This is a genomic window from Sphingobium sp. BS19, from assembly GCF_027925545.1.
GTDB lineage: Bacteria > Pseudomonadota > Alphaproteobacteria > Sphingomonadales > Sphingomonadaceae > Sphingobium.
Genome location: NZ_BSEF01000006.1, coordinates 1 through 56282, shown reverse-complemented (window position 1 = coordinate 56282; position 56282 = coordinate 1). Strand labels below are relative to the sequence as shown.

Below are 56282 nucleotides of genomic sequence, written 5' to 3'. Positions count from 1 at the left end.
GCGAAGTAGGGCGCGAACGGCTGCATGTACGTCACGACCATCCCGAATGGGAACATGTCCAGGCGCTGGCCGCCACGCTGAAGGACGATGAACTGACCGACGATACGCTGCCGCTGTCGGACATTATCTGGCGCCTCTTCCATGAGGAAGACGAAGTGCGCGTCACCGATCCGGCAATGATCGCCAAGGGGTGCCGGTGCAATATCGACCATATCCGCGACGTCATTTCCCGCTTTCCGGCGGACGAGCGCGCGGACATGGCGGATGAGGCCGGACAGATCAAAGTCGATTGCGCTTTTTGCTCCCGCGTCTTTCCCATCGCGCTGGTCAGCTTCGACAATTGACCGCATAACATTGCGGCACGGCTGTCCGTTTGCCGCTTTGAAGTTGCCACATTCCTGTGTCATTACGATAGCGCAAGGGGTTGCAAGTGGCATGTCCCGCTATCGAGCGGCCATCGCCGTGGGGGTTTGGAGTAACCATGCGTTCTGCCATTTTGGCGCGGTCTTTCGCGTGTGCCATAGTATGTCTGAATCTTGGCGGAGCGGCTCGGCTGCCCGCTGCAGAACCCGCGCCAAAAGCCCTGGCGATGCTCGAACATGGCGAATGGATGCTGAAAGACCGGGAAACCGGGGAGGATATCCAGCGGATATGTCTGGGCGACACCCGCCAGCTTCTCAAGATCCGGCATAATCGCGATAGCTGCACCCGCTTTGTCGTGACCGATGAAAAGGGTCGCGTCAGCGTCACCAACGATTGCGGGGCAGCGGGGAACGAACGCACCGACATTCGTATAGAAACCCCGCGCCTGTTTCAGCTTCAGTCGCAGGGCATTGCCGATGGCGCGCCGTTCGCGCGCATGATCGAGGGTCGCCGCGTCGGCGCCTGCCGATAGTATACTCCACCTGTCCGGACCTTGCGCCCTGCGTCAGGGCGGAGTAGCGGACGGCAATGTCTATGTCTTCCAATAGTTTTGCCGTCGTCCTGCTGTCGGGCGGTCTCGATTCGATGGTCGCAGGAGCGCTGGCGCGAGAGGCCGGTCATCGCCTGTTCGCGCTGACCATCGATTATAATCAGCGGCATCGGGTGGAGTTGCAGGCGGCCACGCGCGTTGCAAAGGCGCTGAACGTCATGTCGCATATCACGCTGCCGCTCGATCTGTCGGCGTTCGGCGGATCGGCGCTGACGGACGATATCGCCGTGCCGAAGGGTGGGGTGGGGGACGATATCCCGGTCACCTATGTTCCGGCGCGCAACACCATTTTCCTGTCGCTGACCCTGGGCTTTGCCGAAGTCACCGGGTCGAACGACATCTACATCGGCGTCAATGCGCTGGACTATTCGGGTTACCCCGATTGCCGCCCGGAATTTATCGCAGCGTTTCAGGCGATGGCTGCGCTGGCGACGAAGGCGGGGGTCGAAGGACGCCCGGTGACCATCAACGCCCCGCTCCAGCACATGACAAAGGCCGATATCGTGCGCGAAGCGCATCGTCTGGGTCTGGACGCGGGCATGAGCTGGTCCTGCTACGATCCCACGCCGGAAGGACTGCACTGCGGCCTGTGCGACAGTTGCCGCCTGCGATCCAAGGGCTTCGAGGAAGCCGGTTTGCCCGACCCCACCCGCTACGCGGTAAAGCCTTAAGTCGATGAGCTACGCCGTAAAGGAAATGTTCCTTACGTTGCAGGGGGAAGGGATGCAGGCGGGGCGACGCGCCGTCTTCCTGCGCTTTGCCGGGTGCAATTTATGGTCGGGCCGCGAAGTGGATCGCGCGTCCGCCATCTGCCGCTTTTGCGATACGGACTTCGTCGGCACCGATGGGGCAGGGGGCGGCAAGTTTGCCGATGCCGACGCCATCGTCGCCGCGGTCAGCGGCTTCTGGGGGCCGGGTGAAGCGGGCCGCTACATCGTCCTGACCGGGGGTGAACCCATGTTGCAGGTGGACGACAGCCTCGTCGATGCGTTGCACGCGGCCGGATTTGAAATCGCGATTGAAACCAACGGCACCTTGCCCGTGCATCCCGGCATCGACTGGGTCTGCGTCAGCCCGAAGGCGGGCAGCGAGGTCGTGCAAAAATCCGGCAATGAATTGAAGCTGATCTGGCCGCAGGCTGGCAGCGATTATGAAACCATGGAAGGCTGGACCTTCGACCACTGGCTGATCCAGCCGCTCGACGACCCGGACGCCGTGCGCAATGTCGAGGCCGCCATCGCCTTCGTCATGGAGCGCCCGCAATGGCGCCTCTCGCTCCAGACGCACAAGGCATTGGGATTGCGTTGAATTAATATCCCCGGCAAGCGCCGGGGATGGCCTTCGTTACCGCCCGGTCCGCTTTTTGTTGGCTTCGGTTTCCCAGCGCACCTTGCAACTGTTCATCAGCTTGCCCTTTTTCCAGCACGCATCTTCCAGCGGCGGGATGGCGGCCGCGTAGTCATAGCCGGGCGACCCGAAATAGCGGTCGCCCGTCAGCGTCAGGGACTTTTTCAGCTCTCCCATCCGCTTGCGCGCCACTTCGAACAGCTTGCCACGGTCGGTGAAGATCGCATCGCGCCCGATCGATCCCGACGTCTGACAGAAATTGCGTTGCGCCTGCACCGTCGAATAGCCCGAATAGATGCGCGTACCATATTGGTCGAGCGCCGATTGACCCGGCTTGCCCTTGCCCACGGTCCGCTGAAAATATTTGCCCAGCATGTCGAACGACTGCTGCAATTCCTTGCTGTGATGCGCGATCATCGCATTGTAATTGGATACCGTCAGCAGCGTCGGTTCGAAATCGCACTGCAAGGCTGCGACGTTCAATGCCGCGCGCAGGTTCCACACCAGACCGGCGTTCAGTTCTTCCGGCGTGGCGCCGGGCATATTGATGCCCAGGCTGGGCTCCGCGCCCGTCACCGGCGGGCTGGAAAGATCGGGCGGCGACCAGAAAAACTGCGCCTGTGCAGGCTGTGCGGCCAGTGCCGCCGCCAAAGTTACGGCCAACAGGGCAGGACGGACGGAGGGGCGCATCACTCTTCGCTATTCCTTTGATTTCACGACTTTGCGGTTTCCTAGCGCAACCGAATCCGCCTGTCAGTCAGACTTTGCAGTTACGCGATGAACCGAGCGAAAAAGCTTTATTGATCCGCGATGACTTCGGTGTCGGCCTGCTCCGCCGGGTCGCTCGCATTGGCGGCGGCCTTGGGCGCGTTGCTGGTGGTGGCCGTGTTGCCCGCACTGCCGGGGACCATTGCGGTGCCTTCGGACTTTACCCCGTCCAGATCGGTCATCGCGTCGGTGGTGGTGCCGTCCACCACATCCAGATTGTTCATCGCGATGGTGCTGGTCGTTTCGCTCTTGTTGGAACCGCAGGCAGTGAGGGGAAGTGCAAAAGCCGATACGAAAATCACACAACGGACGAACGGCAATGACGGCATTCCTGGCTCCTGCGACCTGTCTCTTGGCGCAGACCTTAGCGGGCGGACAGCCTTCGTCAAGCCAGCCCCTTACGTTAAGGTCAATTACGCGAGCCGCATCGCCCCAGCCGCCCCAGAAACTCGGCAAACCGCGCCTGCAATGCCGTGTCGAAGTCTGCCATGGCGACCGGCTTGCCCAATGCGGCAAGGCTGGTGACCGGGAACTCCGCGATACCGCACGGCACGATTCCCCCGAAATGCGACAGGTCGGGCGCGATGTTCACCGAAAAGCCGTGGATCGTGACCCATTTGCGCACACGCACGCCGATGGCGCCGATCTTGGCTTCCTGCCCATTCAGGTCGTCGGTCCAGATGCCGATGCGTCCCTCGGCCCGCCGTGCCGCCACGCCGAAGTCGCCCAGCGTGTCGATCACCCAGCCTTCCAGACTATGGACGAAATTGCGGATATCCTTGCCGCGTTTGCTCAGGTCGATGGTCAGATAGCCCACTCGCTGCCCCGGCCCGTGATAGGTATAGCGCCCGCCGCGTCCCGCATCGTACACCGGAAAACGCGGGTCGAGCAGTTCGGCGATGTTGGCGCTCGTCCCGGCAGTATACAGCGGCGGATGTTCGAGCAGCCATATCCGCTCGCCTGCCTCCCCCGCTGCCACGGCGGCGGCGCGCGCCTCCATGTCCTGCAGGGCGTCGGGATACGCGACGGGGGCGTCGCTGCGTCGCCATTCGATGTCGGAAGCATGATCCATAGCCACTTCCTTGACTTGCCATCGCGCCGCGATCAAGGGTTGCGACACCATCACAGGGATTTAGCGGAACGATGAAGCCTCTCTCTATCGGCAAGGCATGGGAAGAAACCACGGCCTTCGTCAAACGCGAAGGCAGTTTGCTTTTTCCGGTCGCCTTTCTTTTCATGGCGCTGCCGGTCGTGATCTTTCAGCAGATCGTTCCGCCTGAATTGCTGGCCGAAGTCATGAAGGCGCAGAGCGCCGGAGCGGCGGCGGCCGTGCCGCAGCTTCCTGCCAGTTTCTGGATCGGCTTTCTGGTGACGATGGTCATCGGCCTGATCGGCGCGCTGACGCTTTATGCTCTCGCGCTGCGGCCGGGGATAAGCGTCGGCGAGGCTATGCGGCTGGGGTTGCAACGCATACCTGTGTTGATGACGGCGGGCCTTCTGGTTGCGGCGGGAACGATGATTGCGATCATCGCCCTCACGCTGGTTGTCGCGCTCTTCAGTGTCCTGGGCGGGTCTCGCTCGGTCACGGCACTTGTTATGGCAGCGCTGTTCGGCACCATGATGTTCGTGGCGGCGCGCCTGTTGCTGTTGAACGCCGTCGCCATAGACCGCCCGATCGGCGCGGTCGACGCGATCCGGCAAAGCTGGCGACTGACACAGGGGCAGTTCGGCCGCCTGTTCGCCTTCCTTGCGATTGTCATCATATTGGGTGTCGTCACGCAGGCGGCGGTGCAGTCGATCTTCGGCGTATTAGGCGCTTTGATCGGCGGGGCAGAGATCGCCGTGCTGGCGGCAGGCCTCGCCACCGCTGCGCTTTCCGCCATCATTCAGGTCTATTTTCTCGTGATGACGGCGCGCATCTATCGCCAGTTGGAAGCGGCAGCCTAAGCCAGCAGTGGCACATGCGGCGCGGCGTCGCGCGGCAGCACGCCAAAGGCGCGCGGATCGTCGAATGTCTCGACCGCACGCCCAAAGGGCACGAATCCGGATTTGATGTAGAAGCCCAGCGCCGAAGGATGGTCGAGCGTGCAGGTGTGCACCCAGAATCGCTCGACCCCCTTGCGCCACGCCAGCATCTTCGCCTGCGCCATCAGCCAGCGGCCATGGCCTTGTCCGGCCAGCTCCGGCACCAGTCCGAAAAAGGACAATTCGCAATCGGGCAGCGCCCGGAAATCCAGCTCTAATATCCCGATCTCGATTCCCTGCGGATCGCACACTGCATAGATTTCGACCGCCGGATCGTGAATCACCGCTTCCACTACCGCGTCAGGCTGCACGAGGCGGGAGAACCACAGCCAAGGCTCCCCAACCCGTCGAAACAGGCCGCGATATTTCTCGACTGAAGGCGCCTTCCATCGCACCAGACGCAGCGTGGACGGGGGCAGCGGGGCAGGCTTCGGCTTCGTCCGCATCTCCAGATGCGTGACCACCGCCGCCACCTGACGCGGATCCACATCCGTCAATGCCATGCGTTCAGCTCCAGGTGGCGCGCGGCGGCAGGCTCATCAGGATCGCGTCGATATTGCCGCCAGTCTTGAGGCCAAAGAGCGTCCCACGGTCGTGCACCAGATTGAACTCCGCATAGCGTCCGCGCCATTCCAGCATCTGATGCTCATCGGCTGGCGTAAAGGGCATGTCCATCCGCTTGCGTACGATGGGCGGGTACGCTTTTAGAAAGGCATCGCCCACGGACTGCGTCAGCGCGAAATTCGCATCGAAGTCGCCATCGCGATGATCGTAGAAAATGCCCCCGACCCCGCGATGCACGCCGCGATGCGGGATATAGAAATAGTCATCGGCCCATTTCTTGAACTCGGGATAAAGCGCCGGATCGTGGGCGTCGCAGGCATCCTTGAAGACGGCATGAAACTGCTCGGTATCCTCGGCATAGGGCAACGGCGGATTAAGGTCCGCGCCACCCCCGAACCACCGCTTCGTCGTCACCAGAAACCGCGTATTCATATGCACGGCGGGCACATGCGGGTTGGTCATATGCGCGACCAGGCTGATGCCCGTCGCGAAAAACTGCGGATTGTCGCCTGCGCCGTGAATCGACTTGGCGAACTCGGGCGCGAAGGCACCGCCAACGGTCGAGACATTGACGCCGACCTTCTCGAACACCTTGCCTTTCATCACGCCACGCACGCCGCCGCCGCCTTCGCCGGGGGCAAGGCCGTCTGCTTCCCGGTCCCATGCGGTATATTCGAAGGCGGCGTCGCTGCCTGCCTCTCGCTCGATGCTTTCGAACTCGGCGCAAATCCGGTTGCGCAGGGATTCGAACCAGGTACGCGCGGCCTGCTGCTGTGCGTCCAACATCAATGCTGTCGTTTCACTCATTCCGGATACTGCCCCGTCTGCCTCAACGCTTCACTCAATGCGATGCCTGCCGACACCGCAATATTCAAGGACCGAAATCCCGGTGCCATGGGAATTCGGATGCGCGCGTCGACGCTATCGCGCACTATGTCCGGCACGCCGGCGCTTTCCGATCCCATCAACAGCACGTCGTCGGGGGCGAAGCTGACTTGCGGCAGGCGGGTCGCGGCATGGCTGGACATCAGCATGATCCGCCGTCCGTTCGCGCGGCAGGCTTCGGCAAAATCGTCGAAGCTGGCATGTTTCGTCACATCGGCGGATCGTCCGTAATCCATCGCCGCCCGCTTCAGTTTGGCATCGGAAAAGGCGAATCCGCAGGGCATGACGATGTCGACAGGAACGCCGAAACAGGCGGAAAGCCGAAGGATCGCGCCGACATTTCCGGCGATCTCCGGCTGGTAAAGGGCAATACGCATGCAGGCTCGTTATCGCAGTCCTGCGGAATGTAACAGCCATCATGAAATTGCCTGTTGGCAAATGCGATGTTTGGACGCTATCAGGCCCGCGAACCGCGCCGGGAATGGGCGGGATTATGCGTGTGCGTGTCCCTTCGATTCTCTTGATTGCTCTGTGTGATCAAGCAAGGCGTGGGCAGGGGCCATAATTTGCAAGGATGTTAGTGCATGGCGACGGTTGAGCACATCGAAACGGCGGTGCCGCAGGCGGGTGAAGGTGTGCGCCGCCGCGACTTCATCAACATCGCGGCGGTCAGTTTCGCGGGCGTAGGTGCGGTCGCTGTCGTATTGCCGCTGGTGAATCAGATGAACCCCAGCGCGGACGTGCTGGCGCAGGCTTCGACCGAAGTCGATCTGTCCGGTATTCAGCCGGGCATGGCGATCAAGACGACGTTCCGCGCGCAGCCGCTGTTCGTCCGTCACCTGACGCCGGAAGAAATCGCGAAGGCCGATGCCGTCGACGCATCGACGCTGCGCGATCCGCAGACGCTGGAAGAACGCACGGTCGATGGCAAGAAGCAGTGGCTCGTCACCATGGGGGTCTGCACCCATCTGGGTTGTGTGCCGCTGGGCGCCGGTGAAGGTGAGAACAAGGGTGAGTATGGCGGCTATTTCTGCCCCTGCCACGGTTCGAGCTACGACACGGCTGCCCGCATTCGCAAGGGCCCCGCACCCAAAAACCTGATGGTTCCGGAGTATAGCTATACGTCCGACACCGCAATTCTCGTAGGCTGAGGAAAAGAACCATGAGTTTCCCCTGGGCAGAGCATTACACCCCCAAGGCGCCACTGATGAAGTGGATCGATGAGCGCTTGCCGCTTCCTCGCCTGGTCTACAGTGCTGTCGGTGCCGGCTATCCGGTGCCGCGCAACCTCAACTATTTCTGGAACTTCGGCGTGCTTTCGGGCGTCGCCCTGATGATTCAGATCGTAACCGGTATCGTTCTGGGCATGCATTATGCCGCTAACGAGCTGGTCGCCTTCGGCACGACCGAGCACATCATGCGCGACGTCAATGCAGGCTGGATGATCCGCTACGCACACGCCAATGGCGCGAGCTTCTTCTTCATCGTGGTCTATCTCCACATCTTCCGCGGCCTCTTCTACGGATCGTACAAGGCGCCCCGCGAAATGGTGTGGCTCCTCGGTCTCGTCATCTTCCTGCTGATGATGGCCACCGCGTTCATGGGCTACGTCCTGCCCTGGGGTCAGATGAGCTATTGGGGTGCGAAGGTCATTACCGGCCTGTTCGGCGCCATTCCGCTCGTCGGCGAACCGATCCAGACCTGGCTGCTGGGTGGTTTCGCCCCCGGTAACGCTGCGCTCAACCGCTTCTTCTCGCTCCACTATCTGCTGCCCTTCGTCATTGCAGGCGTCATCATCCTGCATATCTGGGCGCTGCATATCCCCGGTTCGAACAACCCGACCGGCGTCGATGTGAAGGGACCGCAGGACACTGTCCCGTTCCACCCTTATTACACGGCGAAGGACGGTTTCGGACTGGGCGTGTTCATGATCCTGTTCACCGCGTTGCTGTTCTTCGCGCCGAACTTCCTGGGCCATCCGGACAACTATATCGAAGCGAACCCGCTTTCGACGCCTGCGCACATCGTGCCGGAATGGTATTTCTGGCCGTTCTACGCCATCCTGCGTGCCTTCACCTTCGACTTCTTCTTCGTGCCGGCAAAGCTGCTGGGTGTGTTGGCGATGTTCGCATCGATCCTGCTGCTGTTCTTCCTGCCCTGGCTGGATAACTCGCCGGTGCGGTCGGGCAACTATCGCCCGATGTTCAAGAAGTTCTTCTGGTTCGGCTTGATCCCCTGCGTTCTCATTCTGGGATATTGCGGCGGTGCCCCGGCGGAAGAGCCCTATGTGATGCTGAGCCAGTTCGCCGCAGCCTATTACTTCGCGCACTTCCTCATCATTCTTCCGGCCATCGCCTATTTTGAAAAGCCGCTGCCGTTGCCCAATTCGATCACCGAAGCGGTGCTCGCAAAGCATGGTGAAAGCGTTACCGGTTCGCAGGGTCTCGCACCCTCCGCAGTCCCGGCCGAATAAGGGGAATATCAGAACATGCTTCGCCCAGCTCTCATTGCGATCGGTGCGTTTTTCACGCTGATGTTGCTGTATTCCTTCGGGTCCGGTGCAGTCGCCTATCTTGGCGATCCGCCAGCCGCGACTGCGGAAAAGGAATTTCATCTCCATCCCAAGGAAGTGGAATTCTCCTTCAACGGCGCGCTCGGCCATTATGACCGTCAGCAGCTTCAGCGCGGCTTTCAGGTCTTCAAGGAAGTCTGCTCGGCCTGCCACAGTCTGAAGTTCGTCGCATTCCGCGACCTGCAGCAGATCGGCTACAACGAAGCGGAAGTGAAGGCGATTGCCAAGCAGTGGGCGATCAAGACGCCTGACGTCGATCCCGCCACCGGTGAAATGTCGTCGCGCGATCCGGTTCCGGCCGATCACTTCCCCAAGCCGTTTGCGAACAACGTCGCGGCTGCCGCAGCGAACAACAACGCCATCCCGCCCGATTTGTCGCTGATGACGAAGGCCCGCCATGAAGGCAGCGCCTATGTCTATTCGCTGCTGACCGGGTTCCAGGCACAGCCGGCTGCCCTGCTCAAGAAGTTCCCGGACTCCAAGACGCCCGAAGGCCTGCATTACAACCCGTATTTCGCCAACCTCAACCTGGCGATGGCACCTCCGTTGGTGGCCGACGGTCAGGTGACTTATGGCGACGGCACAAAGGCCACGGTCGATCAGATGTCGCAGGACGTTGCTGCATTCCTGACCTGGACGGCAGAACCCAAGCTGGAAAATCGCCGCAGTGCCGGTCTGGCCGTGGTGTTCTTCCTGCTGATCGCAACGGGTCTGGCATATATGTCCTACCGGAACATCTGGGCAGACAAGAAGCATTGAGGAATGGCTGCGACGGCACTGCCGTCTGGCCGAGGATAGCATGAAGAGGCACGGCACCGTTCAGGCGCCGTGCCTCTTTTTTTGGCGAAGGGCTAAGGTGAAGACTCCATGATGTTGCACGATCTCAAGGCCTTGGTGCGCACTGTCCCCGACTTTCCAAAACCCGGCATCCAGTTTCGCGATATTACGACCTTGCTCGCCGATCCGAGGGGGTTTCGCGCCCTCGTGGACGTGATGAGCGACGTCGCCCGTCCCCATGCCATCGACTATGTCGTCGGCATCGAGGCCCGTGGCTTCATTCTGGGCGCTACCGTGGCTGCGGCGCTGGGTACCGGGTTCGTGGCCGTGCGAAAGCCGGGCAAGCTCCCCGGACGCACGGTCGGCATCGACTATGCCCTCGAATATGGCACCGACCGGCTGGAACTGCACGAAGGGCAGATACCCGCCCATGCACGTGTCCTGCTCGTCGACGATCTGATCGCCACGGGCGGCACGGCGCTCGCGGCGACACAACTGCTGCGCGACCAGAATGCCCTCGTCGCACTGGCGCTGTTCGCCATCGACTTGCCGGAACTCGGCGGGATCGCAGCTTTGAACGCCAGTGGCGTCGCGACCCACGCCATCATGGCGTTCGATGGCCATTGAAAACTGACGGCAAATTGAAATATACCGGCAATATAGCAGCGTGACCGGCGTGGGCTGACCGAACGGGGCGTTGGGTCTGGCTGCATGGACTATCGGTCGAACCAGTTTTCCGGGGCAACTGATGCACATCAACAATATCGCGCAACTTTTCTTGCGAACCAATTTCAGTTGCGACTTGAAATTCATCTTGCGTTGCAGCAAATAGCACCCATGCGCTATTTCCTCTCCGCTTCCGTCGCCCTTCCCCTGATCGCGGTGCTCGCTGCTTGCGGCGCCAAACCGCCACAGGCTCCGCCACCGCCGACTGTCACCTTGGCCACGCCGCTGGCACGGGACGTAACCGATTGGGACGATTATGTCGGCCGATTCGAAGCGGTCGAAGATGTGCAGGTGCTGCCCCGTGTATCCGGCCAGATCACTCAGATCGGGTTCCGTGCAGGCGTTGAGGTCAGCAAAGGGCACCTGCTGTTCCAGATCGATCCGCGCCCCTATCGCGCCCAGCTTGAGCAGGCACGTGCGCAAGTCGTGCGGGCGCAAGCGGCGCAGGCCAACGCGCGCACCGAACTGAAACGCGCCGAAGAGCTCCGCAAGTTTCAGGCTGTAAGCCAGGAAGAATATGAAACGAAGCTGGCGACGCTCCGCTCCGCCGATGCGGATGTGACCGCTGCCCGTGCCGCGGTGCAGGCGCGCGCTCTGGATGTCGAATTTACCTCGGTGCGATCGCCGATAACCGGTCGCGTGTCGGACAAGCGGGTTGCGATCGGCGACTATGTCACATCGGGACAAACGCTGCTGACCACGGTGGTCACCGTGAATCCGATCTGGTTCAGTTTCGAAGGGGCCGAAAGCCTCTATCTCAAATATATCCGTCAGGCCGCGAAGGGCGAACGGGCCTCGTCGCGCTATGCCGCCAATCCGGTCGAGGTCCAGCTTGCCGATGAGAGCGGGTACAAATGGCGGGGCCGCATGATCTTCGTCGACAATGCCATCGACACCAATTCAGGCACGATTCGCGCCCATGCGGAAATCCAGAATCCGAACGGCTTCCTCGTCCCCGGCATGTTCGGTCGGGCGCGGCTGCTCGGCTCGGGCACCTATCGCGCCATGCTGGTGCCCGACGAAGCGATCCTGACCGATCAGACGCGCAAGCTGGTCTATCTGGTCGGCAAGGATGGCAAGACTGTACCGCGCCCGGTCGAAACCGGACCGATGGTCGAGGGGCTCCGGGTCGTCCGCAGCGGATTGAAGCCGAATGAGCAGATCGTCATCGACGGCCTCGCGCGCCTTCAGCCGGGGATGCCGGTAAAGACGCGCAAAGGCACCATCGCCCCGCGCGCCGACGCGCAGGATTCTCGTCCTGCTGCCCCGCCTGCGCCCAACGCCGCACAGCCTTCCCAGGCGTCCCAGGATAAAAAGGCTCCGGCTTCCGGGGCGGCGCGCTAATGCGTTTGCCCCATTTTTTCATAGACCGCCCGATCTTCGCGGCGGTCATGTCGATCCTCATCATCATCATGGGGGTCATCGCCTATCCCACCTTGCCGGTCGGGCAATATCCTGAAATCGCGCCCCCCACCGTTGTTGTAAACGCGACGTTCCCGGGGGCTTCTGCCGAAACTCTGGCAGAGACCGTTGCCGCGCCGCTGGAGGAATCGATCAACGGGGTCGAGGACATGATTTATATGTCCTCCTCGTCCACTGCCTCCGGTCAGGTGGCAGTGACCGTTACCTTCAAACAGGGCACCGATGTCGATCAGGCGCAGGTGCTGGTGCAGAATCGCGTGTCATCGGCGGAACCGCGCTTGCCGGAACAGGTGCGTCAGATCGGCGTGACCGTACGCAAGAACTCACCCGATTTGCTGTTGGTCATGGTGCTCTCGTCGCCGGATGGCAGCTTGTCGAGCCAGTATATATCCAACTACGCGACGTTGCAGGTTAAGGACCGTATCGCGCGTATTCCCGGTGTGGGCGGCGTGCTCGCTTTTGGCGCGCGCGATTACAACATGCGCATATGGATCGATCCGGAACGCGCGTCGGTCCGTAACCTGACCGTCGACGAAATCACCAATGCCATTCGTGCCCAGAATACGCAGGTCGCTGCGGGTTCCGTCGGAGAGCCCCCGTTCAACCAGAGCGGTACGGCGTTTCAGCTTAACATTCAGGCGCAGGGGCGTCTGACATCGCCCGACGAATTCGGGCAGATCATCGTCAAACGCGACCAACAAGGGCGCCTCACACGTCTTGCCGATGTCGCCCGTATCGAACTGGGCGCTCTCGATTATGGGACCGAGGGCTATCTCGACGGCAAATCGGGCATCGCCTTTCCGATAACGCAACTTCCCGGCTCCAACGCGCTGCAGACGGCCGATGCCGTAAAAGCGGAAATGGAATCGCTGGCAAAGACGTTCCCGCCCGGTCTGTCCTATTCGATCCCCTATAACCCGACCGAATATATCACGGCATCGATCGAAGCGGTCCAGCACACCCTGATCGAAGCCATCGTGCTGGTCAGCATCGTCGTGCTGCTCTTCCTGCAAAGCTGGCGGGCGGCAATCATTCCGATCATCGCCATTCCCGTGTCGCTGATCGGCAGCTTCGCGATGATGGCGCTGTTCGGTTTCTCGCTCAACAACCTCTCGCTGTTCGGGCTGGTGCTCGCCATCGGGATCGTCGTCGACGATGCCATTGTCGTGGTCGAGAATATCGAACGCCTGATGCATGAAGAAGGCTTGTCGCCTGTTCAGGCTGCGCACAAGACGATGGACGAAGTGTCGGGCGCGTTGATTGCGATTGCGCTCGTTCTGTGCGGCGTCTTCATTCCCACGGCGTTCATTCCGGGCATTTCGGGCGCATTCTATAAGCAATTCGCGCTCACCATCGTCGGCGCGACCGCCATTTCGGCGTTCGTGTCGCTCACCCTTTCGCCTGCCCTGGGTGCGCTGATCCTCAAGCCCAAGACGAATCACGATACCCCGACGGGCTGGCGCGGCTACCCAAGCCGTTTTGCCAACGGCTTCAACCGTGGTTTCGAGAAACTGAGTGCGCGCTACGGTCGCATCACGGCCAAAGCCTTGCGCATGCTCGTGATTGTCGGCGTGGCCTATGCTCTGCTGCTGGCACTGGCCGGCTGGCGCTTCATGCAAACACCCTCCGGTTTCGTTCCGGCGCAGGACCAGGGCTATCTGATCGGTGTGGTGCAGATGCCCCCCGGCACTGCCCTTCAGCGTACCGATGAAACGGTCAGACAACTGGTTGGGATCACAAGCAGAAACGAAGGCGTGTCGGGCAGCATTGCCTTTTCCGGCTTCGATGGCGCGACCTTCACCAATTCGCCCAGCGGCGGCACCATGTTCGTGCGCCTGAAGCCGCATGCCGACCGCAAATCGGCCGATGAGATTACCAAGGAACTGATGGGCTCCGTTTCCAATATCACTTCGGGCAGCGTGTTCTTCATTGCCCCTCCGCCGATTCGCGGGCTTGGCACCGGCGGCGGTTTCAAGATGATGATCGAGGATCGCGGTGGAGCCGGGTACAAGGCGCTTGAAGGTGCCGCCTTCGGCATGATGATGGCGGCCAACCAGACGCCCGGTCTGACATCGGTCTTCACGACTTTCAACACGCGTACGCCACGCCTCTTTGCCGACATCGACCGGCAAAGAGCGGAACAGATGGGTGTTCCGGTCGAGAATATCTTCGCGACGCTCGGCACGTATCTCGGCTCCTCCTACGTCAACGACTTCAACTATCTGGGGCGGACGTTCCGCGTCACGGCCTCCGCCGATGCGCCGTATCGCGACGATGCCGACGATGTGGGTCGGTTGAAAACGCGCTCGGCCAGCGGTGCGATGGTGCCTCTGGACGCTGTCATGACCTTGCGGAACGACAGCGGGCCTTATCGTGTCGTCCGTTACAACCTGTATCCGGCTGCGGAACTTCAGGGGGATACTGTGCGCGGCTATTCCAGCGGCCAGTCGCTCGCCAGCATGGAACAGCTTGCTGCCAAGATACTGCCTCCCGGCTTCTCCTACGAATGGACCGAAATCGCCTTCGAACAGAAGCAGGCAGGCAACACCGGCATCATTGCCTTCGGTCTGGCGGTGGTGTTCGTGTTCCTGCTGCTCGCGGCCCAATATGAAAGCCTCGTGCTGCCGCTCGCCGTCATTCTGATCGTGCCGATGTGTCTGCTTGCGGCCATTCTTGGCGTGAACCTGATGGGCGGGGATAACAACATCCTGACGCAGATCGGGCTGGTGGTGCTGATCGGCCTCGCGGCCAAGAATGCCATCCTCATCGTCGAATTTGCGCGGCAAGGCGAAGATGAAGGGCTGGACCCGCGCGCTGCCGCGGAACAGGCGGCGCATCAGCGTCTCCGTCCGATCCTGATGACGTCCATCGCGTTCATTCTGGGCGTGCTGCCTCTGGTCCTGGCCAGCGGGCCGGGCGCCGAAATGCGGCAGGCACTGGGCATCGCGGTGTTCTTCGGGATGCTCGGCGTCACCATATTCGGCCTGATGTTCACGCCGGCCTTCTATGTCATCAGCCGGATGCTGGGGGAAAAGACATCGGCATGGTTCGCCGCCCGTCGCAAAAAGCCCGTTGCGCCGCATGTCGAGCCGGGGGAGGCAGGCGCATGAAGACGTTGACCTCCACTCTCGCGCTGCTGGCGCTGTCCGCCTGCGCCGTTGGCCCCAACTATAAAACGCCCGCGCCGTTGCCCCCCGCGCAGACAAGCCTGATCGAGACAGCGACCAACACTGCAGTCACGTCCGCTCCGGTCGAAAGCCAGTGGTGGCACCTGTTCGACGATCCGGTGCTGGACCGCCTCGTCATTCGCGCGCTGGAACATAATACCGACGTCCGCATCGCTGCGGCGAACTTGCGCCGGGCGCGCGGTGCGTTGTCCGAAGCGCGCGCCGCCACCTTGCCGACGACGACGACATCCGGCCAATATACGCGGTCACGCAGCGTCGTGAACTTCGGGCAGGGGCTGACCGGCTTCACGCAGGACAGTTTCAAGCTCGGCTTCGACGCCAATTACGAACTGGATCTCTTCGGCGGCGTGCGACGCTCTATCGAGGCTTCGCGCGGCGAGATCGAAGTGGCTGCTGCCGGGCTGGATGCAGCGCGCGTGTCCATCGCGGCGGAAACCGCACTCACCTACGCCAATGCCTGCTCCACCGGCGCACAGGCGCAAGTCGCGCGTGAAACCGTGGCGCTACAGGAAAAGACGCTCACGCTGACACAGCGGCTGCTGTCCGGCGGTCGCAATACCCAGCGCGACGTCGATCAGTCGGTTGTTCTGGTCGAACAGGCCCGCGCGCAAGCGGCCAGTTTCGAAGCGGAACGGCGCGCCTCGCTCTATGCGCTGGCGGTGCTGACCGGCGATCCGCCATCGTCGTTCGACACTGACGCTGCGGCCTGCGTCACGCCCCCTCAGGTGCGTAAGCCGATTGCGATTGGCGACGGTCAGGCGATGCTCGCCCGCCGCCCGGACGTCCGTCAGGCCGAGCGGCAACTGGCCGCCGATACTGCGCGCATAGGTGTGGCGACAGCCTCGCTCTATCCTTCGATCTCCATATTGGGTGGCCTGTCGAGCACAGGTCTGAAACCCAGCGATATCGGCACATCGGACTCGTTCGGCTATTCCATCGGGCCGCTGATAAGCTGGAATTTCCCGTTCAGCGGCGCAGCCCGCGCCCGCGTCCGTCAGAGCAAGGCGACTGCCGAAGGATCGCTCGCCTCGTTCGACAAGGCCGTTCTGACGGCACTAAAGGAAACCGAACAGGCCCTCGCCCGGCTGAAAGGCGCCATCGACCGCGAAGCATCGCTGTCGCGCGCCATGAAGGCCAGCGACAGTGCCGCCTTCATTGCCGAGAAACGCTTCGGCTCCGGCGCGGACAGCTTCCTGCAGTTGCTGGATGCCCAACGTAGCCGCGCCGACGCCCGCGCTGCACTCGCCGATGCGCAAGCTGCACGCGCCGAGGCGCAGGTGGCCTTGTTCAAGGCGCTGGGCGGCGGCTGGGAAGGCGCGCCGGACCCGGTTCGTGTCCCTCCGCAGGGCGATAAATAGCCGGAACTTGGGGCGATGACTTCGCTCTAATAGCAAATTGCAGTGGCAGGAACCTACAGTCTTGGCGTTCCCATCAGTCGCAACCATCGCAATGACGATGAAATTCTAACCCGCGCTCTCACGCTCGCTCAGCTTGCGCTCCCACGCCAAGGCATGCGTCACGATCTGATCCAGATCGGCATGCTGCGGCTTCCACGGGAAGCGCGCGAGGATGGCGCTGTTGTCGGAAATCAGCGCAGCAGGATCGCCCGCGCGGCGGCCCTCCATCCTGCGGTCGATCTTGAGGTTGGTCGCCCGGTCCACGGCATCGAGCACTTCCATCACCGAAAAGCCCTTGCCATAGCCGCAGTTCAGCCGATGGCTCGCCTTGGGGTCGGCCCGCAACGCTTCCAGCGCCAGCACATGCGCCGCCGCCAGATCGCTGACGTGGATATAATCGCGCACGCCCGTACCATCGGGCGTTTCGAAGTCCGTGCCGAAGATGCTCACATGGTCGCGCTTGCCCAATGCCGCCTCGACCGCGACCTTGATCAGATGCGTCGCACCTGCCGTCGACTGGCCCGTCCGCGCGCGCGGATCGGCGCCTGCCACGTTGAAGTACCGTAGCGCGCAATAATTCATCGGATGCGCGGCAACGACATCGGTTAGCATCGCCTCGGTCATCAGCTTCGACATGCCATAGGGATTGATCGGCCGCTGCGGCGTGTCCTCCCGCACGGGGCTTTCTTCCGGCGTGCCATATGTCGCGGCGGTGGAGGAGAAGATGAAATGCGGCACACCGCACCGCACGGCGCTTTCGATGAGCGCGCGGCTTTTGACGGTGTTGTTGTGATAATATTTCAGCGGATCGAACACCGATTCCGGCACCACGACCGACCCGGCAAAATGCATGATCGCGCCGATATTCTGCTCACGCAGCAACGCTTCGACCAGCGGCTGATCCTCGATATCGCCCTGGGTAAAGGGCACATCGTCCGGCACGGCCCAGCGGAAACCCGTCACCAGATTGTCGATGACTGCAACCGGCCACCCCGCATCGCGCAACGCCAGCACGGCATGGCTGCCGATATAGCCTGCGCCGCCGGTCACCAAAACTGTGGGCTTGTCCGTCATTTCGTCACTCCATGCCATGTCCGCGGCGATAGGCACGCGGACATGGCATGGCAACGGTTAGAGAGGGATTAAGCCGCTTTCTTCGCTTCCACCTTCGGGTAGAATGTCGCGCCGCTAGCGGCCATCTCGCGCATCTGCGCAGTCGGCGCAAAGCGCGGCCCGTGCTTAGCTGTCAAGGCATCCAGCGTTTCGACGACCTTGGCCAAGCCCACCGTATCCATGTGGCTGAACGGCCCGCCGGTCCACGGCGCAAAGCCCCATCCGAAGATCGCGCCGATGTCGCCGTCCTCGGGCGTTTCCAGCACGCCTTCGGCAAAGCAGCGCGCGCACTCGATCAACTGCCGATACAGCAACCGCTCACGCACCGCTGCGGGCGAGGGCTGCTCTGCGGCGAGCGGGAATGTCTCTGCCAGACCCGGCCACAAGGCTTTCTTGCCGCCTTCGGGATAATCATAATAACCCTTGGCGTTCTTGCGACCCATCCGGTCCATTTCGACCATCTTCGTCATCACATCGTCGGCGGCGCTATGGACATAGGCATCGCCCAGTTCCTTCTTCGCTGCCGTCATGACCTTGTAACCCAGCTCGATCGACACTTCGTCCGACACGGCGAGCGGACCCACCGGCATACCAAGCTGCTTGCCGACATTCTCGATCAGCGGCGCGCCAACACCCTCGGCCAGCAATTCCGCGCCTTCCTGCACATAGGTGCCGAAGCAACGCGAGGTGTAGAAGCCCCGCGAATCGTTGACGACGATGGGCGTCTTCTTGATCTGCGCCACATAATCCAGCGCCTTGGCGATCGCTTCCGGCCCGGTCTTCTCGCCGACGATGATTTCGACCAGCGGCATCTTCTCGACCGGCGAGAAGAAATGCACACCGATGAAATTCTCCGGCTTGCTCCACGCATGGGCCAGGCCCGTGATCGGCAATGTCGAGGTGTTGGAGCCAAAGATGGTGTCCGCGCCCAGCACTGCCTCGACCTTCTTCGTCACTTCGGCCTTGATCGCCGTATCCTCGAACACCGCTTCGATCACGAAATCGCAGCCTTCCAGCATCGCGAAATCGGTGGTGGGCGTAATGCGGGCGAGGGTGGCTTCCAGCTTCTCCGGCGTCATGCCTTTGCCCAGCCGCTTGGACAGGACGCCGCGTGCATGTTCCTTGCCCTTTTCGGCATAGGCCTGATCGCGGTCGAGCAGCACCACGTCGATCCCCGCCTGCGCGGACACCGTCGCCACGCCTGCGCCCATCATGCCGGCGCCCAGCATCGCCAGTTTCTTGGTCGGTGCCTTGGGCAGATCCTTGGGACGACGCGCGCCGCGCTCGGCGGCCTGCTTGCTGACGAAAAGCGTGCGGACCATGTTGCGCGCCTGCGGATCGGCGATGACCTTGGCGAAATATTTGCTTTCCACGCGAATCGCGCGGTCCATCGGCAGCGTCGCGCCTTCATATACGGCGGACAGCAGCGCCAGCGGACCGTTCAGGTTGCGCTGCGTCTGCTTCATCGTCATCGCAGTTGCGCCGATGAAAGTCTGCACGAAAGCGGGATTAAAGCCGCCAGCGCCCCCGGGAAAACGGTAACCTTTCTGATCCCATGGCTGAACACTGGCGGCCGGATTGGCCTTCAACCAAGTTTTGGCGGCCGCCACCGTATTACCAGAGGGGACGAGTTCGTCCACTACCTTAAGGCCCAGTGCTTCCTGCGGGCGGAACAATTTGCCCTGCAGGATATACATCAGCGCCGTCTGTACGCCGGTAATGCGCGGGAAACGCTGGCTGCCGCCGCCGCCGGGGAACAATCCGACGAGAATTTCGGGCAGGCCAAGCTGCACCTTGCTGTCGTCCGCCACGATCCGGCGATGGCACGCCAGCGCCAGCTCGAAACCGCCGCCGACACATGTGCCTTCGATGGCGCAGGCAATCGGCTTGCCGCAGGTTTCCAGCCGCCGGAACAGATCGTTCAGCACGAATGTCTTTTCGAACAGCGCGGTCATGTTGCCTTCGCTGCCCTCAGGAAGCATCGATTGCATGTTCTTAAGGTCCATGCCGCCCATGAAACCGCTGGCCTTGCCCGAACAGATGACTGCGCCCTTGATCGCGTCTTCGCTTTTGATGCGGTCGATGGCCGCCGACAGATCGGCGATGAAGTCCGGGCCGATCACGTTCATCGACTGGCCGGGAACGTCGATGGTCAGGGTGGCGATGCCGTCTGCATCGGTATCGAGTTGGATCGTTGTCATGTCACTCTCCTGGAGGAATGAGTCTTTGATATTGTCCCGTCGTCATCCCCGCGAAGGCGGGGATCCTTCTCCCGAACGCAGATCGTGTCGCGTGGGTGGGAGAGGGGTTCCCGCCCATGCGGGAATGACGCTGTGGCTCAAATGCGCTCGATAATGGTGCCGGTGCCCATGCCTGCGCCAATGCACAGGTTGACCAGCGCAGTGCCCTTGCCGGAGCGTTCCAGTTCGTCGAGCGCGATGCCCAGCACCATGGCTCCGGTCGCACCCAGCGGATGGCCGAACGCAATCGCGCCGCCGTTCACGTTGACGGTGCTATGGTCGAGGTCCAGCGCCTGCATATAGCGCAAAACGACGCTGGCGAACGCTTCGTTCAGCTCCCACAGGTCGATGTCATTCTTCGACATGCCGCTTTTCTTCAGCAGCTTGCCCGCGATGAATTCCGGCCCGGTCAGCATGATCGTCGGTTCCGATCCGATCGAGGCCATCGCCCTGATCCGCGCGCGCGGCTTCAGCCCGTATTTCTCGCCCATCGCCTTGCTGCCCACCAGCACCGCAGCAGCACCGTCGCAGATGCCGGAACTGTTACCGGCATGGTGCACATGGTTGATCCGCTCCAACTCGGGATATTTCAGCAATGCCACGGCATCGAAGCCTGGCATTTCCTCGCCCATCGCGGTGAAGCTCGGCTTCAGGGCGCCCAGCGACTGCATGTCGGCTTCGGGGCGCATATGTTCGTCATGGTCCAGCACGACCTGACCGATCACGTCCTTCACCGGCACGATGGTCTTGGCAAAGCGCCCTTCTTTCCACGCCTGCGCCGCGCGCTTCTGGCTCTCGACGGCATAAGCGTCGCAATCGGTACGCGAAAAGCCGAACTTGGTGGCGATCAGGTCCGCCCCGATGCCCTGCGGCGCGAAATAGGTGTGCCACGCCACGGCAGGGTCGAACGCCATGGCGCCGCCGTCCGATCCCATCGGTACGCGGCTCATATGCTCCACGCCGCCACCGATGGCGAAGTCCGCTTCGCCCGCATGCACCTTGGCCGCTGCGATGTTCACCGCTTCAAGGCCGGAGGCGCAGAACCGATTGACCTGCACGCCCGCCGTCGTCTGCGCATAGTCGGCGTTCAGCACCGCCACGCGCGCAATGTCCGCGCCTTGCTCGCCTACCGGGGTCACACAGCCCAGGATGACATCGTCGACATCGGCTGTATCGATCTGTGTGCGGTCGCGCAGCGCTTGCAAGGTTTGTGTGGCAAGCTGCATCGGGGTGATTTCGTGCAGCGATCCGTCCGCCTTGCCGCGCCCACGCGGGGTGCGGACAGCGTCGTAAATATAGGCTTCCATAATGCGTCCTCTCTCTGGACTCGCGCCATTGGCGCTCTCGACCCGTGTAATGTGACCTTCCTGCACAAAAGTGCAAGTGAAGTTTACGTTCACGTAAAGCACTCTCTCACCCGCCAACGGGCAGAACAAAGGGTGCCGTAGGGTTATCGGCGTATCGACCCCGCACAAAATTTTTATGGCAATCGGGCGAACGAACCGTTCCCAACAGCGGGGATAGCGCAAACGCGCTCTTGGCCATAGAATCGCCGCAGACATCCGGAGGCATCGCTCATGCAGAAATACAGCCGCACCGCCATGGTCCTGCACTGGGCGATTGCCGCCGCTCTGGCCTTTCAGCTTGCCGTGGGCTGGTCGCTGGAAAGCCTCGGGCCGAAGGGCTTTGCGCTGTACCAACTGCACAAATCGGTCGGGATGCTGATCCTCGCCCTCACGATCCTGCGCGTTGCGACCCGGCTCACCAAACCGCGCCCCGCGCCGACTGAAGGCGGCTGGGAAGGCGCGCTGGCCAAGGTCGTGCATCTCGGCCTCTATGCGTTCATGCTCCTCGCGCCGCTGACCGGCTGGGCGCTGGTATCGACGGCGAAGATCAAGGTGCCGACGCTCTTGTTCGGCACCATCCCCTTGCCGCATCTGCCTTTGCCACGGGCCGCGCATGAGATCGCCGAAAACGGCCACGGATTGCTCGCATGGATCGGCGTAGCGCTGTTCGCACTGCACGTAGCCGGCGCGATCCGCCATCAGCTTCTCCTGCGCGATGGGCTTGTCTGGCGGATGGTGCCGGGGCGCTCCCCCGCTCTCATGATGCTCCTGATCCTGCTCGTACCGGGGGCGTTCGTTACCGGGGGATTGCTTGCGCGGCAGGCGATGTTCGGGACGCCTGCGGAAAAAGCGCCAGCCCCCGTCGAGGGAGAAGCGGCACCAGAGAACACCACCATCGCCAACGCCGTCGTCCCGCCAGCCGACAACGCCGCCGCCGCAGTCGAAAACAGCACGCCCCCTGTCGAGGAAGCCGGACCGCCCCCGGTCTGGACCGTAAAACCGGGCGGCAGCATCGGCTTTTCCGTAGGGAACAGCGGCGAAAACATCAGCGGCGGCTTCTCCCGCTGGACCGCGAAGATCACCATGGACCCCGACCGTCCCGAAACGGCGGACATCCGTGTCGATATCGACATGAGCAGCGCCAGTACGGGCGATCCGACCCAAAGCCAGATGCTCCCCGGCGATGAATTTTTCGGCGTCGCCGCGCATCCCCGCGCGACCTTCACGGCGAAGGGCGCGACGGCGACCGGCCCGAACAGCTATACGGCCCGCGGCACCTTGTCGCTTAAGGGCGCAACCGCCCCGCAAACCATCCGCTTCAGTTTGAAGGGTACAGGTCTCAAACGCACCGTCAGTGGCACCGCCACGATTGCCCGCAAGACCTTCGATGTCGGCAATGGCGACAGCAGCGGCGGACTGGACGCCAGCGTGGCCGTCACCTTCCGCTTCGACGCCACCGGCAAAGCGCCCTAGGAGGCTGTCGGCACGTCCGGCACTGCGCTCACTTCCGGACGGGGGCGAATATCCTCCGGCGTGTCTACATCGTACAACAACGCGCTGCCCGTCTCGATCAGCAAGTTCTGGCTGATCAGCGCCCGCGCGCCCAGATCGCCTTTCAGCGCCTGCAACTCGGCAAAATGCCGCCGTCCGAAAAAGGCGGGCGGCCCCGGCGTGAAGCCATCGGTGCTGCCGACCACCGACCGGATATCCTCGGCGGTCCTTACCAGGCGCATCAAGTGGCTCTGCGGCACCTGCGGCATATCCGCCAGGCACATCAGCATCCCGTTACAGCGCAGTTCGGACACATAATCCGCCGCCAGCCGAATGCTGCTCGAAAGCCCGTCATCGGGGTTCTCATTGACGATCAGCGTAAATCCGCGCCGATCCAGCTTGCGGTGGATGATGGGGGCCAGCTCATGCCGACGCACCACTGCGATATGATATTTGAACGGAATCGATGCGACACATTCCATCGCATGGACGATCAACGGCTTCCCGTTATGATCGGCCATCAACTTGTCTTCTTCGCCAAAGCGTGTCGAGTTTCCGGCGGCCAGCAATACGGCGGCAACTTGTTCAGGGCGCATGGGTTCAGGCGGCTTCCATCATATGGGCTTCGACCCGATTGAACGCCTGTATCATACCGGCTGCGATGGAAAGTGCAATTTCGCCGGGGCCGAGCGCGCCGATGTCTATGCCTGCCGGTCCGTCGATCCGGTCCAGATCGTGCGCCGCAAACCCCTCCGCCGTCAGCCGTTCGAGCCGCGCCGCATGGCTCTTGCGCGACCCCAGCGCAGCGATGTAGCCGGTCTGTCTGCGCAACGCTTCGATCAGCGCGGGATCGTCGATCTTGGGATCGTGGCTCAGCGTCACCACTGCCGTTGCCGGATCGGGGCGCAAGGCAGCAACTGCTTCGTCGGGCCAGCGGTCGTCCAGCACGGCATCGGGAAAGCGCTCCCGCGTCAAAAAGCGTCCGCGCGGATCGACGATGGTGGTCGCGATGCCAAGCTCGCGCGCCAGTCCCGCCAGCCCCTGCGCAATCTGCACCGCGCCTGTGATGATCAAACGGCGGGGCGGGCGATAGCGGTTGATGAACTGCCCCGCATGTTCCCCCGCCACGCTCTTGCCGCTGTCCGTATCGCTGGACACCGCCAATGTTTCACCGCGTGCACGCGCTTGGGCAATCTGGGTCAGCAGGGCAGGGGCGAATCCGTCTTCCGTCAACGGCTGCACCATCACCGCAATTTCGCCGCCACAGGGCAATCCTGCTTCCCAGGCATCGCCATCGCTGACGCCAAAGCGATGCAATTTCGATATCCCAGAGATGATAACGCTTTCCGCGCTCGCCAATATGGCGTTCTCCACGCAGCCGCCCGATACCGATCCTTCGAACCGGCCATCCTCATGCACCAGCATGTGCGATCCCCGCGGTCGCGGGGCGGATCCCCATGTCTGGACGACCGTGGCAATCGCCATGCGGGCCGGGGCCCAATCCTGTGCCTTGGCAATCAAGTTACTGATATCGTCCATAGGATCGACACTGCCATTGGTTCTGCGGCCTGTCCAGCCGCGCGGATCGACATCTACGGGCTGGCAATTCGCATGCGCTATCGCCATATCCTTGGAGAAAGTTCAATTGAGGGGATCGGCGTGGACGCAGAACAAGGGGAAATCGGCCAGGGTCTTTTGCGTCCGAAAAAGATGGATGTGCCCGAAGACGTTCAGGAGGCGATCCGCACCTTGCTGCGCTGGTCCGGCGACGACCCGACCCGCGAAGGCTTGCTTGACACGCCCAAGCGCGTCGCGCGCGCATGGAAGGAATATTGCGAAGGCTATCAGGAAGACCCGGCCTATCACCTCAGCCGTATTTTCCACGAAGTCGGCGGCTATGATGAAATCGTGCTGCTGAAGGATATCCCGTTTCAGTCGCACTGCGAACATCACATGGCGCCCATCGTTGGGAAGGCGCACATCGCCTATCTGCCGGACCAATGGGTCGTCGGCATTTCAAAGCTCGCCCGTGTCCTCAATGCCTTCGCCCGCCGCTTGCAGGTGCAGGAACGGATGACCGCGCAGATCGCCGACTGCATCTGGGAAAATCTCAAGCCCTTGGGCGTCGCGGTCGTGATCGAAGGCAGCCACGGTTGCATGTCCGGGCGCGGCGTGCGCACCCATGGCGTCTCGATGACCACCAGCCGGATGATGGGCGTGTTCCGCGACGACGAAAAGAGCCGCAAGGAAGTGCTCAAACTGATGGGCATATGAGCGAGACGCCCGAAGACTCCAGCGCGGTTTCGGCGACGGGCTTCCGGTCGCTCTCCCGGCCCGCCGACGATTCGACGGTGCGCGAACGGGCGGGGCCATTGCCCATTTCCGGCAAGAGGCTGGCACTGGTAACGGGCGGACACCGCCGGCTGGGCGCGGAAATCAGCGCCGCGCTCGCCCGCGCCGGTTACGCGCTGGCCATTCACGGCAGCCATGACGTGCGGCTGGAATCCTCGCTCGCGCTGACATTGGAAGCGCAAGCCACCGAGTGGGACGGTTTCGTCGCAGACTTCGCCGATCCCGAAGCCGCCGAGGAACTGATCGCCCGCGTCGCCGCAACTTTCGGTCGTCCACCTGATCTTCTCGTAAACGGCGCGGCAATTTTCGGTCAGGACCGCCTCGAAAACATAACCTCGGACGATCTGATGCGCCATTATGCGGTCAATTGCGCCGCGCCGGTGCTGCTGACCAAGGCATTCGCAATGGTCCCTGCCGGATCGACGGATCGCAGCATCGTCAATATTCTGGATCAGCGGATCGACCATCCCCATGGCGATCAGCTTGCCTACACCTTGTCGAAGATGGCGCTGGCCGGTCTGACGCAGCTTACCGCGCGTGAACTTGCCCCGCGCGTGCGGGTCAATGCCGTCGCGCCCGGCCTCACCATCGCAACCGCCGATTATTCCGATGACCAGATGGAGCGCCTGTCCGGAGCGATGCCGCTCGACTGTCTCCCGCAACCCTCACAGATCGCCGACGCCGTGACCTATCTGGCGGGTGCGACCGCAGTGACGGGGCAGGTGCTTTACGTCGACGGGGGCGCTCATATGCAGAGCTACCCCCGTGATTTCATGCACTTATGATCGCGAAAACATTTTTCGGGTGTCGACTTATTGTGCCGTCCATCCACCGTCGACCGACAGGTTCGCCCCGGTAATCTGGCTGGCCGCATCGCCGCACAGGAACAGCGCAATCGCGGCGACCTGCTCGGGCGTGACGAACTCCTTGGTCGGCTGACCCGCCAGCAACACGTCGTTGATGACTTGCTCGCGGGTCATGTTGCGGGCCTTCATCGTGTCGGGAATTTGGTTCTCGACCAAAGGCGTCCACACATAGCCGGGGCTGATGCAGTTGGCCGTCACGCCGAACGTCGCCACTTCCAGCGCGACTGTCTTGGTAAACCCGGCAAGGCCATGCTTCGCGGTGACATAGGCTGACTTGAAGGGCGATGCCGCCTTGGAGTGTGCCGAGGCCGTCTGAATGATCCGCCCCCACTTCTTCTCCTTCATATAGGGCACGGCGAGGCGCGTCGTGTGGAACGCGGCGGTCAGGTTCAGCGCGATGATGAGATCCCACTTGTCGACCGGAAACGTCTCGACCGGCGCGACATGTTGCATCCCGGCATTGTTGATCAGGATATCCACGCCGCCGAATGCTTTGGCCGCTTCCGCCATCATCGCTTCGATCTGATCGACTTTGGTCAGATCATGGCCGCTATACAGCGCCTTCGCACCGCTCGCCTGCTCCAGCGCCACACGCTCCTTCTCGATGGCATCCTTGTCGCCAAATCCATTGATGACGATATTCGCGCCTTGGCCCGCCAGTGCCTTGGCGTAGGCCAGGCCGATACCGGACGTCGAACCCGTGATCAGCGCGGTTTTACCTTGCAGGGTCATGCTTGTTTCTCCTTCAGATGATTGGGTTGGTCCAGATCGAACGCGGCGCTGGTGCCATCCAATATGTTGCGGGCGATCAGATCGCCTTTGTGCATCACGCCTTCGACCGCTTCGCGGCCTTGCGCCCAATGGTCGAGCATCGTCGGGCGTGAGAATTCGAAGTCCCGCGCCCCGCCTTCCCACGCACGGCTGCGATAGATCAGGTGGACGATATTCACCGCACCGTCGTCCAGCAGGGCACGGACCTGCTGCACTTCCGGATCGTCGCACATCTCGGCGGGCAGATGGTTCAGCACCGCCCGAATGGCCTTATGTTCCCGCCGTAGCCGCAGATACTGGTCGGTCACTTGCCGGGTGCGGCTGGAATACTGGATGTCCTTCTGCCGCGACCATACGTCGGTCATCTGCTTGGGCATCGGCCCCTCTGCGGGGAACAGGTCGACCTGAAACACCAGCATGTCGCCGTGCTGATGGTCCAGAACATGGCTGAGCGGGGTATTGGAAACGAGCCCGCCATCCCAATAATGCCGTCCGTCGATCTCGACCGGCGGCAGTCCGGGCGGCAGCGCACCGGACGCCATGATGTGCCGCGCGTCGATCCGCATATTGGATCGGCTGATGCCATCGGGTCCGCGATTGTCGAAATAGGCGAAATTGCCGCTTTCCACATCCACGGCGCCCACGGAAATCCGGACAGGACCGTCGTTCAACAGATCCCAGTCGATTAATGTGTCCAACGTGGCGATCAGCGGCGTCGTGTCGTAATAGCTGATCGCGCCCGCCGTACCCTTGGGCATCAGCGCATTGGGGATCATGTGCGGGCGGAAGAAACCGGGGACGCCGAACATCGCCACGGCGCCTGCCGCTGCCAGATGCGCCGCCTCCCGAATATGGTCGTTTTCGGGAATCCACAGGTTCGGCATCCCGCCGCTCACCTTCTCCCAAAAGCGGTTGAGCATTTCCATGCGGCGTTCGGGCGGGTTCCCGGCGATGATCGCAGCGTTGACCGCGCCTATCGAGATGCCCGCGACCCAATCGACTTCGATCGCCAAGTCCTGCAGCTTTTCATACACCCCCGCCTGAAAGGAACCCAGCGCACCGCCGCCCTGCAACAGCAAGGCGACATGGTCCGGCAAGGGCATGGGGGGTGCCGATCGGCGGGGTCGATTCGTGGGGCTCTGTGTCATATTGCGCTGCAATACATCATAGCGTCGCACCCTTGCTATCGTTCCTTGATTACAAAGATTTCATCTTGGCCAGCCCGCACACCCGTTGAACCGTTTCCTTGGCCAATAGTTTGCCCTACGGTTAAGCCAAGGCGAAGAAGAGGGGTGCCCGATGCGGCTCGACGACGAGAATGAAAGCAGCAACTTTGAGATTCAAAGCGGTCGCGGCGGGGGCGGTGGTTTCGGCGGCGGCGGGCTGGGTCTCATCGGGATGCTGCTGGGCAGCCGCTTCGGCATATTCGGCATCGGTATTCTCATCGTCGGCGCGCTTGTCATGGGCGTCAATCCGCTCAGCCTGCTGGGCGGCGGCGGGGGCGGCGCGCCGCAGGTCCAGACCGAAAAGCCCGGCTTTCAGGAACTGACCCCGGTACAGCGCATCTCGCTCAAGGTGCTGGGTTCCACCGAGCGCCGCTGGACCGACATCTTCAAGGCGGAAGGGCAGCAATATCCGCCGCCAACGCTGGTCTTCTACAGCCAGAACGGCCAGTCAGGCTGCGGCGCGGCGCAATCGGCGATGGGGCCGTTCTATTGCCCTGCGGACCAGAAAATCTACCTCGACACCGATTTCTTCAACGAAATGGAAACCCGCTTCAACGCGCCGGGGGATTTCCCCATCGGCTACATCATCGCGCATGAAGTCGGCCACCATATCCAGACCATCACCGGCATCGCCAACAAAGTCCGCACGGCACAAAAAAGCGCTTCGGAAGCCGAAGGCAATGCCCTGCAAGTCGCGATGGAGTTGCAGGCCGATTGCTATGCCGGCGTCTGGGCCGCCCGCGACACCAACCTGATGGAAGCCGGCGATCTGGAAGAAGGTATGCGCGCCGCCCAAGCCATTGGCGACGACACCTTGCAAAAGGCCGCCGGTCGCCGCCCCGTGCCCGAAAGTTTCACCCACGGCACCGCGGCCCAGCGCATGGAATGGTTGCGCAAAGGGCTAAGCACCGGCGACCCGGCGCAATGCGATACGTTCAAAGGGGTTTGAGGCCGAGGGACTAGCTAGATAACGTCCAGCACCAGCCCCATGTCGCGGGCATCCTCGGCGTCGATATACCAGTTCTCCGGCGCCTTATGGTGCACTTCGTCGAAGCCGATATTGCTGCCTTCGATCAGCGCGCGGAAGCCTTCTTCCTCGATGTTGATGCTATGCTCGATCTCGTTGAGCGTAGCCTTCAACGTCGCGACGCACATGCGCAGCGGACCCGACAGGTTGATGGTTTTGGTGATCTGCCGCTCGTGGATCATCACTCGCGTCCCGCGCGTCAGAAAGCGTTTGTCCCGCGCAAAATAGCTCATGAAGGTTGCCCCCGCCGAATAGACGGCGGCTTGCCCCAGGAACAGCAACTCGCGCCCCTCATGCTCCTGCATGATGCGCACATCGTCGCCCATCGCGCGCGCCACTTCCGGATCGCCGCCCATCGTGGTGAGCGAAATCACCAACGGCCCGGTCTTCGGCGCGGAAATCAGCGCCTGCCGGAAAAATCCGTACATATTATAATCGACGGGGCCAGCCAGCCCGATATTCGGACGCGCCAGCAGCGGGTATAATCGTGGGTTTGCCATCGACCCCCAACGGGGCAGCCCTTCATCCGTTCCACGGATGCAATAAACGCAAGTTCGATGGCGCGGCGGCTTTACTTCTTGCGCCCCGGTTCCATGCTCAGCCGCGTCATCAATATCGCCGCCCGCTTGGCCTGCCGTTTGATGCTGTCCAGATCGGCCGTTTCTTCCGGCGTATGATCGCCTTCGCTGCTCACGCCCAGGCCGACCAGCCCGTCCGTATCCGCCGCGACGAAGGAAATATCCCCCGCACCCCGCTTCAACGGATCGAGCGCAGGCATCTGCGGCAACTTCAAATCGGCGTTGATGCCATTCAGCTTGGTCAGCAACCCGCGATTGCCCTCGGTCGGCGCCATCGGCGGATAGCCTTGGTCGATCAGGATCGTCGCGCTCGTCGCCGGCGCATGCGCCTCGACGATGGCCTTCATCTTCGCGATCACGCGGTCCGTTTGATCCTGACTCAGTGTGCGGAAGTCACCCCGCGCGATGGCGATGGACGGGATGATGTTGGTCTTCCCCGTCGCCGCGATCCGCACACCGTCCTTGTCGAGTTCCGCACTCTGCCCGCCGCCGATGATGCCGACATTGAACGTCAGGTTCGGCTCGGGCAGTTGCTTGCGAAACGTCGCAATGATCCGCGTCAGCTCATATATTGCGCCTTCCCCTGCGGTCGGCGAGAATATGCCCGAACTATGCCCGGATTTCCCCGTCGCCGTCAGCGTCCAGCTATTGGAGGATCGCCGCGCAATCGATCCCATGTCCACGCCGTCCACGACTGACAGCCCTTCGAAATCCAGCGCCACGTCCGCCCGCTTGCCCGCCGCGATCAGGTCCGCGCGCGCCACGTCCAGCGGCTCGCCGCTATCTTCCTCGTCGCCCGTCAGCACGATTTCGATGTTCGCGTTTTTCAGCGTCCCCGCCGCTTGCATCGCCCGCAGCGCAGACAGCATCACGACCATCCCGCCCTTGTCATCGGCTACGCCCGGACCCTTGGCCTTGTCGCCCGCCCGCGCGAATGTCTGGAACGGTGAATCCGGTTCGAACACGGTGTCGAGATGCCCGATCAGCAGCATCTTCGTCGTCCCCGGCTTCCCCTTGTGTGTGGCAACGATATGCCCCGCGCGCTTCGCCGCCAGCATCGGCTTCCACTCGACCGCAAAGCCCAGCGCCTTCAACTCCGGCGTCACCATCTCGCCGACCGCCTCAACGCCAGCAAGGTTCAGCGACCCGCTATTCTGATTGACCAGCTTTTCGAGCAGCGCAATCGACCGCTCATATTCAGCATCGACCGTGCGGCTCATCGCCGTTTCGGCAGGCGACAACGCCGCATGGGCGGGCAGGGCAAGGCTCATCGCCATCAAGGCGACGGTGGAACGAAGGATCATGGAATGCAGCCTCATTTGCTGGCGTAAGCCGTGACGAGATCATAGAGAAAATCGCGCCCGACCATCAGCGACGTGATTTCGCGGCGTTCATTCAGGCCATGTGCGCCATTGCCATCCGGATCGCCCCAGCCCCCCGGCACACCATAAGTCGGAATGCCGATCACCCCCAGATACGTCGCGTCGGTTGCGCCCGTCGACATGCTCGGCACCAGCGGCACGCCGGGGAAATATTTCGCGACCAGCTTTTCCGCCGGACCCATGATGCGCGGATCGAGCGGCGGCGGCACCGCAATTGGCCGGATGCGTCCAACCAGTGTCACGGTAATGGCGGGATTGTTGATGGCCTTCACCAACGCCGCCTGCGTCGTTTCGGCGGTTTCGCCGGGGAAGATACGGCAGTTGACGTTGGCTGACGCCCGCTGCGGCAATGCATTTTCCGCATGGCCCCCCGCGATGGTCGTCGCGACGCAAGTGGTGCGCAACGTACTGTTATACCCGCGATCGGACGTCACCATCGCCAATGCGCTGGCATCATTCGGGTTCTTCGACAGTGCCACCATCGCACGACCCATATCGTCGCCCCGCGACGCGCCAGCCTTCGCAAAGAAAGCGCGCGTCGTATCGTTCAGCGTCACCGGAAACCCGTAATCCCGCACCTTGGCCAACGCATCGCCCAGATCGTAGATCGCATTCTCCCGCACGGGGATGGAGCTATGCCCGCCCGGATTGGTCGCTTCGATCCTGAAATTACGGTTCGATTTCTCCCCGATCTGCATCGACTGGACGACGACCTTGCCCTTGCCATCGGTCCGCCCGCCGCCGCCTTCGTTCAATGCGAACTCAGCAGCGATCAGATCGGGCTTCGTTTCGGCCAGCCACTTGGCGCCGTTGAAGCGCCCGCCCGTTTCCTCGCCGCAGGTCAGCGCCAGCTTGATCATGCGCTTCGGCGCAGGGCCGTCTTTCTTCAGCCGCGCCATGATGTCGACCCACGCGGCGACCATCCCCTTCATGTCGGATGCGCCACGCGCGTAATAATATCCGTTTTCCTCGACCATCGTGAACGGATCGCGGGTCCAGTCTTCCCGCTTGGCTTCCACCACGTCCAAATGGCCGAGTAGCAACATCGGCTTCAGCGTCTTGCTCGTCCCCGGCAGCACCGCGACCAGCCCGCCATCCTTGGGAAACTCCGGCACGGAAAACAGCGTAAGCTGATCGTCCTTATACCCCGCCGCCTTCAACCGCGCCGCCATCTTCTCCGCTGCCGCCGTGCAACTGCCCGAAGACACCGTCGTGTTGGTCTCCACCAGTTCCTTGAACAAATCGCGAAACACCGCCTGATCGGCGCTCAGTGGCGCAGGCGTCTGTGCGCGAGCGGGAGATATAGTGGCAATGGCCAGCGGCAATATGGCGGTCCACGCCAGCAAATGTGCGCGCATGATGTTCCCTGTTTTATGAATGTGGTCCTGAAAGCGGATTGCGCCCCGAAATCTACTTCGCCAGTTCCGCTTCGATGGCAGCGACCAGTTCCGCATCGTCCGGTGCCGTCGTCGGCGCAAACCGCCCAGCAACCGTGCCGTCCTTTGCGATCAGGAACTTCTCGAAATTCCACAGCACTTCCGGCTCCGGATTCGGCGTCATGCCATATCCGCGCAGCTTTTCACGAAACGCATCGCCATCGCCTGACGCCTTGGGCGCGGCCTCGGTCAGCGCCGCATAAAGCGGATGCTTGTCCGGCCCCGTCGCGACCAGCTTGGCGAACATCGGGAAATCCACTGCGAAATTGGTGGTGCAGAACGTCGCGATGTCCTCGTTCGTCCCCGGCTCTTGTCCCGCAAAATCATTCGCCGGAAAGCCCGCCACGACCAGCCCCTTATCCTTATAGTCCGAATAGAGCTTCTCCAGCCCTTCATATTGCGGCGTCAGCCCACATTTGGACGCGACGTTGACGACCAGCACCACCTTCCCGGCAAAATCGGCCAGGCTGGCATCGCCATCGCGGATCGTCTTGAGCGGAATGTCTTGCAGAGCAGTGGTCATGGGGGAGACTCCTGTAGGTTTTACAGGAGGCTAGAGCGGCGCAGCAACAGGCGCAAGTGAAGCTATTCCAAACCCTGATCAGGCAACCGCTTCGTATGTTTCCGGGTAACCGTCTCGGGGCAGCCGCGCGATCGGCAACATCTTAAAACCGGGACGCGCAAGCAGATAACCCTGAATATACCGCACACCGATGGCGCGCAGGGCATCATATTCGCCGACGGTCTCGATACCTTCGGCAATAATCGTAATGCCCAGCGAATTGGCAATGCGAAGAACGCCTTCCACAATCATCCGGCGCGGCATGCTGGTGTCGAGGCCGCGGATCAACTCCATGTCGAGCTTGATATAATCGGTCTGGAACTTGGCGAGCAGCCCCAATCCGGCATGGCCCGCGCCGAAGTCGTCGATGGCGGTGCCGAACCCCATCTTGCGGTAGGATTCGACGATGCTCTGAACATGCCCCACATCGGCCATATGCTCATTTTCAGTGAACTCGAATATCAGTCGATCCGTGGGAAAGCCTGTCGCTTGGGCTGTCTTCAACGTCAACTGGATGCACGCTATGGGTGAATATACGGCATTGGGCAGAAAATTGATCGATAGCTTGGCCCCGCTGTCCAATATTCCGGCAGCAACGGCGCCTTCTATTGCGGCCACGCGGCACTGCTGATCGAACGCATAGCGGTTTGAGGGCGTCACATTGGCAAGAACGTCGGCAGCGCTTTCGCCATTCGCGCCGCGAACCAGCGCCTCAAAAGCGAACGGATTGCCAGTATCCGTATCGACAATCGGCTGGAATGCCATGGCGATGTCGAAAGTCTGGCCTTCCGATTTGCAACCTTGGCACCCTGCCTGCACGCTTCGTTCTCCTGCGGTATTCCGATGCTTAGGCAGCAGATACTAATGGCTTGTGAATACAGCCAAAACTACATCAAAGTCGTCGTGGTCTGCACCGCATCCAGCATCCCCGGTATCCACCCCGTCTTATTATATAGCGAAAAGCCGTTGGTGAACGACCATGCGCAACTCTGCACACCGATGGAGGCAAAGGCGGAACTCACCAGCCCGTAATATTGTATGCGGTCGGCAACGGCGATGCCGTCAATATCATAGGCGCCATATTCGCCCAGAAACGGCACGCGCCCGGTGCGGTTCATATACTCTTTGACGCGCGTGACTGCTGTATCGATGGCTGCACGATCGCTTTCCTGTAGCGCACGACCCATCGGATAAGCGATTGTCGTCCATTTCGCGCCCTGATGCGTGAACTCCTTGGCCTCGTAAAAATGGAAGGTGGGGATCAGGTTGGGATCGTCCAGCGGGATATCGAATGTCGCCAGCGATTCGACCTTGCTGCCATAATTGCCGGCCACGACGATCGGTCGTGTCGGGTTTGTCTTCCGGATCTCTTGGATCGCAGGCTTAAAGATGTCCCAGGTGCTGACCTTGCTCCAGAATTCATGGCTCGGCTCATTCAGCAACTCGAACCACACCTTCGGCCCATCGTTGCGATGCGCTTCGGCAATCTGCCGCCAGATCGCCAGGAAACGCTCCCGCTCGGCAACGGGGGACTGCTGCACGTCGATATAGTGATGCAGATCGATGATGATGTTGAGGTCCGCGGCCACGGCCAGGTCGACCACGTGCCGCACGCGCGCCATCAGTGCGGCCTCAATGGCATAGGGTGGGGTTATCGCCGTGTGCGCGGAATATTTGACGGGCAGCCGCACGGTATCGAACCCGGCGGCACGGATGGTGCGGAAATCGTCATCGCGGATCGGGCGTCCGAAAATATCGCCTTCGATCTCGCGCTCCAGCATCCCGCCCATGTTCACGCATTTGCCCAGCGGCAGGGCATTGCCCTTCGACGGTCGCGCGGCCGGTGCCAGCGTATAGCCGAACGCCACCTTCGCCGCTGTGGGCGCAGGCGTCGGCGTTGGCATCGCGCTCCCGCCTCCGGTGGAGGGCGACGTGGGAATCGTGACGGGCGGTGTGGCAGAGGCAGGCGTGGCGCTTGTCCCGCCGCCCCCGCCGCAGGACGCCAGCAGCACAGTGAGGAGAGGCAGCGATAGCGATCGAGGTGACATAAAATTCGTTCCGGTTGCGAAGCGGTGAACCGTCAGGACGACATGCCATCTACCTGATTTCACTCTGAAAACCGGGTCTATGGGAATATAGTTAACAAGCTGTTGTGTGGCGTGTCTTCTTCCTGCGGCAACGCGCAGACTCCACAGGTGCCCCCTTGGCGTTGCTATTTTGTGACTATGCCGCTATGCAACAAACGTCGCGTGCGGGACGATTGCTCGTCACTGGTTGCACTTTGCACGAACGCCGCGGCCGGTCATCGAAGCGCCCGGATTATTCGGATGTCGATGAAACAGGCTGCGCGTGCTGCTTTGCCTGCCTTTTTACGCCCTTTGCCGGGCATGTGATGGAGAAGAACCCATGTCGTCCAGTGCTGTCCGCCCGTTTTTGGTCAATAAGGATGAAGATGGCCTTTTCCGCCTGACCGTTCGCGAAACCCGCTACAATTCGCAGGGTTATCCGCTGGTCACCTCCACGCTGCAGCCCGAAACCTTCAAGACCGCAACTGCTGCCAAGGTGCACGCACGCGAAGTCTTCGGCGCTGTCACCGGCGACTACGCAACGAAGTAAGGGGGTAGGGGGCCACGTCCCCCTGCTGACACAGGCGATGGGCGCGCAGTGTCGCGCCCTATAGCTCGCCCCGCTGGCGCCGGATCTCGAACCAGCGACGCACATTTTCGTTATGCTGTTCCAGCGTATCGGCGAAGATATGCCCACCCTTGCCATCGGCCACGAAATACAGGGCCTTGGTCGGCGCAGGGTTCAACACTGCGACAATCGACAGCCGCCCTGGATTGGCAATCGGTCCCTTGGGCAGGCCTGTCATCGCATATGTATTATAATCGTTCACCGCTGCGATTTCCGATTTGCGGATACGGCGACCCAGCGGCTTTCCCTTGGTAATCGGGTAGATGATCGTCGGGTCCGCCTGCAGCATCATCGCCTTGCGCAGCCGGTTGCCATACACGCCCGCGACCGTAGGCCGCTCCGTCGCGACGGAGGTTTCCTTCTCCACGATGCTCGCCAGAATGATCGCCTCGCGCGGCGATGTGACGACCGCGTCCTCGCTGCGCTCCGCCCACATCGTCGCCAGCGCCTTGGTCATCGCAGCCTGCATCCGCTTGAGCACAGCGGCGCGCGGCTCACCCTTTTCATAGGCATAGCTGTCCGGCAACACGCTGCCTTCGGCGGGCACGGCGAGTTCACCCGTCAGGTCATCCACGGCCTTCAACCGCTCATACACCAGGATCGACGGCATACCCTCAGGAATGGTGATCAGCCGCGTGACGGCTTTGCCGCCCTGCAGGATCGTCAGTATTTCCGAATTGCTCGCGCCCTTGGGAATGGCATATTCGCCCGCCTTGATTGCCTTGCCCGATCCGAACACCTTGGCCCGCGTCAGGAACGCGTCGGCGGACAGGATTAGCCCTTCGCGTTTCAATTGCACCGCCGCGCTGGTCAGCGTCACGCCATCGGCGATCACGACCGTCTTGGCAGTCTTCGATGGCCCGTCCTGCGTCCAGCCATGCACGAACTGAAACGCCACGAACGCCAGTGCCGCCACGCAGACCAGCAGGATCAGGCAGCCAACACGGCGCATCGAACGGCCCTTACAGCGCCTTCATGACAAGGCTGGCGTTGGTGCCGCCAAAGCCGAAGCTGTTGTTCAGCACCGCCTTCACCTTCCGCTCCTTGGCGACATGCGGCACGAGATCCACGCCCGCGCAGCCATCCGACGGATTGTCGAGGTTTAGCGTGGGCGGCACGATCTGGTGGCGCATCGCAAGGATGCAGAAAATCGCTTCGACCGCGCCTGCACCGCCCAGCAAATGGCCGATGGCGGACTTGGTGGAGGACATCGACAGCTTGGCAATGTCGTTGCCGAACAAGCGCCGCACCGCGCCCAGTTCCAGCTCGTCGCCCATCGGCGTGGAGGTGCCATGCGCGTTGATATAATCGATGTCGGACAAAGCCAGACCCGACTTGCGCATTGCCATTTCCATCGAGCGGAACGCGCCCGAACCTTCGGGATGCGGTGCCGTCACATGATAGGCATCGCCCGAAAGCCCATAGCCGATCACTTCGGCATAAATTTTCGCGCCGCGCGCCTTGGCATGTTCATATTCTTCCAGACACACGACGCCTGCGCCTTCGCCCATCACGAAACCGTCGCGATCCTTGTCATAGGGGCGCGATCCCTTTTCGGGGGTGTCGTTGAAATTGGTCGACAGCGCGCGGGCCTGCGCGAAACCGGCGATGCCGATGGGGCAGATTGCGCCTTCCGCGCCGCCCGCCAGCATCACGTCGGCATCGTCCATCGCGATCATCCGCGCGGCATCGCCAATCGAATGTGCGCCCGTCGAGCAGGCTGTCACGACAGCGTGATTCGGACCCATCAGGCCATATTTGATCGACACCTGACCGGAGATCAGGTTGATAAGCCGCCCATGCACGAAATGCGGCGACACGCGACGCGGCCCCTTTTCGTGCAGCACAATCGATTCGCTGGCGATGCCCGGCAGGCCGCCGATGCCCGATCCGATGGAAACGCCCATCCGGTAACGCTCCTCTTCGGAAGCATCCGTCAGGCCTGCATCTTCCAGCGCCTGTCCGGCGGCATCGATGCCATAGATGATGAACGGATCGACTTGCCGCTGAACCTTGTGATCGACGCGCAGATTGGGGTCGAACCCATATTCGTGATCGGCCGGCTTCACTTCGCAGGCGATGCGGCACGCATAATCGGTGGCATCGAAGCGGGTGATCGTCGCCGCGCCGGATTTCGACGCGATGATGTTCTTCCACGCCGTCTCAACGTCTGCACCCAGCGGCGTGACCATTCCCAGACCCGTTACGACAACACGACGCATAATCCCGCTCCGTCAAAATCAGACTTGTCACCCGTCGGGCAAAGACCGACCGGCGTAAATAAGAAAATAAAAGGAAACGGCCCCCCTTCCACCGGATACCGGGGACGGAGAGCCGCTCAACCTTGTGTCGGCTCGTCTCACGGCGGGGTGTTTATGCCCGCTGCGAGCGAAGTCCGTCTTTACTGCTTGCTGTCGATGTAATCGATCGCATCCTTGACGGTGCCGATCTTTTCAGCCGCATCGTCAGGGATTTCGACACCGAATTCTTCTTCGAACGCCATCACCAGCTCAACGATGTCGAGGCTGTCTGCGCCCAGATCGTCGATGAAGCTTGCGTCTTCCGTAACCTTCTCGGCTTCGACGCCCAGATGCTCGACGACGATTTTCTTAACGCGATCTGCGGTCTCACTCATGGGTGGTCCTTCTTTCTGGGTAGTGCGATTGGGACATGAATATCTGTTCAGCCCGCCCTAGTGGCAAGGGAAGCGCTAGGCAAGAGGCAACAAATGCGCCGCCACCTGTGCTTTGGATCGGTTCGGCGCATCAGATCATGGCCATTCCACCGTTCACATGCAGCGTCTGGCCGGTCACATAGCCTGCTTCGCGGCTCGCCAGATAGGCGACAGCGGCGCCGATATCGTCGCCTTCGCCCAGCTTGCCCGCCGGAATCCTGCCTGTAATCGCTTCCTTTTGCGCGTCGTTCAGCGCGTCGGTCATCGCCGACCGGATGAATCCGGGCGCAACGCAATTAACGGTTATGCCGCGTGTTGCCAGTTCCTGCCCCAATGCCTTTGACATACCGATCAGCCCTGCCTTCGATGCGGCATAATTGGCCTGGCCCGGATTGCCCGTTACGCCCACAACGGATGTAATCGAAATGATCCGGCCAAAGCGCGCTTTCATCATCGGCTTTGCCGCAGCACGGCAGAGGCGAAACGCCGCTTCCAGATTGATACGGATCACCTGATCCCACTCGTCATCCTTCATCCGCATCGCCAGATTGTCGCGCGTCACGCCTGCATTGTTAACGAGTATGTCGAGCTTCCCGCCCAGCGCCTCGACAGCCTGCGGCACCAGCGCATCGACGGCGGCACCATCGGACAGGTTGCAGGGCAGGGTAACATGATCGCCCGAAAACTGGCTGGCAAACGCCGTCAGCTTTTCCGCATTGGACCCCGAAAACGCCACCCGCGCCCCCTGCGCCACCAGCGCGCCTGCAATAGCGGACCCAATCCCGCCCGATGCCCCCGTAACAAGGGCCGTCATTCCTGTGAGGTCGAACATAGAAAGCTCCATTAGATTTGGTTCACGCGGAGACGCGGAGACGCAGAGGGGTGATAGTCATTTACGAGGCGGCGGACGCCTTCTTTCAGCGTGGCACCGCCAAAGTTGATGAGAAGCCCGACCGACTGCCCGGTCAGGCGCAAATAGGTCAAAAGCTGTTTTGAATGCGCGGCATTGATGCGTTCCACCGATTTTATTTCCACGAGCAATCGTTCTTCCACCAAAAGGTCTATGCGGAAGGCCGCGTCAAATCGCATCCCTTCAAATTCTATATCGATGGGCCGCTGGCGCGCCACCGAATAGCCCATGGAAACGAGTTTTCCCGCAAGCACTATTTCATAAACACTTTCCAGCAGACCCGGACCAAGTTCACGGTGAATGCGCAAGGCCGTATCCAGAACATCTCCGCTAATACGATCGATATCGGTCACAAACCCTCCGCGTCTCAGCGTCTCCGCGCGAAAAATCCTACAACTTCGCCAGCGCCGCCTCGATATCGTCCATCGTCACGATGCTCGTCACGGTCGCGTCCGGGGCGATGCGTTTCACCATCGGGCCGAGTACCTTGCCGCCCAGTTCCACGAAGTCTGTGACCCCGGCCTCCCACATCGCGCTCACGGATTCGCGCCAACGGACCCGGCCCGTGACTTGCTCCACCAGTCGCGCCCGAATGTCGTCCGGCGCGGCAATCGGCGCGGCCAGCACATTGGCATAGACCGGCACCACCGGCGCCCGCAGCGCCGCCTCAGCCAGCGCTACCGCCATCGCATCGGCGGCTGGCTGCATCAGCGGGCAATGGAAAGGCGCGGAAACGGGCAGCAGCACACCGCGCTTGATCCCATGCTCCTTCACCAGCGCAATCGCCCGCTCGATCGCCCCGCGATGCCCGGAAATCACGACCTGCGACGGGTCATTGTCGTTCGCCACCGTGCAGACTTCACCTTGCGCCGCGGCATCGGCCAGCGCCTGCGCCTTTTCGATATCCGCGCCCAGCAATGCCGCCATCGCGCCTTCGCCCACCGGCACCGCTGCCTGCATCGCTTGCCCGCGCAGCTTCAGCAGCCGCGCCGTCGTCGCCACATCGAATGCACCTGCCGCGCACAAGGCGCTATATTCGCCCAGACTGTGCCCTGCGACGAAATCGGCTTTCTCCGCCAGCCGCAGCCCGCCTTCCTTTTCCATCACCCGCAACGTCGCCAGCGCATTGGCCATGATCGCAGGCTGCGCGTTTTCGGTTAGCGTCAGGTCGCTTTCCGGCCCCTCCACCATGATGCGAAACAGCTTCTGCGACAGCGCATCGTCGACTTCCTGAAACAGCTCGCGCGCTGCCGGACTGGCATCCGACAGGGCTTTGCCCATGCCGACCGATTGACTACCCTGACCGGGAAACAGAAACGCCCGCATACATCCTCCACCTTGCGCATCGGCCAAATCCAGCGACCGTTTCGCACCTGTTACACTTTACGACACAAAAGCCGTTGAGCCTCCGTCGTGAATTGGGCAGGAACTAGATACGCATTCAGCCCGGCGCAAGCACTGGGTGGGTACGTCGCCATTTTCCCTGCCCAATCACCGGCTCAATCAAAGGAAATCCGTGCGCTATCCTGTTGTCCTGCTGATCGGAACGACGCTGTCTCTGTCCGCATGTGCCGTCGGGCCGGAGTATCGCGCGCCTGTCACCGCGTCGCTGGGCGTCCCCGATGCCTACACCACGCGGCAGGGTGCTGCGCTTGACGATACCGCGCTGGCGGACTGGTGGCGCAGCTTCAACGACCCGGTGTTGGATGGACTGATCCAACAGGCAATTTCCAACAACCTCGACATCGCTCAAGGCGTCGCGCGACTGGATCAGGCGAACGAAGCCCTGCGGCAGGCTGGCGCAAGCTATGTGCCATCGGTCAGTGCGTCGGGCAGCGGCGGCCGCAACTTCCGGCAGGGGACGTCCGGGGCCATCCTCGATTCCAATGGCAATGTGGTCGGCAATTCCTCCGGCGGCGGCAGTTCCAACCAATATTCGGGCAGCCTGCGCGCAAGCTGGGAAATCGACCTTTTCGGACGCATCGGTCGCACCGTCGAAGCGTCGCGCGCGGACCTGGAGGCGTCGGGTTATAGCCTCGCCAGCGTCCGCACCTCCATCATCGCCGAAACCGTCCGCAACTATATCAGCGCCCGTCTGGCGCAGGAACGGCTGAAGATCGCGCGGGAGCAACTCGCCACCGCGCAGGACAATCTCGATATCGCCCGCTGGCGGGTCGAGGCAGGTCTTGTGTCGTCGCTCGATCAGGAACAGGCCCGCGCTCAACTCGCACAGCAAACGGCGGCCATTCCGCAAATCGAAACCGGCCTGGCCAACGCGCTCAACCGCATCGCCGTGCTGACGGGGCAGGCGCCCGGCGAAGCGACCCGCGCCCTCGAAACGCCCGCGCCGGTCCCAACCGCGCCCACCGATATCGCGACCGGCATCCCCGCCGATACCCTCCGCCAGCGCCCCGATGTGCGGCAGGCGGAACGCGCGCTTGCCGCCGCAACGGCGCGCATCGGCGTCGCGGAATCGGCGCTCTATCCGCAACTCAGCATCAGCGGCAATGTCGGCACGAGTGCGCTGTCGCTGGGCAGTCTGGGCGACATCATCACCGGCAGCCTGTTCGGCAATCTGGCGCAACTCATCTTCGACGGCGGCGCAACGGCCTCCCGCGTCCGCGCGCAGGAAGCGGCAGCGCGCGGGGCCTTCTCGGCCTATAAATCGACGGTCCTTGTTGCACTGGAAGACGTGGAAAATGCGCTGGTCGCGGACCGAAATGCGCGTCAGCGCGTGACGCAACTGCTGATCGCCTATGACGCAGCCAGCAACAGCGCCATCCTCGCGCGCAGCCAGTATCAGGCAGGGCTCACCGACTTCCAGACGCTCCTTACCGCAGAACAATCGCTGCTGTCCGCCCGCGATGGACTGGCCACTGCACGCGCCGATCAGGTGCAGGCCGTGGCACAGCTTTACAGCGCGCTGGGCGGCGGCTGGCAAACCACGAACGCCCCGACCCCTGGCACCCAGACCCCGAACGCCCCGAACGGACTCCCCGAATGACGCAAGACGTGACAGCCGCACCGCAGGACAATCTGGATGATTTTCTGGGCGTTAAGCCGGAAAAGCCGTGGAAGAAGTGGATCAAATGGGGTGTTTCAGGTGTCGGCTTATTGCTGCTCCTCCTGCTCCTGTCGCGCTGCTTCGCTGGTGAGGATCAGCCCAATTACTCGACCCGCGAAGTGCGCCGGGGCGACCTGACCGTTACCGTCTCGGCGACCGGCAACCTCAAACCCATTAATCAGGTGGACGTGGGTTCCGAACAGTCGGGCAAGATTACGCAGGTTTACGTCGACGTGAACGATCGCGTCACCAAGGGACAGCGCCTTGCTGAGCTCGACACGCGTCGACTTAAGGATGCGGTCATTCAGAACCGCTCGCAGGTTGCCTCCGCCGAGGCAAGCGTCGCGCAGGCGAGCGCCGCCGCCGCGCTGGCAAAAGCGACACTGGATCGGCAATTGAACGTGTTCCAGCTTTCGGGCGGTCGCGTCCCTGCCAAGACCGAACTCGACTCCGCACGCGCCACCTATGCGCAGGCACAGGCGCAGGTACGCTCTGCGCAGGCGCAGATTGCGGTGGCACAAGCGCAATTGTCCAGCGCCCAGACCAATCTGGACATTGCGCAGATCATATCCCCCGTAACCGGCGTCGTCCTCTCCCGCTCTATCGAGCCGGGCCAGACCGTTGCGGCATCCTTCAACGCGCCGGTGCTGTTCACCATCGCCGAAGACCTGCAGCAGATGGAAGTCGAAGTGGCCGTGGACGAAGCCGATGTGGGGCAGGTGGCCAATGGTCAGGACGCCTCCTTCACCGTCGATGCCTTTCCCGGCCGCACGTTCCCTGCTCGCGTTAATCGCGTGAACGTGGGGTCCAATGCCAGCACCACGTCCTCATCGTCGTCCACCACGGCGGCAGCGACCACCAATACCGTCGTGGCGTACACGGCGGTGCTATCGGTCAACAACAGCGACGAAACATTGCGCCCCGGCATGACCGCGACCGCCGATATCGTCGCGAAGCAGCTTAAGGACGTGCTGCTCGTCCCCAACGCAGCCTTGCGTTTCAAACCGGACGCAGGCGGTAAAAGCGGCGGCGGGATCACCAGCCAGTTGGTCGCGCGCCCCCGCCGTGGCAATCGCGCCACGCAACAGGTGAATTTCGGCGCAGGCAGCAGCCAGACTGTCTATGTCGTCGGCGAAGATGGCAAGCCGCAAGCCGTCAATGTCGTCGTCGGCGACAGCGATGGCACGCGAACGGTCATCCAGAGCGGCAACCTGAAGGAAGGCGCCCGCGTCATCACCGGACAGCTTGCCGCCGGACAGGAACAACCGCCTGAACGCGATGCTGCAGACCGTGGCCAGGGCGGACGCAAGCGCCACGGCGCACCCGCAACGCCGCCGCCCGCCGCACCAGCCATGCCCGCCGGCAACAGCAGCGCGCCCGCCGCCGCCACGCCTGCGCCGCGTAAAGACGCCACATCTGCGCCGACAACTACGACAGCCGACCGCCCACGCCTGCGCGACATGACCCCCGAACAACGCCGCGCCTTCATGGACAGCCTTACGCCCGAACAGCGCGAGGAAATGCGCGCCCGCCGCGAAGCGCGCCGCGCGCAAAGAGCCGCTGATGGCGAATGATCCGATCATCCGTCTGCGCGGCGTTACCAAGGATTATGGCAGTGGCGCGACCTTGTTTCAGGCGCTCAAGGGCATAGACCTGGATATCGAACGCGGCGATTTCGTCGCGGTGATGGGTCCATCGGGTTCGGGCAAATCGACCACGATGAACATCTTGGGCTGCCTCGACGTACCGAGTGCCGGGACATTCCTGTTCCACAATCATCATGTCGAAACGCTCGACCGGGATCAGCGCGCCTTGCTGCGTCGCCGCTATCTGGGTTTCGTGTTTCAGGGGTTCAATCTGCTCTCGCGCACCACCGCACTCGAAAATGTAGAGCTGCCCTTGCTGTATCGCGGTGAGGATAAAAAGACACGCTATGACCTCGGCATGGCCGCGCTCGACAAGGTGGGCCTGAAACCCTGGTGGGATCATACCCCCGCCGAACTGTCCGGCGGTCAGCAGCAGCGTGTCGCCATCGCCCGCGCCATCGTCACGTCCCCCGATGTTCTGCTGGCCGACGAACCGACCGGCAATCTCGATTCGGAACGCTCGGTGGAGATCATGGAACTCCTGACCGATCTCAACCGCAACAGCGGCATCACCGTGCTGATGGTCACCCACGAACCCGATATGGCCGCCTTCGCGCGTACCATCGTCCATTTCAAGGACGGTCTGGTCGAACGCATCGAAAAGGGTCAGGCAGCGTGATCATCGGCACCACCGTCACGCTCGCCTTCCGCGCCATCGCGCGGCACAAGCTGCGCTCCTTCCTCACGACGCTCGGTATCATCATCGGCGTGGCCGCGGTCGTCACCATGACGACGCTGGGCAATGGCGCGACTGCAGCCGTGCGGGAACAGATCAGCAGCCTTGGCGCCAATATCCTGCAACTGCGACCGGGGCAGGGTTTCGGGCGCGGCGGCGGCGGTCCCAAGCCACCGGACTTCGAACCGGACGACGTGACCGCCATCGCCAATCAGCTTACCGGCGTCCGCGCCGTGGCACCGCAAGCCTCGACCAGTGGCATTGCCATCTATGAAGGGTCCAACTGGAACACGACCGTCAACGGCACCACCGCTGCCTATTTCGAAGCACAGCAGTGGAAACTCGATAGCGGACGCCTTTTCATGCCGGAGGAAGAGGAGGCCGGAAAGCCCGTCTGCATCATCGGATCGACGCTGCGGAACAACCTGTTCCGGCAAGCAGACCCTATCGGCAAGCGCTTCCGTATCAAGGGCGTAAGCTGTCAGGTCATCGGCTTATTGGCGACGCGCGGGCAGGGTGGGTTCGGCAACGATCAGGACGATGTCGTCGTGATGCCCATAAAATTCGTGCAACGCCGCTTCACCGGCAATCGGGATATCGGCCTCATCATGGTCGCCGTCGACGATGCGTATGACAGCGGCACAGTACAGGACAGCCTCGAACAGCTCATGCGCGAGCGGCGCAAGGTAAAGCCCGGCTCGGCGGACAACTTCAACGTCTTCGACACCAAGCAGATTTCCGATACGCTGACTGGCACCACGACCATATTGACGCAGATCGTCGGTGCAGTGGCCGCGATATCGCTGCTGGTCGGTGGGATCGGCATCATGAACATCATGCTGGTCTCGGTGACCGAGCGCACCCGCGAAATCGGCATCCGCCTCGCCATCGGCGCTGTAGCGCAGGAAGTTCTGCTGCAATTCTTGGTCGAGGCCATCGTGCTATCGTGCCTCGGCGGCCTGATCGGTCTTGGCCTTGCGCTGGTCGCATCCCTTGCCATTGCGCCGTTGATGCAGGTGCCTTTCATTTTCGACCTGAAGATCAATGTGCTCGCCTTCCTGTTCTCGGCGGCCATCGGCGTCGTATTCGGCTACTTCCCGGCCCGCCGCGCCGCTTCCCTCAATCCTATCGACGCATTGCGACACGAATGACGGCTTAAGTGTCTGATACATTTTCAGACACTTAAGCCCATCGCCTGACACATCCGCGATACACCCGCTTCCTATTTCATAGTCAGACGCCGCGATTGGCGCCGGACATGAAAAGGATACGGATCATGAAGAAGTTTCTGATGGCTCTGGCCGCTACCACGATGGTCGCAAGCCCTATCCTTGCAACTCAGGCACAGGCTCAGCCGAGCCGCCAGCAGGTCGTCAAGACGACCGTAAAGCATAAGGCGAACGGCCGCACCGTCGTCAAGCAGAAGCAGGTCGTGCGCAAGTTCGACAATCGGGGTTACAACAGCGGCTATAATCGCGGCTACAACAACCATCGTTGGGCGAAGGGTCAGCGCTTCGACCGTCGTCAGGCATCGAACTACCGCGTGATCAACGACTATCGCAATTACCGCCTGAACACGCCGCCGCGCGGTTATCAGTGGGTTCGTTCGGGCAATGACGCAGTGATGATCGCCCTTACCAGCGGCATCATCGGCGCCGTGATCGGCAACGCGATCCGGTAAATCTTCGGCTCCCTCTTCTTTACGGAAGAGGGGGCATATTAACGTCTGTTTACAGCCACCTTCAGCATCCATTCAACGACCGGATGGTTAAGTCTCTCATCGCCCTTGATCCCGGTGCGTCCGGTCAATGGCTTGAAAGCTGAAGGACCATGATCATGAACAAATGGAAAAAGGGCGCTCTTGCCATTGCCACGTGCGCCACTCTGGCGATCAGCGCGGCACCGGCGGAGGCGCAACGTTACGGATATCGCGGCTATCGCCACCATAACAACGGTGCGGGCGCGGCAGTTGCAGGCGGCATAGTCGGTCTCGCGCTGGGCGCAGCCATCGCTTCCAGTGCGCGCGATCGTTATTACGACCGGGGTTACCGTGGCTACAATCGCGGAGGATATTATCGCGACGGCTATTATGACCGCGGTTACTATCGCGACAACTACCGTCCCTATCGCGGCGGCTATCGCGGATACCGCAGTTGCTCCACGGACCGTTATTACGACGATTACGCCGGGGAATGGACGACGATCCAGCGCTGTCGCTGACCGATAGTTCGACAAGGGCAGGAGGCGTATCGCAAGGTGCGCCTCTTGTCTTTTGTGAACGTTATCGTCGCTTGCTATTTTCCGGACTTTCGACCATAGCGCCCGCTTCCCAAAGGCAGCGAGGCGACTCCATCTGTATTTGGGAAGAATGTATAGACGATAGCCGGAGGGGCGTTCGCATGGGGCGGCGTCAGCGATCGGCCAAGATAAAGGAAGACTCATGGCTCTTTACGAGCATGTGTTTCTTGCGCGCCAGGATCTGGCACAGGCGCAGGTAGACACGCTGGCGGAAATCGCCACCAAGATTGTCGAAGACAACAAGGGCAAGGTCATCAAGACCGAAACCTGGGGCCTTCGCAGCCTCGCTTACAAGATCGCGAAGAACCGCAAGGCGCACTACGTCATGCTCAACATCGATGCCCCCGCAGGCGTCGTGGCAGAGCTGGAGCGCCAGACGCAGATCAACGAAGACATCATCCGCTACATGACCATCAAGGTCGATGAGCTGGAAGCTGGTCCTTCGGTGATGATGCGCAAGCAGGAACGCGATGCACGCGGCGGTGGCCGTGGTGAACGCGGTGAGCGTGGCGATCGTGGTCCCCGCGAAGATCGTGGTGACCGTCCCCGTCGCGACCGCGACGAAGCTGGCGAATAAGGAGAACTAGACCATGGCACGCCCATTTTTCCGCCGCCGCAAGAGCTGCCCCTTCGCTGCGAAGGACGCACCAAAGATCGACTATAAGGACGTTCGTCTGCTTCAGGGCTTCGTGTCCGAACGTGGCAAGATCGTTCCGAGCCGTATCACGGCAGTCTCCGCCAAGAAGCAGCGCGAGCTGGCAACGGCCATCAAGCGCGCACGCCATCTCGGCCTGCTGCCCTACATCGTGAAGTGAGGGAATAGATCTCATGGAAATCATTCTGCTCGAACGGATCGAGAAGCTCGGCGCGATCGGTGACATCGTCACCGTGAAGGACGGCTACGCCCGCAACTTCCTTCTTCCCAACAAGAAGGCGCTGCGCTCCAACAATGCCAACAAGAAGGTCTTCGAAGCTAACCGCGCGAAGATCGAAGCCGACAACGATGCCCGTCGCGAAGCCGCCAAGGCATCGTCGAGCGACGTCGACGGCAAGCAGGTCGTGCTGATCCGTCAGTCGTCCAACGCTGGTGCGCTGTACGGTTCGGTGTCGGTTCGCGACATCATCGAAGCGCTGCAGGCCGATGGCGTGACGAATGTGACCAAGGCAATGATCGTGCTGGAACGCCCGATCAAGACCCTGGGCCTGTTCGACGTCAAGGTGTCGCTGCACCCCGAAGTCGCCGTGAACATTCAGGTGAACGTAGCCCGTTCGCCGGAAGAAGCCGAGCTTCAGAAGGACGGCGTCGACGTGATGGCCAGCATGTTCGAAAAGGACGAAGCCGGCTTCACGGAAGCATACGATCCGAACGCGGAACCGGGCGAAATCGCTTCGGAACCCACGGACGAAGTCGAAGAAACGCAGGAAGAAGCGTAAGCCTCTTCTCTCGCGAGACAAAAAGGGCCGCCCGGTACAGACCGGGCGGCCTTTTTTGCGTGTCGACTTATTTGGGTTTTCCCCGGCGCAGGCCGGGATGACGAACAGTATAGTAGGACTATGGCCTCACTCCCCTCTCGCCTCAACGCGCACGCCCTGCTATCCACCCCGCGATGAGTGATTTCCGCGACCCGTTCGACAGCATCAAGGACCATCCTTTCGACGCCGCGCTGTCCGAACGTTATCTTGTCTATGCCCTGTCCACGATCACCGCGCGGTCGCTCCCGGACTTGCGGGATGGTCTGAAGCCCGTGCATCGCCGCCTGCTTTGGGCGATGCGGCTGCTCAAGCTGGAACCCAGCAATCCTGATCCGGTGCGCAACACCACCAGCTACAAGAAGTGCGCCCGCGTCGTCGGCGACGTCATCGGCAAATATCACCCGCATGGCGACACATCTGTCTATGACGCGATGGTCCGCCTCGCGCAGGACTTCTCGCTGCGCACGCCGCTCGTCGATGGACAGGGCAATTTCGGCAATATCGACGGCGATAACGCCGCCGCCATGCGCTACACCGAAGCGCGGCTGACGCAGGCCGCATCGGACCTGATGGCGGGGCTGGACGAAGGCACCGTTGATTACCGTCCCACCTATAATGGCGAAGACGAAGAGCCGGAGGTCTTCCCCGGCCTGTTCCCCAATCTGCTGGCCAATGGCGCGTCGGGCATCGCGGTCGGCATGGCGACCAGCATCCCGCCGCACAACGTCCATGAACTGATCGACGCAGCGTTGCTGCTGATCGATCAGCCGGATGCCGACCATGCGGCCCTGATGCAGATCGTCACTGGCCCCGATTTCCCCACCGGCGGCATCGTCGTGGAAAGCCCCGCCAGCATTTCGGAATCCTACGCCACCGGCCGCGGTTCCTTCCGAACCCGCGCGCGCTTCGCCGGAGAAATGGTGGACGGCAAGTGGGTGGTAAAGCCGGAAAAGCTGGCCAATGGCACCTGGCAGCTTATCATCTCCGAAATCCCCTATCAGGTGCCCAAGTCAAAGCTGATCGAGCAGATCGCGGCGCTCATCAACGACAAGAAGCTGCCGATTCTCGCTGACATTCGCGACGAGTCCGACGCGGAAATCCGCATCGTTATCGAACCGCGCAGCCGCACGGTCGACCCCGACGTGCTGATGGACAGCCTGTATCGCCTGACCGACCTCGAAAACCGCTTCAGCCTCAACCTGAACGTGCTGGACGCCAGCCACACGCCGCGCGTCATGGGTCTGCGCGAAGTCCTCGTCGAATGGCTCAAGCACCAGATCGAGGTGCTGGTCCGCCGTGCCCAGCACCGGCTGGAAAAGATCGCCGCTCGCCTCGAACTGCTCGACGGCTACATCATCGCCTATCTCAACCTCGACCGGGTGATTGCGATCATCCGGACCGAGGATGAACCCAAAGAAGTCATGATGGCCGAATTCGGCCTCAACGACCGGCAGGCCGAAGCCATCCTCAACATGCGCCTGCGCTCCTTGCGCAAGCTGGAGGAAATGGAACTCCGCCGCGAACATGCCGAACTCGTCAAGGAGCGCGAGGAGCTTGAGAAGCTGGTCGAAAGTCCCGCCCGTCAACGAACCCAGTTGAAGCGCGATCTGACCGCGCTGCGCAAGCGCTACGGCCCCGAAACGCTGCTGGGCAAGCGCCGCACGCTGATCGCCGAAGCTGGCCCCGCGCGCGAAATTCCATTGGAAGCGATGATCGACCGGGAGCCGATCACCGTCATCCTGTCGCAACGCGGCTGGATTCGCGCAATGAAGGGCCATGTCGACGATGCCACCATCGCAGGCGTCAAATATAAGGAAGGCGACGGTCCCTGGGGCGTGCCGGTCCATATGCAGACGACCGACAAGCTGTTGATCGCCTGCGCTAACGGGCGCTTTTACACATTGGGGGCCGACAAACTCCCCGGCGGGCGAGGTTTTGGCGAACCCGTGCGCCTGATGATCGACCTTGACAATGCGACGGAGATCGTTGCGATGATGGCCAACAAAATGGGCGGCAAGCTGTTGCTCGCAGCAACCGACGGGCGCGGCTTTCTGGCTGTCACCGACGACATCATCGCCGAAACCCGAAAGGGTCGGCAAGTCGTCAATGTCCGTCCCGGCGCCCGCCTGTCCATCGTTCGGCAGATCGAAGCGGGCGCGGACAGTGTTGCCGTCATCGGCGACAATCGAAAGCTTCTCGTCTTTCCCCTTACCGAACTGCCGGAGATGGCGCGGGGCCAAGGCGTCCAGATGCAGCGCTATCGCGACGGTGGTTTGTCGGACGCGATCAGCTTCACGCTTGCCAACGGTCTCAGTTGGGCGATGGGCGGCGATACCGGGCGTACCCGGACGGAGAGCGACATGACGCCATGGCGCGTCACCCGCGGCGCAGCGGGCAGAATGCCGCCCACTGGATTCCCGCGCGACAATCGCTTCGGCTAAGTGGCTACACGAACGCAGTTTTTCGTTTCGGTTTTCAAATAATTTACTTAATGTCCGTATTCGGGACATATGGACGCTGAAACTGCGCGCTTTACGATTGCTGAAGAGCTGGAACGCATTTGTGCGTCGACCGGTCATAGCGAACGTGTATGCGCGCCAAAAAGCGAGGCAGGATGGCTACATGCTCTGCCGCACGCTGCCGCCATACTTGCAGTAAAAGGTGATACGCTCGCGGTAGAACTGACCAATGGCGTATTCGCCGACACCTTTCCCGAAGGTCATGATGGCTTTGTCTGCACCCAGGCGGACAGTGGGCTGGATTGGACGGCACGGGTGGAAAAATTCTACGCGTCCGGCCGTGTTTCCGATAGTTTCGAAATATGCAGGGAAGGCCGATTGGGCGCTGAATTCCTTGCCTGTACGATAGGTCGACTGGAGCGCGACGATCAGGGGCCGACTCGCCTCTTGTTCACGGCTATCGATCGCACCAACGAACGGGTGATGGAAAAGAACCTGCGTCGGGAATTGCTTTCCGACAGCCTTACCACATTACCCAATCGTACCGGCTTTGGCGAAGAGATCGACGACCGGCTGAAGCTGAGCCCGCTGACGGACGGCGGCAGCTTTGCCGTTCTGGCGATCGATCTTATCCGTTTCAGCCGCGTCAACGAATCGCTGGGGCCGCTGGCGGGGGATGAACTCATCATCACCGTCGCCAAACGCCTTAAGTCCAGCCTGCGCCAAGGCGACGTATTGGCCCGTATCGGGGGCAATGAATTCGCCGTATTCGCGCGTCTCAACAATGGGCTGTCGGATGCTTTATACATCGTTCAGCGGATCAACGACGCGCTGGCGTCGCCAGTACGGCTGACCAATTTGCAGATCAGCGTCGATTGCGCCATCGGTTGCGCGCTATCGTCCGGCGTTTCGGACGATGCTGATGACGTCGTTCGTCAGTCGCAGGCCGCGGTCAAGATTGCCAAGCGAAGTGGAAAGCTCGAAATCTATCGTCCAGGTGTTCTGAAGGAAGCACATCGGCGATTCACCCTGGAAAGTCGTCTGCGCGAAGCGTTGGCCAATGGGAAGCTTCACCTCGCTTACCAACCGCTCGTGCATCTTCAGTCGGGCGAAGTCACGGGATTCGAAGCCCTTGCGCGCTGGGACGACGAGGAATTGGGGGAGGTGTCTCCCGCCGAATTTATCCCGGTGGCCGAAGAATCCGGTCTGATCGTTCCGCTGGGACGATGGGCCTTGTACGAAGCCACCCAGACGCTGGCGAAGTGGGACCGCCAACAAGGCCAGGTGTTGCCGCTGGGAATCAGCGTCAACCTTTCCCCCATCCAGATGGGTCGGGATGACGTGCCGTCGGTGGTCGAGGAATCCTTGCGCTATGCCGGGATAGCTGGGCATCGCCTCACGATCGAATTGACCGAAAGCGCCATCATTGCCGATCCGGACAAGGCGCGGCAGGTGCTGGCCGCGCTCAAAAGTCTGGATGCGTCGATTGCGATGGACGATTTCGGAACCGGCTATTCCAACCTCGCCAGCTTGCAGAGCCTGCCCATCGATCTGTTGAAGATCGACCGGAGCTTCGTGTCGGGCATGATTACCGACCGCGACAAGAATGCCATCGTGCGCACCATTCTTTCGCTGGCAGAATCGCTCAACCTCCACGTCACGGCCGAAGGTATCGAGACGCAGGAGCTGGCACTGGCGCTGCAAAAGCTGGGTTGCTGGCAGGGGCAGGGCTATCATTTCTCCCGGGCATTGCCCGAAGCCGACGCCTTCGATTATTGGCGCGCACGCTGGAACTTCGAAAGCGTCTGATCGATAATCGCGTCCATCGGTTCTCCGTCCGCAAAGCCGCTTTCTACCCAGGCCAGTTCGACATCCTTGAGCGCCCGGGCAACATCCGGCCCGGCGGGCAATCCCCGTGCGATCAGCGCGCCACCGGTGATCGGTAGAGCAGGCGGGGTCCATTCCCGCAACGATGCGATGCTATCCGGCGTGACTGTGTCGTCCAGCAATAATTGGTCGATCGCACTTTCCGTCCCCAGCCAATAGGCAAGCTGCTTCGCTTCGGCTTTTGCAGCATGGGGGGAAAGAGCGCTGACGATCCGCTTGCGCGCCTTGTTCGAAAGCTTGAGCCGCGCCGCCACAGAATCCCCTACGGTCGGATCGCTAGGCAGCAAGGCGCAAAGGCGTCGTAGCGGAGAAAAGCCGACACGCGCAGCGCTCTCCCTCTGGGTCAGAGTTTCGAGACGGCCAACTCCCGCACCATCTATCTCCGGCAGCACCGGCAGGAGGATTTTGCCTTCCACCATCAGGCGCAGGGCAGGCACGGGATCGGGCAGGGCCAGCAACTTTAGCAACTCATCGGCGATGCGTTCGCGGGACAAAGCCATCAGGCTGTTGGACTGCGCTATACAGGCAGCATAGGCCGCCGCATCGGGCGCGCCTTTGCCGAAGCGCGCGTAAAAACGAAAGAACCGCAATATACGCAAATGATCTTCCGCAATCCGCGCTTCGGGATCGCCGATGAAGCGCACCGTTCCGGCTTCCAGATCCGCCAGACCGTCGAAATAATCGGTAATCTGGCGCGTCACCGGATCGGCCAGCAAGGCGTTGATCGTGAAGTCGCGCCGTGCCGCATCCTCGCGCCAGTCGTCGGTATAGGCAATTGTCGCGCGACGCCCATCGGTCGCTACGTCACGGCGCAAGGTCGTGATTTCCACCGGCCAACCGTCCAGCACGGCGGTAATCGTGCCATGATCGATGCCCGTCGGTACGGCCTTGATCGCCGCGTCGGTCAGTCGCCGGACCACGTCCTGCGGGCTATGCACCGTCGCAATGTCCACGTCGGCAACGACATGCCCCAACAGCGTATCGCGCACCGCGCCGCCCACGAAGCGCACACTGCCCTGTGACGCATCGAGTGCATCCAGCAAATCGCTCAGCCTCGCACGGTGCTGCCACTCAGCATCAGGCAGGGCTGCGATCATAGCCCAGCCTCCACGAAAGATTGGCAAGGATCGCCGCGGTGATCCCCCAGATGCGCCGCTTCTGCCAGTCGATCTCGTAATAATGTCGTGCCGCGCCATCCCATTCGAGTTCCTTGCGCGTGCGGTTGGCGGGGTCAAGGGCGAAGGCAAGCGGGACTTCGAACCAGTCGTCCACTTCATCGAGCTGCGCCTGTAAGGGAAGGTCAGGGGGAATTACCGCGAGCACCGGTATGATATCGAACCCCGTGAAAGTGCTGTACCGGTCACTGGTGCCGATGATCTGTGCATGATGCGGGGCCAGACCTATTTCTTCCTCCGCTTCGCGCAGGGCCGCCGCGATTTCGTCGGCATCGCCGTCGTCGACCTTGCCGCCCGGAAAGGCGACTTGCCCGGCATGTTTGCGCAGGCGCGAAGATCGCTGGGTCAGGATCAATCCCGGGTTCGCCCTGTCCGTGATCGCCACCAGCACGGCGGCAGGCGCGAGCACAACGCTTCCTTCGATACGGGGATCGACGGTCTGGATCCAGTCGGGTGTATCGGTGCGCCTGTGTCCTTCCTCCAGTGCCGCCCGCAGCCTTCTGGCCAGCGTCATTCGGGCAGGCCCACGGAGAAGAACGTGCCGCCACTCCAGAGGCCGGGCTGCGCATCCTCTGCCTCGTCTTCCAGCGCCAGATTGACCAGCTCATAATATACAGCGCGACCGATCAACGCATCCATCCCGCCGCGCACATGCAGATAGGGACGCGGGCCTTCATCGGTCCTGCGGATTTCTATCGCATGATCGGCATCGGCGACCACGATTTCCCCGGTGTTCAGCCGAAACGCCAGCGAGCGGTTTTGCCCTACACCATCGCTCTTAACCTCGACCGCCGTGAAGGGTGCGTCCTCCACCTCAATCGAGAGCTTCTCGACCGGCGTGACCAGCACATAGCTGCCATCCGACTCGCGACGCAGGATCGTGGAAAACAGGCGCACCATGGCTTCGCGACCGATGGGGGAGCCTTGATGAAACCATGTCCCGTCGCGGGCGATCCGCATTTCGCTGTCGCCGCAATGCGTCGGGTTCCACTGCGCCACCGGGGGCAGTTTCTTTTCCTCCATCAGCCGCACGATCTCGGCAAGCGACAGGGAGGCCAGATCGGGCAGGGGCGGCATAGGCATAAGGTGGAGATAGGGACGCCCGCGTCCGATGCAAAGAAGAAACGCCCTGCTACGCCACTCTTCGGGAAACGCGCGGTCCCAGCATGCCGACGTCCGGGAGCGTGCCGCCATCGACGATCAGCGCCAATAGTCGCCGCGCCTCGAATGGGCCGGGGGCGTCCCATCCGCCGGTTCCAGCGGCGGAAAACCCCCAGAAGCGGCCATAATATTCCGGATCGCCGATCATCATCAGCGGCGGGGTGGCCTGCGCGCGTGCATCCCGCACGACAGCATCCATCATTGCGCGGCCTAGGCCACTGCTTTGATGATCCGGCCGAACCGCCACCGGGCCAACCATGACCAGCGGAGATGTGGCGCCATCCGGACCATGCAACGCCACCGGCCAGCTTTGCAATGTCCCTGCCAGCACGCCGTCATCGTCAAGAACGGCGTAGCTCAGTTCCGGCAACCAGTGCATCCCCGCGCGGATCGTATAGGCCGTGCGTCCCCGTCGATCCATGCCGAACGCCGCATCCAGAAGCGCGTCGATCGCGCTGTCGCTTTGGCTGTCGAGAGGGAGAATATGGGTCACGTCTTGCCGTTCGTTTCGCAAAGGGGCATGAGCGCCCACGAGCGCGGGCGTCTTACCGACTGACCGTCAAATGAAAAGCACGAATTGCACAGCGCAGGACATATGGACTTTCCCACGAACGACTATCTGGCGCTGGAGGTGGATGACCTCGACTTCGATGTGCTGACCGGCATTTATTCGGAAGAGACGCATTTGCCGCAGCCTCTGCGTATTTCGGTGCGCGCGCTGTTGAAAATGGCTGACCATTATGCGCCGGATACGCCGCTGACTGCGTCCAAGAATTACATGGACCTCAAACATGCGGCGACGACCGCGCTGCCGCAGGGACAACATTTCACCCTGATCGAAGCGATTGCCGAACATATCATCGAGACGGTGTTCCTGCAGGACGACATGGTCAGGCATGTGCAGGTGAAGATCGTCAAGCTGGCGCTGAGCGAACGCGGCGAGTCGATTGGCATCACCATGGGCCGCTGGCGCAAATAACGGAGTTGACTGTCTTCGGTCCAGACTGTGTGAAAACGCGTCAGATGTGGTATGGTGGTCCAACGTTTTGGGGGATCATATGGGTCGCTTCATTTCTGGTGCTGATCGCAAACAAACCACGCTATTTCCGCCCTGCGTAGATGACTGGATCG

The 56282-nt window shown here is 61.7% G+C and carries 58 protein-coding genes (1 of these 58 running past the window's edge); 29 read left to right on the top strand and 29 right to left on the bottom strand.

Annotated features, from left to right (window positions below; all coding sequences use genetic code 11):
- The 4 genes from QMG56_RS07990 to queE all read left to right on the top strand — a co-directional run.
- On the top strand, window positions 1-344 hold the end of the coding sequence (locus QMG56_RS07990) for an Hsp33 family molecular chaperone HslO (protein WP_230187004.1). It extends 577 nt beyond the left edge of the window; the window shows 344 of its 921 coding nt (coding positions 578-921); the start codon falls outside the window, past its left edge; the stop codon is at window positions 342-344.
- A gap of 137 nt (window positions 345-481) precedes the next feature.
- The gene (locus QMG56_RS07985) at window positions 482-895 is read left to right on the top strand and encodes a hypothetical protein (protein WP_230187005.1); all 414 of its coding nucleotides are present in this window, start codon (window positions 482-484) and stop codon (window positions 893-895) included.
- Between the two features lie 62 nt (window positions 896-957).
- On the top strand, window positions 958-1644 hold the full coding sequence (gene queC, locus QMG56_RS07980) for a 7-cyano-7-deazaguanine synthase QueC (RefSeq protein WP_375713659.1): 687 nt from the start codon (window positions 958-960) through the stop codon (window positions 1642-1644).
- A 4-nt stretch (window positions 1645-1648) separates the two neighbouring features.
- Window positions 1649-2281: a 7-carboxy-7-deazaguanine synthase gene (gene queE, locus QMG56_RS07975; protein WP_281822049.1), complete on the top strand. Its 633-nt coding sequence runs from the start codon at window positions 1649-1651 to the stop codon at window positions 2279-2281.
- 36 nt (window positions 2282-2317) lie between these two features.
- On the opposite strand, the gene QMG56_RS07970 is transcribed toward queE, so the two are convergent.
- The 3 genes from QMG56_RS07970 to lipB form a co-directional block, all read right to left on the bottom strand.
- Window positions 2318-3010, bottom strand: coding sequence for a hypothetical protein (locus tag QMG56_RS07970; RefSeq protein WP_230187261.1), 693 nt, complete (start codon window positions 3008-3010; stop codon window positions 2318-2320).
- Window positions 3011-3117: 107 nt separating this feature from the next.
- The gene (locus tag QMG56_RS07965; protein WP_281822047.1) at window positions 3118-3417 is read right to left on the bottom strand and encodes a hypothetical protein; all 300 of its coding nucleotides are present in this window, start codon (window positions 3415-3417) and stop codon (window positions 3118-3120) included.
- Between the two features lie 80 nt (window positions 3418-3497).
- Window positions 3498-4160, bottom strand: a complete 663-nt coding sequence (lipB, locus tag QMG56_RS07960) for a lipoyl(octanoyl) transferase LipB (protein WP_281822045.1) — start codon at window positions 4158-4160, stop codon at window positions 3498-3500.
- Window positions 4161-4231: 71 nt separating this feature from the next.
- Between lipB and QMG56_RS07955 the strand changes: the two genes are divergently transcribed.
- The gene (locus QMG56_RS07955) at window positions 4232-5035 is read left to right on the top strand and encodes a hypothetical protein (RefSeq protein WP_281822044.1); all 804 of its coding nucleotides are present in this window, start codon (window positions 4232-4234) and stop codon (window positions 5033-5035) included.
- On the opposite strand, the gene QMG56_RS07950 is transcribed toward QMG56_RS07955, so the two are convergent.
- Genes QMG56_RS07950 through QMG56_RS07940 form a run of 3 tightly spaced genes read right to left on the bottom strand, consistent with a single transcriptional unit; the run spans window position 5032 to window position 6939 of the window.
- Window positions 5032-5616: a GNAT family N-acetyltransferase gene (locus QMG56_RS07950; RefSeq protein ID WP_281822043.1), complete on the bottom strand. Its 585-nt coding sequence runs from the start codon at window positions 5614-5616 to the stop codon at window positions 5032-5034. The genes QMG56_RS07955 and QMG56_RS07950 overlap by 4 nt on opposite strands.
- Window positions 5617-5620: 4 nt before the next feature.
- A complete protein-coding gene (gene hemF, locus QMG56_RS07945; protein ID WP_281822042.1) occupies window positions 5621-6484 on the bottom strand; it encodes an oxygen-dependent coproporphyrinogen oxidase in 864 nt (287 codons plus the stop codon).
- Window positions 6481-6939, bottom strand: a complete 459-nt coding sequence (locus QMG56_RS07940; protein WP_230187013.1) for a tRNA (cytidine(34)-2'-O)-methyltransferase — start codon at window positions 6937-6939, stop codon at window positions 6481-6483. The genes hemF and QMG56_RS07940 overlap by 4 nt, the downstream gene beginning before the upstream one ends.
- 207 nt (window positions 6940-7146) lie before the next feature.
- Between QMG56_RS07940 and petA the strand changes: the two genes are divergently transcribed.
- From petA to QMG56_RS07905, 7 genes are all read left to right on the top strand, one after another.
- A complete protein-coding gene (gene petA / locus QMG56_RS07935; protein WP_230187014.1) occupies window positions 7147-7713 on the top strand; it encodes a ubiquinol-cytochrome c reductase iron-sulfur subunit in 567 nt (188 codons plus the stop codon).
- A gap of 11 nt (window positions 7714-7724) precedes the next feature.
- Complete coding sequence (locus tag QMG56_RS07930) at window positions 7725-9035, top strand: cytochrome b/b6 (RefSeq protein ID WP_230187015.1); 1311 nt, start codon at window positions 7725-7727, stop codon at window positions 9033-9035.
- 15 nt (window positions 9036-9050) lie between these two features.
- On the top strand, window positions 9051-9893 hold the full coding sequence (locus QMG56_RS07925) for a cytochrome c1 (protein WP_230187016.1): 843 nt from the start codon (window positions 9051-9053) through the stop codon (window positions 9891-9893).
- A gap of 108 nt (window positions 9894-10001) precedes the next feature.
- On the top strand, window positions 10002-10538 hold the full coding sequence (locus QMG56_RS07920; protein WP_281822040.1) for an adenine phosphoribosyltransferase: 537 nt from the start codon (window positions 10002-10004) through the stop codon (window positions 10536-10538).
- A 210-nt stretch (window positions 10539-10748) separates the two neighbouring features.
- Complete coding sequence (locus QMG56_RS07915; RefSeq protein ID WP_230187018.1) at window positions 10749-11981, top strand: efflux RND transporter periplasmic adaptor subunit; 1233 nt, start codon at window positions 10749-10751, stop codon at window positions 11979-11981.
- Window positions 11981-15169: an efflux RND transporter permease subunit gene (locus tag QMG56_RS07910; RefSeq protein ID WP_281822037.1), complete on the top strand. Its 3189-nt coding sequence runs from the start codon at window positions 11981-11983 to the stop codon at window positions 15167-15169. Before QMG56_RS07915 ends, QMG56_RS07910 begins: the two co-directional genes overlap by 1 nt.
- Window positions 15166-16605 carry an efflux transporter outer membrane subunit gene (locus QMG56_RS07905; RefSeq protein ID WP_281822035.1) on the top strand — a complete coding sequence of 480 codons (1440 nt, stop codon included), beginning with the start codon at window positions 15166-15168 and terminating at the stop codon, window positions 16603-16605. Before QMG56_RS07910 ends, QMG56_RS07905 begins: the two co-directional genes overlap by 4 nt.
- A gap of 105 nt (window positions 16606-16710) precedes the next feature.
- On the opposite strand, the gene galE is transcribed toward QMG56_RS07905, so the two are convergent.
- The 3 genes from galE to QMG56_RS07890 form a co-directional block, all read right to left on the bottom strand.
- Window positions 16711-17718: a UDP-glucose 4-epimerase GalE gene (gene galE / locus QMG56_RS07900; RefSeq protein ID WP_281822033.1), complete on the bottom strand. Its 1008-nt coding sequence runs from the start codon at window positions 17716-17718 to the stop codon at window positions 16711-16713.
- Window positions 17719-17786: 68 nt separating this feature from the next.
- Window positions 17787-19958, bottom strand: a complete 2172-nt coding sequence (locus QMG56_RS07895; RefSeq protein WP_281822031.1) for a 3-hydroxyacyl-CoA dehydrogenase NAD-binding domain-containing protein — start codon at window positions 19956-19958, stop codon at window positions 17787-17789.
- Between the two features lie 137 nt (window positions 19959-20095).
- A complete protein-coding gene (locus QMG56_RS07890) occupies window positions 20096-21304 on the bottom strand; it encodes an acetyl-CoA C-acetyltransferase (protein ID WP_230187023.1) in 1209 nt (402 codons plus the stop codon).
- Between the two features lie 270 nt (window positions 21305-21574).
- Between QMG56_RS07890 and QMG56_RS07885 the strand changes: the two genes are divergently transcribed.
- The gene (locus QMG56_RS07885) at window positions 21575-22816 is read left to right on the top strand and encodes a cytochrome b/b6 domain-containing protein (protein ID WP_281822029.1); all 1242 of its coding nucleotides are present in this window, start codon (window positions 21575-21577) and stop codon (window positions 22814-22816) included.
- Here QMG56_RS07885 and QMG56_RS07880 read toward each other — a convergent pair.
- Both QMG56_RS07880 and QMG56_RS07875 read right to left on the bottom strand, forming a co-directional pair.
- Complete coding sequence (locus tag QMG56_RS07880) at window positions 22813-23430, bottom strand: nucleotidyltransferase family protein (protein ID WP_230187025.1); 618 nt, start codon at window positions 23428-23430, stop codon at window positions 22813-22815. The two genes, QMG56_RS07885 and QMG56_RS07880, sit on opposite strands and share 4 nt — an antisense overlap.
- A 4-nt stretch (window positions 23431-23434) precedes the next feature.
- Window positions 23435-24373 carry an XdhC family protein gene (locus tag QMG56_RS07875; protein ID WP_281822246.1) on the bottom strand — a complete coding sequence of 313 codons (939 nt, stop codon included), beginning with the start codon at window positions 24371-24373 and terminating at the stop codon, window positions 23435-23437.
- Window positions 24374-24544: 171 nt separating this feature from the next.
- Between QMG56_RS07875 and folE the strand changes: the two genes are divergently transcribed.
- Window positions 24545-25108: a GTP cyclohydrolase I FolE gene (folE, locus tag QMG56_RS07870; protein ID WP_230187262.1), complete on the top strand. Its 564-nt coding sequence runs from the start codon at window positions 24545-24547 to the stop codon at window positions 25106-25108.
- Window positions 25105-25971, top strand: a complete 867-nt coding sequence (locus QMG56_RS07865; protein WP_281822028.1) for an SDR family oxidoreductase — start codon at window positions 25105-25107, stop codon at window positions 25969-25971. The genes folE and QMG56_RS07865 overlap by 4 nt, the downstream gene beginning before the upstream one ends.
- Before the next feature lie 27 nt (window positions 25972-25998).
- Here the strand turns inward: QMG56_RS07865 and QMG56_RS07860 are convergent, their stop codons facing one another.
- Both QMG56_RS07860 and QMG56_RS07855 read right to left on the bottom strand, forming a co-directional pair.
- Window positions 25999-26784: a 3-hydroxybutyrate dehydrogenase gene (locus QMG56_RS07860; RefSeq protein WP_281822026.1), complete on the bottom strand. Its 786-nt coding sequence runs from the start codon at window positions 26782-26784 to the stop codon at window positions 25999-26001.
- The gene (locus QMG56_RS07855) at window positions 26781-27971 is read right to left on the bottom strand and encodes a DUF3734 domain-containing protein (protein WP_375713658.1); all 1191 of its coding nucleotides are present in this window, start codon (window positions 27969-27971) and stop codon (window positions 26781-26783) included. The genes QMG56_RS07860 and QMG56_RS07855 overlap by 4 nt, the downstream gene beginning before the upstream one ends.
- 151 nt (window positions 27972-28122) lie before the next feature.
- On the opposite strand from QMG56_RS07855, the gene QMG56_RS07850 reads away from it, so the two are divergent.
- Window positions 28123-28998, top strand: a complete 876-nt coding sequence (locus QMG56_RS07850; protein ID WP_281822023.1) for a neutral zinc metallopeptidase — start codon at window positions 28123-28125, stop codon at window positions 28996-28998.
- Between the two features lie 14 nt (window positions 28999-29012).
- On the opposite strand, the gene QMG56_RS07845 is transcribed toward QMG56_RS07850, so the two are convergent.
- The 6 genes from QMG56_RS07845 to QMG56_RS07820 all read right to left on the bottom strand — a co-directional run bounded on the left by QMG56_RS07845 (window position 29013) and on the right by QMG56_RS07820 (window position 35082).
- Window positions 29013-29576: an ATP-dependent Clp protease proteolytic subunit gene (locus QMG56_RS07845; protein ID WP_230187031.1), complete on the bottom strand. Its 564-nt coding sequence runs from the start codon at window positions 29574-29576 to the stop codon at window positions 29013-29015.
- 71 nt (window positions 29577-29647) lie between these two features.
- The gene (locus tag QMG56_RS07840; RefSeq protein ID WP_281822020.1) at window positions 29648-30958 is read right to left on the bottom strand and encodes a M20/M25/M40 family metallo-hydrolase; all 1311 of its coding nucleotides are present in this window, start codon (window positions 30956-30958) and stop codon (window positions 29648-29650) included.
- A gap of 11 nt (window positions 30959-30969) precedes the next feature.
- Window positions 30970-32394, bottom strand: coding sequence for a M20/M25/M40 family metallo-hydrolase (locus tag QMG56_RS07835; protein WP_281822019.1), 1425 nt, complete (start codon window positions 32392-32394; stop codon window positions 30970-30972).
- Window positions 32395-32446: 52 nt separating this feature from the next.
- Window positions 32447-32995 carry a glutathione peroxidase gene (locus tag QMG56_RS07830; RefSeq protein ID WP_281822018.1) on the bottom strand — a complete coding sequence of 183 codons (549 nt, stop codon included), beginning with the start codon at window positions 32993-32995 and terminating at the stop codon, window positions 32447-32449.
- A 78-nt stretch (window positions 32996-33073) separates the two neighbouring features.
- Window positions 33074-33799 carry an EAL domain-containing protein gene (locus QMG56_RS07825; protein ID WP_281822017.1) on the bottom strand — a complete coding sequence of 242 codons (726 nt, stop codon included), beginning with the start codon at window positions 33797-33799 and terminating at the stop codon, window positions 33074-33076.
- 122 nt (window positions 33800-33921) lie between these two features.
- On the bottom strand, window positions 33922-35082 hold the full coding sequence (locus QMG56_RS07820) for a glycoside hydrolase family 5 protein (RefSeq protein ID WP_281822016.1): 1161 nt from the start codon (window positions 35080-35082) through the stop codon (window positions 33922-33924).
- 358 nt (window positions 35083-35440) lie between these two features.
- On the opposite strand from QMG56_RS07820, the gene QMG56_RS07815 reads away from it, so the two are divergent.
- Entirely contained in the window at window positions 35441-35650 is a 210-nt protein-coding gene (locus QMG56_RS07815; protein WP_230187036.1) for a hypothetical protein, read from the top strand.
- A 58-nt stretch (window positions 35651-35708) separates the two neighbouring features.
- Here QMG56_RS07815 and mltG read toward each other — a convergent pair whose 3' ends face one another.
- The 6 genes from mltG to fabD form a co-directional block, all read right to left on the bottom strand.
- Window positions 35709-36680, bottom strand: a complete 972-nt coding sequence (gene mltG, locus QMG56_RS07810; RefSeq protein ID WP_281822015.1) for an endolytic transglycosylase MltG — start codon at window positions 36678-36680, stop codon at window positions 35709-35711.
- Between the two features lie 10 nt (window positions 36681-36690).
- Entirely contained in the window at window positions 36691-37950 is a 1260-nt protein-coding gene (gene fabF, locus QMG56_RS07805; RefSeq protein WP_281822014.1) for a beta-ketoacyl-ACP synthase II, read from the bottom strand.
- Between the two features lie 179 nt (window positions 37951-38129).
- Complete coding sequence (locus QMG56_RS07800; RefSeq protein WP_006950224.1) at window positions 38130-38363, bottom strand: acyl carrier protein; 234 nt, start codon at window positions 38361-38363, stop codon at window positions 38130-38132.
- Window positions 38364-38493: 130 nt separating this feature from the next.
- Window positions 38494-39234 (bottom strand): 3-oxoacyl-[acyl-carrier-protein] reductase, encoded by a 741-nt coding sequence (fabG, locus tag QMG56_RS07795; protein ID WP_281822012.1) that lies wholly within the window; start codon window positions 39232-39234, stop codon window positions 38494-38496.
- 11 nt (window positions 39235-39245) lie between these two features.
- Window positions 39246-39665: a GxxExxY protein gene (locus QMG56_RS07790; protein ID WP_281822011.1), complete on the bottom strand. Its 420-nt coding sequence runs from the start codon at window positions 39663-39665 to the stop codon at window positions 39246-39248.
- Between the two features lie 37 nt (window positions 39666-39702).
- Window positions 39703-40638 (bottom strand): ACP S-malonyltransferase, encoded by a 936-nt coding sequence (fabD, locus tag QMG56_RS07785; protein ID WP_281822010.1) that lies wholly within the window; start codon window positions 40636-40638, stop codon window positions 39703-39705.
- Between the two features lie 190 nt (window positions 40639-40828).
- On the opposite strand from fabD, the gene QMG56_RS07780 reads away from it, so the two are divergent.
- From QMG56_RS07780 to QMG56_RS07730, 11 genes are all read left to right on the top strand, one after another.
- On the top strand, window positions 40829-42316 hold the full coding sequence (locus tag QMG56_RS07780) for an efflux transporter outer membrane subunit (protein WP_281822009.1): 1488 nt from the start codon (window positions 40829-40831) through the stop codon (window positions 42314-42316).
- Entirely contained in the window at window positions 42313-43950 is a 1638-nt protein-coding gene (locus tag QMG56_RS07775; protein ID WP_281822008.1) for an efflux RND transporter periplasmic adaptor subunit, read from the top strand. The genes QMG56_RS07780 and QMG56_RS07775 overlap by 4 nt, the downstream gene beginning before the upstream one ends.
- Window positions 43940-44641, top strand: coding sequence for an ABC transporter ATP-binding protein (locus QMG56_RS07770; protein WP_281822007.1), 702 nt, complete (start codon window positions 43940-43942; stop codon window positions 44639-44641). The genes QMG56_RS07775 and QMG56_RS07770 overlap by 11 nt, the downstream gene beginning before the upstream one ends.
- Window positions 44641-45849 carry an ABC transporter permease gene (locus tag QMG56_RS07765; protein WP_230187263.1) on the top strand — a complete coding sequence of 403 codons (1209 nt, stop codon included), beginning with the start codon at window positions 44641-44643 and terminating at the stop codon, window positions 45847-45849. Before QMG56_RS07770 ends, QMG56_RS07765 begins: the two co-directional genes overlap by 1 nt.
- Before the next feature lie 122 nt (window positions 45850-45971).
- A complete protein-coding gene (locus tag QMG56_RS07760) occupies window positions 45972-46379 on the top strand; it encodes an RcnB family protein (RefSeq protein WP_281822245.1) in 408 nt (135 codons plus the stop codon).
- Between the two features lie 155 nt (window positions 46380-46534).
- The gene (locus tag QMG56_RS07755; protein WP_281822006.1) at window positions 46535-46918 is read left to right on the top strand and encodes a hypothetical protein; all 384 of its coding nucleotides are present in this window, start codon (window positions 46535-46537) and stop codon (window positions 46916-46918) included.
- Between the two features lie 220 nt (window positions 46919-47138).
- Window positions 47139-47573 carry a 30S ribosomal protein S6 gene (gene rpsF / locus QMG56_RS07750; protein WP_230187046.1) on the top strand — a complete coding sequence of 145 codons (435 nt, stop codon included), beginning with the start codon at window positions 47139-47141 and terminating at the stop codon, window positions 47571-47573.
- Window positions 47574-47586: 13 nt separating this feature from the next.
- Window positions 47587-47811 carry a 30S ribosomal protein S18 gene (gene rpsR / locus QMG56_RS07745; protein ID WP_104953020.1) on the top strand — a complete coding sequence of 75 codons (225 nt, stop codon included), beginning with the start codon at window positions 47587-47589 and terminating at the stop codon, window positions 47809-47811.
- Between the two features lie 13 nt (window positions 47812-47824).
- Window positions 47825-48430, top strand: a complete 606-nt coding sequence (rplI, locus tag QMG56_RS07740) for a 50S ribosomal protein L9 (protein WP_281822003.1) — start codon at window positions 47825-47827, stop codon at window positions 48428-48430.
- A 173-nt stretch (window positions 48431-48603) separates the two neighbouring features.
- Window positions 48604-50910, top strand: a complete 2307-nt coding sequence (gene parC, locus QMG56_RS07735; RefSeq protein ID WP_281822002.1) for a DNA topoisomerase IV subunit A — start codon at window positions 48604-48606, stop codon at window positions 50908-50910.
- A 69-nt stretch (window positions 50911-50979) separates the two neighbouring features.
- Window positions 50980-52737 carry a bifunctional diguanylate cyclase/phosphodiesterase gene (locus QMG56_RS07730; protein ID WP_281822001.1) on the top strand — a complete coding sequence of 586 codons (1758 nt, stop codon included), beginning with the start codon at window positions 50980-50982 and terminating at the stop codon, window positions 52735-52737.
- Here the strand turns inward: QMG56_RS07730 and QMG56_RS07725 are convergent.
- The 4 genes from QMG56_RS07725 to QMG56_RS07710 are packed head-to-tail and all read right to left on the bottom strand — an operon-like array spanning window position 52701 to window position 55644.
- Entirely contained in the window at window positions 52701-53912 is a 1212-nt protein-coding gene (locus tag QMG56_RS07725; RefSeq protein ID WP_281822000.1) for a CCA tRNA nucleotidyltransferase, read from the bottom strand. The genes QMG56_RS07730 and QMG56_RS07725 overlap by 37 nt on opposite strands.
- Window positions 53893-54504 (bottom strand): CoA pyrophosphatase, encoded by a 612-nt coding sequence (locus QMG56_RS07720; RefSeq protein WP_281821999.1) that lies wholly within the window; start codon window positions 54502-54504, stop codon window positions 53893-53895. The genes QMG56_RS07725 and QMG56_RS07720 overlap by 20 nt, the downstream gene beginning before the upstream one ends.
- Window positions 54501-55073: a DUF1285 domain-containing protein gene (locus tag QMG56_RS07715; protein ID WP_281821998.1), complete on the bottom strand. Its 573-nt coding sequence runs from the start codon at window positions 55071-55073 to the stop codon at window positions 54501-54503. The genes QMG56_RS07720 and QMG56_RS07715 overlap by 4 nt, the downstream gene beginning before the upstream one ends.
- Before the next feature lie 49 nt (window positions 55074-55122).
- Window positions 55123-55644, bottom strand: coding sequence for a GNAT family N-acetyltransferase (locus QMG56_RS07710; RefSeq protein WP_281821997.1), 522 nt, complete (start codon window positions 55642-55644; stop codon window positions 55123-55125).
- 102 nt (window positions 55645-55746) lie between these two features.
- Between QMG56_RS07710 and QMG56_RS07705 the strand changes: the two genes are divergently transcribed.
- A complete protein-coding gene (locus QMG56_RS07705; RefSeq protein WP_281821996.1) occupies window positions 55747-56130 on the top strand; it encodes a dihydroneopterin aldolase in 384 nt (127 codons plus the stop codon).
- The last annotated feature ends 152 nt before the right edge of the window (window positions 56131-56282 follow it).

Bases quoted from the DNA above. Each gene is read 5' to 3' on its own strand.
- QMG56_RS07985 (WP_230187005.1), top strand. From the start codon at position 482: ATGCGTTCTGCCATTTTGGCGCGGTCTTTCGCGTGTGCCATAGTATGT.
- queC (WP_375713659.1), top strand. From the start codon at position 958: ATGTCTTCCAATAGTTTTGCCGTCGTCCTGCTGTCGGGCGGTCTCGAT.
- queE (WP_281822049.1), top strand. From the start codon at position 1,649: ATGAGCTACGCCGTAAAGGAAATGTTCCTTACGTTGCAGGGGGAAGGG.
- QMG56_RS07970 (WP_230187261.1), bottom strand. From the start codon at position 3,010: ATGCGCCCCTCCGTCCGTCCTGCCCTGTTGGCCGTAACTTTGGCGGCG.
- QMG56_RS07965 (WP_281822047.1), bottom strand. From the start codon at position 3,417: ATGCCGTCATTGCCGTTCGTCCGTTGTGTGATTTTCGTATCGGCTTTT.
- lipB (WP_281822045.1), bottom strand. From the start codon at position 4,160: ATGGATCATGCTTCCGACATCGAATGGCGACGCAGCGACGCCCCCGTC.
- QMG56_RS07955 (WP_281822044.1), top strand. From the start codon at position 4,232: ATGAAGCCTCTCTCTATCGGCAAGGCATGGGAAGAAACCACGGCCTTC.
- QMG56_RS07950 (WP_281822043.1), bottom strand. From the start codon at position 5,616: ATGGCATTGACGGATGTGGATCCGCGTCAGGTGGCGGCGGTGGTCACG.
- hemF (WP_281822042.1), bottom strand. From the start codon at position 6,484: ATGAGTGAAACGACAGCATTGATGTTGGACGCACAGCAGCAGGCCGCG.
- QMG56_RS07940 (WP_230187013.1), bottom strand. From the start codon at position 6,939: ATGCGTATTGCCCTTTACCAGCCGGAGATCGCCGGAAATGTCGGCGCG.
- petA (WP_230187014.1), top strand. From the start codon at position 7,147: ATGGCGACGGTTGAGCACATCGAAACGGCGGTGCCGCAGGCGGGTGAA.
- QMG56_RS07930 (WP_230187015.1), top strand. From the start codon at position 7,725: ATGAGTTTCCCCTGGGCAGAGCATTACACCCCCAAGGCGCCACTGATG.
- QMG56_RS07925 (WP_230187016.1), top strand. From the start codon at position 9,051: ATGCTTCGCCCAGCTCTCATTGCGATCGGTGCGTTTTTCACGCTGATG.
- QMG56_RS07920 (WP_281822040.1), top strand. From the start codon at position 10,002: ATGATGTTGCACGATCTCAAGGCCTTGGTGCGCACTGTCCCCGACTTT.
- QMG56_RS07915 (WP_230187018.1), top strand. From the start codon at position 10,749: ATGCGCTATTTCCTCTCCGCTTCCGTCGCCCTTCCCCTGATCGCGGTG.
- QMG56_RS07910 (WP_281822037.1), top strand. From the start codon at position 11,981: ATGCGTTTGCCCCATTTTTTCATAGACCGCCCGATCTTCGCGGCGGTC.
- QMG56_RS07905 (WP_281822035.1), top strand. From the start codon at position 15,166: ATGAAGACGTTGACCTCCACTCTCGCGCTGCTGGCGCTGTCCGCCTGC.
- galE (WP_281822033.1), bottom strand. From the start codon at position 17,718: ATGACGGACAAGCCCACAGTTTTGGTGACCGGCGGCGCAGGCTATATC.
- QMG56_RS07895 (WP_281822031.1), bottom strand. From the start codon at position 19,958: ATGACAACGATCCAACTCGATACCGATGCAGACGGCATCGCCACCCTG.
- QMG56_RS07890 (WP_230187023.1), bottom strand. From the start codon at position 21,304: ATGGAAGCCTATATTTACGACGCTGTCCGCACCCCGCGTGGGCGCGGC.
- QMG56_RS07885 (WP_281822029.1), top strand. From the start codon at position 21,575: ATGCAGAAATACAGCCGCACCGCCATGGTCCTGCACTGGGCGATTGCC.
- QMG56_RS07880 (WP_230187025.1), bottom strand. From the start codon at position 23,430: ATGCGCCCTGAACAAGTTGCCGCCGTATTGCTGGCCGCCGGAAACTCG.
- QMG56_RS07875 (WP_281822246.1), bottom strand. From the start codon at position 24,373: ATGGACGATATCAGTAACTTGATTGCCAAGGCACAGGATTGGGCCCCG.
- folE (WP_230187262.1), top strand. From the start codon at position 24,545: ATGGATGTGCCCGAAGACGTTCAGGAGGCGATCCGCACCTTGCTGCGC.
- QMG56_RS07865 (WP_281822028.1), top strand. From the start codon at position 25,105: ATGAGCGAGACGCCCGAAGACTCCAGCGCGGTTTCGGCGACGGGCTTC.
- QMG56_RS07860 (WP_281822026.1), bottom strand. From the start codon at position 26,784: ATGACCCTGCAAGGTAAAACCGCGCTGATCACGGGTTCGACGTCCGGT.
- QMG56_RS07855 (WP_375713658.1), bottom strand. From the start codon at position 27,971: ATGACACAGAGCCCCACGAATCGACCCCGCCGATCGGCACCCCCCATG.
- QMG56_RS07850 (WP_281822023.1), top strand. From the start codon at position 28,123: ATGCGGCTCGACGACGAGAATGAAAGCAGCAACTTTGAGATTCAAAGC.
- QMG56_RS07845 (WP_230187031.1), bottom strand. From the start codon at position 29,576: ATGGCAAACCCACGATTATACCCGCTGCTGGCGCGTCCGAATATCGGG.
- QMG56_RS07840 (WP_281822020.1), bottom strand. From the start codon at position 30,958: ATGATCCTTCGTTCCACCGTCGCCTTGATGGCGATGAGCCTTGCCCTG.
- QMG56_RS07835 (WP_281822019.1), bottom strand. From the start codon at position 32,394: ATGCGCGCACATTTGCTGGCGTGGACCGCCATATTGCCGCTGGCCATT.
- QMG56_RS07830 (WP_281822018.1), bottom strand. From the start codon at position 32,995: ATGACCACTGCTCTGCAAGACATTCCGCTCAAGACGATCCGCGATGGC.
- QMG56_RS07825 (WP_281822017.1), bottom strand. From the start codon at position 33,799: ATGGCATTCCAGCCGATTGTCGATACGGATACTGGCAATCCGTTCGCT.
- QMG56_RS07820 (WP_281822016.1), bottom strand. From the start codon at position 35,082: ATGTCACCTCGATCGCTATCGCTGCCTCTCCTCACTGTGCTGCTGGCG.
- QMG56_RS07815 (WP_230187036.1), top strand. From the start codon at position 35,441: ATGTCGTCCAGTGCTGTCCGCCCGTTTTTGGTCAATAAGGATGAAGAT.
- mltG (WP_281822015.1), bottom strand. From the start codon at position 36,680: ATGCGCCGTGTTGGCTGCCTGATCCTGCTGGTCTGCGTGGCGGCACTG.
- fabF (WP_281822014.1), bottom strand. From the start codon at position 37,950: ATGCGTCGTGTTGTCGTAACGGGTCTGGGAATGGTCACGCCGCTGGGT.
- QMG56_RS07800 (WP_006950224.1), bottom strand. From the start codon at position 38,363: ATGAGTGAGACCGCAGATCGCGTTAAGAAAATCGTCGTCGAGCATCTG.
- fabG (WP_281822012.1), bottom strand. From the start codon at position 39,234: ATGTTCGACCTCACAGGAATGACGGCCCTTGTTACGGGGGCATCGGGC.
- fabD (WP_281822010.1), bottom strand. From the start codon at position 40,638: ATGCGGGCGTTTCTGTTTCCCGGTCAGGGTAGTCAATCGGTCGGCATG.
- QMG56_RS07775 (WP_281822008.1), top strand. From the start codon at position 42,313: ATGACGCAAGACGTGACAGCCGCACCGCAGGACAATCTGGATGATTTT.
- QMG56_RS07770 (WP_281822007.1), top strand. From the start codon at position 43,940: ATGGCGAATGATCCGATCATCCGTCTGCGCGGCGTTACCAAGGATTAT.
- QMG56_RS07755 (WP_281822006.1), top strand. From the start codon at position 46,535: ATGAACAAATGGAAAAAGGGCGCTCTTGCCATTGCCACGTGCGCCACT.
- rpsF (WP_230187046.1), top strand. From the start codon at position 47,139: ATGGCTCTTTACGAGCATGTGTTTCTTGCGCGCCAGGATCTGGCACAG.
- rpsR (WP_104953020.1), top strand. From the start codon at position 47,587: ATGGCACGCCCATTTTTCCGCCGCCGCAAGAGCTGCCCCTTCGCTGCG.
- rplI (WP_281822003.1), top strand. From the start codon at position 47,825: ATGGAAATCATTCTGCTCGAACGGATCGAGAAGCTCGGCGCGATCGGT.
- parC (WP_281822002.1), top strand. From the start codon at position 48,604: ATGAGTGATTTCCGCGACCCGTTCGACAGCATCAAGGACCATCCTTTC.
- QMG56_RS07730 (WP_281822001.1), top strand. From the start codon at position 50,980: ATGGACGCTGAAACTGCGCGCTTTACGATTGCTGAAGAGCTGGAACGC.
- QMG56_RS07725 (WP_281822000.1), bottom strand. From the start codon at position 53,912: ATGATCGCAGCCCTGCCTGATGCTGAGTGGCAGCACCGTGCGAGGCTG.
- QMG56_RS07720 (WP_281821999.1), bottom strand. From the start codon at position 54,504: ATGACGCTGGCCAGAAGGCTGCGGGCGGCACTGGAGGAAGGACACAGG.
- QMG56_RS07715 (WP_281821998.1), bottom strand. From the start codon at position 55,073: ATGCCTATGCCGCCCCTGCCCGATCTGGCCTCCCTGTCGCTTGCCGAG.
- QMG56_RS07705 (WP_281821996.1), top strand. From the start codon at position 55,747: ATGGACTTTCCCACGAACGACTATCTGGCGCTGGAGGTGGATGACCTC.